The organism is Pirellulales bacterium (genome assembly GCA_035533075.1).
Taxonomy (GTDB): domain Bacteria; phylum Planctomycetota; class Planctomycetia; order Pirellulales; family JAICIG01; genus DASSFG01.
On the sequence record DATLUO010000255.1, the window covers coordinates 1 to 57671 of the forward strand.

The window sequence follows — 57671 nt, forward strand, 5'->3', positions numbered from 1 at the left end:
CGGCGGGATGCGGCAACTATACTCCGTCAGGAACGACCGCTTGGGAATCACGTTCAGTCCGGCGAACAACGCCAGTCCTTCGTCGAGCACGGCGCTCATGACGTGCGTGTGCCGCTGGCTGCCGAACAGTTTCAAGGCCAGCAGACTGCGCAGCGCGTGGGCGGCGGGGACGCACTTCGTGCCGGGCAAGCCGCAGGGTTCGAGCGTTTGGTCGAAGGCCATTTCCGCCAGGGCGGGCAGGAACAGAAACAGTCCGCCGAACTTGGTGCGCAGGGTGCGTGGTTGGAGGTTCAACGTCCGCACATCGGCGCGGTCCGCCGCCGTGGGCTTGACGCCCGGTGGACGCTCGTCGTCGCCGCGTCGCGGCAACCGTAAACCTTCGCCGAACTCGTTCCCATTTTCACACTAACCCGAAGCGCAAGCGAGGTTTTGCCTCTTTTTCACGTTCCTCGCAGGCGCTTCGGGTTGGTGTACGGCACCAGCGTACCGGGTTAGGCGAAGCTTTACGCGGCAACTTGGCAAATCCCTCCTGCCGCAAGGCCTGTCCCACGGCGACGGGGGTGCGTGGCAGGCATTCTTTCTTCAGGGCCTGGCTGATATCGTAGATGGACTGGTTTTGCTTGCGGAGTTCGACGATCCGTTGTCGGATGCAGTCCGCGGCTTTCGTTTTAAGTAAAGAAATCACCTATGGCAGTCTGTCAAAAAAGCCCAGGAATTAGCGGTGTCCCGCCCGCGAACCTTTAGCCGATAAGGGACAATGGGAATCCAGGCTAGGGGCGGCCACGTTCCACGCTGCGGCGAATCGCGGCCAACTCCGCCTCGCTCGGTGGGGCATTTGACACATTCCGCCCAGCCGGATTTACGCGGGAGCGGCCAAGAGGCAAGGACGGACTTGTCGTCGGCCGCGCCGTGCAGCCAGCGATATAGGCTGCACCAGGGCCACTCCTCGGCGCGAGGCACGAGGTCCGCGCGCAAGGCGTTCCGCATGCACTTCCAACAGGACAAAGACCAGCGGCTCTCGCCGCGGACCGCGCGCACCTAAATGCAGCTCGCCCGCAACTGGTCGGAAGCGGCATGGGGCTCCGAAAACGAGGGTCCAAGATGAGTGTCTTTCGCGGCACCGTGGATGGCCACCACATGACCAGCCTGAAAACCATGGGCATCGACGACGGGGACAAAGCCTGGCCGTCGGCAGAGTTCCGGGCCCGCTACGAGAAGGGAGAGTTCAAGTCGGATTGCCCAGGCGGTTGCTGCGACTGGGGTTCACAATTCGCCAGAAGCGGGAGAGGCCATGGACTCCTTCGCCGCTGCCGGCAGGGACGTACCGAGATTTTGGAACCTTTTGAAGTCCGCCCCGATCAGCGCGTAAGCGCCGGTTTCGTCCGCTTTTCGAGCACAGAACCGTGCAATTCGGTGCAGTCCAGTGCAGCGAAAACCGATGCGTGCCGATCGGTAAGCACCGACGAAAAAACCCCGGAAAACAAGGCGTTTTCTAGGGTTGTCGAGAGCGGATGGGGAGGGATTCGAACCCCCGTTAGACTCTCGCCTAAAGCAGTTTTCAAGACTGCCGCCTTCGACCACTCGGCCACCCATCCGTTGCAACTTTGCTTTGGGCAACTCTAACAACCAACCATAACGACTGTCAAACTCGAAGGTGGGTTCGCTCGATCGCCCCAGCTAAGATCTTGCTGCCGGCAAAGTACGTCGACAAAGACCACATGCTGGCACCAGCAGCCCGGCCGCATCGCCGCCAGCCACCGAACCTCATTACTTCTTCACCTTCTGCTCGACCGGCGGAGGCGGCAAGTCCAGCGGCGTCTGTTTGGCCCACAGGTCGATGTAATTGCGCAAATCGTCATGCACGAACTGAAACTCAGTCCGCTCGCTCAGCCCACGGAACTTCGCGTCCGCCGCCACGCGATCGAATTGTTGCAAAGCGGCTTTGAGCGAATCGAGACGCGGGGGACTGGTTCCCGAAAAAACCTCACTCGGCAACGCCAGGTACTGCCGCCAACGGTCATCGAGTAGCGCATAAAGCCGGGCGGCATGTTGCGATAGTTCGACACGCAGCCCATCTGCCTGCGTCGGCACCTGGACGCCGGCGGCGCCGACACCGGGGAGCGGAAGTTGGATTGGAACGTCCTTTCCACCCGTCAGCGAAGTCACCTCCGCGAGCAGACGCACGGCCGACTCGGGCACGGCTGCGGGCAGCAGGTTCGGCGGCGACCCGTAAAACAACTGGTGCGATTGCCCGTCAATTTCGATGGCCGAGCCGTCGATGGCGACACCGGCGAACACGCCTCGGCCGCGCGAGTAGGAGAGCACTTCCGCCTGCAAGCGCGGATCGGTGGCGGCTTCTGCACTTCGGCCCACCGGACCGGCGGCCAGCGACGCACCGACGCCTAGCGTGCATGTGCCGTTCAACAGTCCCTCGATGCTCTGGCTGGTCCGAAAGACCAGAATCACGTCGGTGGCCTGGACGCCGGCCTGCCAGCCGACGCTGCCTCCCGTGAGAATCACGAATTGCGGAAGGCCCCAGTCGCCCTCACGATCGCGGACCATCACCACGCCGCGTCCGCGACGAATGCCGCCCACGAAACCGACCTTGATCACGCCGGGAACGATCGCGATTCCCTGAGCTTCGGAGAGCAGGTTTTCGGGGATCTGCCGAATGGGGATGGTCATGATGTCGTGCAGCACCTGCGTGGCCAGCTCGACGGTCCGTTCAGGACCGCGATTCGCAAAGGCATCTGGCACGAAGACGCCGACGGTCAACAAAACGGCGAAGAGATGCACTCGCAGCATGGAAGGAACTCCCTTTTTCTGAAATCGGGTCGAGAAAAACCGCCCGCACGCTGCCGTTCTACCGGTGCGGGCCGCTCGGCGGCAAGATCGTTTTTTCGGTCGCTACCGCAGTCATGCCTGCGGAGTACAATATGCCGAAGCATGCGGCCGCTCGCATGCGCCCGTAGCTCAATCGGATAGAGCAGCGGATTTCTAATCCGCAGGTTACAGGTTCGAGTCCTGTCGGGCGTGCTCAAAGAGGCAAACCGGGCAACTTGCAAGTTTCCGTCATGGTTGCTTCGTCCGGCATATTCGCCAGCAGCGGTCACGGCGGCCACAAAGTTTGCGAATTCTTCCTGGACAACCTCCGCGGTTTTGCCGATAACGGGGAATAGGGAACGAGATCGCCGATTCTCCCGCCCGAAGGTGATTCGATGAAACGTTTAGCACTGGCTCTGGCAGTGGTCGTGGCCGCTTGCACCTCGCACGCGGACGCGGGTTTTCCGGGCAACGGCTACTGGAGTGTCGGGCCCAACCGGCCGCGCCGCCAGACGACGCAATTCGCCAGCAATGGGCCGCGACGCTCGGCGCCGCTCGATATCTATCCGCCGAGCAGCCCGCACTTCGACCATGCTCTTTTCGGACGCGGCTTGACGGGCAGCAGCGGCAGCGCCTACGACAACAACGAATACCGAGGCCGCGCCGCCACGCTTTCCTATGGCTACTGGGACGGCGGGTTCAATCCGGGCCTGTATGGCTTCTCGATGTATCCGCACTTCGACCGCCCCGGCTTCACCTACTGGCAAGGCGGCCAATAGGCATCTTCCGCGCGTAACATGGCCCGACGGGGGGCAAGCCCTCGCTCCGTCACCTCCCTCCCTCCCCCCCTCGCCTACAGGCCGCTGGCATTCGCGCTAGCGCTAGGGTACAAATGAGCTTTCGCGATTTGTGGCAACTGCTTTTGAAGGGGGGGTAGCCGGCAAAGAACCGAGGCCGCTCTGAGGAACAGGGCATGAACACGCGGGAATTCATCGCGAGCATGGCGGAGCAGAACCTGCTCCCCATGGAAGAGCTGGCGAAGATGCAGCGGCATCTGACGCCGGAGCAGCTCGAAAGCACGCCCAACACCTTGGCCCGCGAGCTGATCCGCCGCGGCAAGATCACTCGTTTTCAGGCCGTGCAGATCATCCAGGGCCACAGTCGCTCGCTCACGTTTGGCGAGTACCTCGTGCTGGATAAAATCGGCGAAGGCGCCATGGGGCAAGTCTACAAGGCCGAACACCGCCGCATGAAGCGGATTGTGGCGCTCAAGGTTTTGCCCAGCCAGGCCACCAGCTCCGAGGTGCATGTCAACCGGTTTTATAAGGAAGTGGAGTTGGCCGCTCGGCTTGCGCACCCCAACATCGTCACGGCCTATGACGCGGGCGAATCGCGCGGCCTGCATTATCTGGTCATGGAGTACGTCGAAGGCGGCACTCTCTCGGACCACATCAAGGCCCACGGCCCGCTGACCGTCGACCAGGCCATGAACTGCGTCCTGCAGGCCGCCCGTGGACTCGACTATGCCCACGGCGAAGGAATCATCCACCGCGACATCAAGCCCGCCAACCTGATGGTCAACCCACGCGGGGTGGTCAAGATTCTCGACCTGGGGCTGGCCCGCGTCGAGCATTCGCTGTCGGTGCCGCTGGCGGCCGGATGCACCGAGCTGACCACCTCCGGCCAGGTGCTGGGCACGGTGGATTACATGGCGCCGGAGCAAAGCTACGACAGCCGCACGGCCGATCACCGCTCCGACATCTACAGCCTCGGTTGCACGCTCTATCGCCTGCTGATCGGGCACTCGCCTTACGCCGGCGAAACCATGATGCAGAAGATGATCGCCCATCGCGAGCAGCCGGTTCCCGCTTTACGCGCCCAGCGCGGCGACGTTCCGCCCGCGCTCGACCTGTTCTATCAGCGGATGATCGCCAAGCTGCCCGACCATCGGCCGCAATCGATGCGCGAGGTCGTCCACGCGCTCGAATCGTTGATGGCCGGCACATCGGAAGCGGAATCGACGGTCACGCACATCGAAATTCCGGCCCCGGACGACGACGGCCTGGACAGCTTTTTGCAGCGGATCGCGGGCAGTTCGGGCATTGGGAAGGCGGCGAGCAACACGGAAACGGTGATGTCGGGCGGCTCGAACACCTTCCGTTCCCCGCCCAGTTCCATCACGGTGGCCCGCCTGCGCCGCAAGAGAACGCAGGCCGCGGCCGGCTGGCTGATTGCGGCGGCCGCCGGCGCCGCAATCATGCTGGGTCTCGGCTCCTGGTTGTCGGGCCGCGCTCAGCGCGATGCGGAGAAGACGCCCGTCGAGACCAAATCGGCCCAAAAGAAGACGCCGAAGTCACCCGCGCGGGCGGTCAAGCGCCGGCGTCCCATCGGCGGTTGACCAGAGAAACACATTTCCGAGAACTTGATGCCCGCGTCTCGATCGAGCACAATCAAGTCGCGATCAAGCTAATCGCCTTATCTCACGTTCAGGAACATCCCATGACCCGCACACCGCTTTCCATCGGCCGACCGAACTTGATTGGCCTTGCTCTGCCCCTGCTAGCGTTGGCTTTTGCACAGACTGCCGGGGCCGGGCAGCAAGACAAGCACTTCGAAAAAGAAATCACGATCACGGTCAAGCTCAACTATCTGTTGTTCTTGCCCGCAGGCTACGACAAAAGCGACAAGCAGTGGCCGCTGATTCTGTTTCTGCACGGAGCGGGCGAGTCGGGCAAAGACCTGGAAAAGGTCAAGATTCACGGACCGCCCAAGATCGTCGAGAACCAACCCGACTTTCCCTTCATTGTGGTTTCGCCGCAGAGCCGGCGCCGGGGCTGGAACCCCGACGCGCTCAAGGCCCTGCTCGACGAGGTGCTGGCCGACTATCGCGTCGACCGCGACCGCGTTTACTTGACGGGGCTGAGCATGGGCGGTTTCGGCACCTGGATGCTGGCCGCCGAGCATCCCGACTATTTCGCGGCCATCGTGCCGATCTGCGGCGGCGGCGACCCGGAAGACGCACCGAAGCTCAAACAACTGCCGATCTGGGTCTTTCACGGCGCCAAGGACGAATCCGTAAAGCTAGAACGCTCTCAGGAAATGGTCGACGCACTGAAAAAAGCCGGCGCGGACGTGAAGTTCACCGTCTATCCCGAAGCCGCCCACGACTCGTGGACCCAGACGTATGAGAATCCGGAGCTTTATGAGTGGCTGCTGAGCCACAAACGCGGATGAGGAATGAGGGATCAGGGGTGAGAGATGAGGGATGAGGTTGAACTTATGAAAGGCTGGTCTGCAAAATCCCTCATCCCGTATCTCTCATCTCTCATCCTGCTGACGCTGGCGCTTGGTTGTGGAAGCGTTGACGAAGAAGCACCGGCTACGACGCCCGCGACAAATCAGGTGCGCTTGTTCTTGAACTGGTATCCGGAGGCGGAACACGGCGGCTATTACGCGGCCTTGCGCGAAGGCTACTATCGCGATGCGGGACTCGATGTGGAAATCGTCAAGGGCGGGCCGTCCGCGCCGGTCCTGCCGCAAGTCGACCGCGGAGAGATGGAGTTCGGCATCACCAACGCCGACGGCCTGCTCTTGGCACGGGCGGAAGAGGTCGAGGCAGTGGCGCTGATGGCGCCGCTGCAAATCAGCCCGCGGTGCATCATGGTCCATCTCGCCTCAGACATCAACGACTTCGGCGATCTGAAGAACATGACGATCGCCATGAACCCGCAGCCGTTTTCGTCGTTCTTAGAGCGGCATGTGCCGTTGGAGGGGGTGACGATTGTGCCCTATCAAGGAAGCGTCGCGGCGTTTCTCAATGACAAGAACTTCGCCCAGCAAGCCTATCTGTTCAGCGAGCCGTTTGTGGCCGAACAGCAGGGAGGCGATCCCAAGTCGCTGCTGGTCGCCGACCTGGGCTTTAACCCCTACACCAGCGTGCTCGTTACGAGCGAAACGTACTTGCGACAGCACGAGGAGATCGTCGCCAAAATGGTCGCCGCCAGCATCCGCGGCTGGCAACACTATATTGACCACCCTGAAAAGACCAACGACTACATCCACGAAATCAACGCCGAGATGGATCTCGCCGCACTGGCCTACGGCGTCAAGGCATTGCGGCCCCTGGTGCTCGACGACGCCGCCAACGAGCACGGCATCGGCAGCATGTCGCTCGATCGCTGGCAGAAGCTGGCTCAGCAGTTGGAAGAACTCGAACTCCTCAAACCCGGCGCGGTCGATGCCGAGAAGGCATTCACCACGAAGTTTCTGAGGCGTGTTGAGGAAGCACCGTAGCGTGGGACCAGCGAGCTTGCGAGCGCCGGCCCACCGTTGGTGACGTCGATTACGGTGGGCCGGCGCTCGCAAGCTCGCTGGTCCCACCCTACCTACACGACTTCGGCCATCGGCTGCGTGCCGTTATCCACCAGATACTGTGGCCGCCCGTGGGTGTCGAGCGCGGTGACGGTGTTCACGTCGATGCCGATGTTGCGGTAGAGCGTGGCGAACACTTCCTGGAACGTGACCGGGCGCGCGGCGGCGTACTCGCCCAGTCGGTTGGTGCGGCCGATCACCTGGCCGGTCCGCATGCCGCCGCCGGCCATGATGGCGCACGACACCTGCGGCCAGTGGTCGCGGCTGGCCATCTTGTTGATCCGCGGCGTGCGGCCGAACTCGCCCCAGCAGACCACCGACACGTCGCGGTCCAGCCCGCGCTCGTGGAGATCGCCGACTAGCGCCGAAAGCGCCTGGTCCAAGAGCGGCATATCGACGCGGCCTTGCACGTAATTCATCCCATCGGGGCCGTGCCAGTCCCAGCGGCTGAAGTTCATCGACACGACCCGCGCCCCGGCCTCGACCAGCCGCCGGGCAATACAAAAATTCTCCACCATTCGCGGTGCGCCGTCGCGCTGGTAGGTCGGATCGTTCTGGCCATAGCGTTCGACGATGCGCGGATCCTCCTTCGACAGGTCGAGCGCGTCGGCCAGGCCCGACGAAGTGAGAATGCCCATCGCCTGCCGTGCGTAGGTGTCCATGCCCTCCATCACTCCGGTCGTGTCGGCCTGGCGGCGGAAGTGGTCGAAAGCGCCGAGCAGCGACGTGCGGTCGCGGAGCCGGTCGAGCGTGATGCCGCCCAGCACCATATCGCCGGCCATCTTTTGCCCGCCGTCGCCCACCAAGCGGAAGGGAGCATGCGCCGCCCCCAGGAAGCCGCCATTGCCAGGGTTTCCCCAGCCGCTGGCCCCGGTCTTCCACATCAGCGACAGGTGCGGCGGAACGCCGGGCTGGGTCGGCCCCTGCACTTTCGAGACCCAGGCGCCCATGGCGGGCCAGCCGCCGCCGGGCGGATTGTTCGGCACGCGGCCGGTCATGCACTGATAGCCGTCGTGACCGCCGAAGGCGCCGACGATCGTGCGGATGGGAATGAACTTGTCCATCATGCCGGCGATGCGTGGAAACATCTCGCTGATTTCGATGCCCGGCACGTTGGTCGGGATGGCGGAGAACTCGCCGCGAATCTCGGCCGGGGCTTCGGTTTTGATGTCCCACATATCGAGATGTGGCGGGCCGCCTGGCAGAAAGATATTGATGATCGCCTTGTGCGAGCGGCCGGCGCCCGCCTTGGCCTCGGCGGCCAACAACTGCGCGAGCGACAACCCGCCGAGTGCCATGCCGCCGATCTTGAGAAAACTGCGGCGGCTCAATCCATCGCAAAAACCTGCGGTCTCTTGGCCGAGAATGGTCAGCATGGTGTTTTTCCCATCGGTTTGGCGGGCATGATGGCAGGCAGGAACGAACGCCGGACGCATCAACGTCCGTCGATTCATCTGGCCGCATCATAAACGAGGGCCGGCAAGAGGGCAAGTTGGAGGGTGCAGCCTACTGCCGCCTAAGTCGGAGGACCGGCCCGAATACCTGCCGCATCCTTGAGACCAACCTCTTCCCCACTTACCCACGTCGATCAACTTCCGGAATCTCGGCAAACAGCCGCGCCCAATATCGCTCGGCTTGGTCGTACTCCGTTGCCTCGGTCAGAAAGGTTGGAAAGAGGTGCGTCATGGCGTTTTTTCTCGTAGTGCGGCTCTGGCACAAACGCCAGGGTCGACGCGACACGTGTGTCGCGTCCGCGCCTGCCGCTGCAAGGCACGGGCCGCCGCGTTCCCGCCGCGCGCGGCGGCGAGTTTTACGGTCGTCCGCCGCGCGCGGCGGAGCGCAACGAGATCCCCCTTTTGTTTCGGCAGCGATGCTAGCCGAAACCGTTTATACACAAGCACTTGCGCCGCCTGGCACCCGCCCGTTTCAACGCGATCTGACGGCGCCGAGCCATCGACGCGCGGCGACAAGGCGTCGACTTCGGAGTTCGAAGGCTGCCAACCAATTTCGAAGGCTGCCAAGTCCCCACGGCAGCGCTCGTGCCGCACCTGACGTAGCGTCGGCGTCTCGCCGGCGGAGACCACCAGCGCGCCGGTGATCTTCGGTCCCCGGCAACTCATTTTGTTCGCAGTTGGCCATCTTGGCACATCTTGTGGTTGTCGTTGTGAGAACCACAACATGTTGTGGTCGATTCGAAGGCTGCCAACCAATTTCGAAGGCTGCCAAGTTCCCACAGCCGCGCTCGTGCCGCACTGCGCCTGACGTAGCGTCGGCGTCTCTCCAGCGGAGATCACCAGCGCGCTGGTGATCTTCGGTTCGCGGCAACTCATTTTGTTCGCAGTTGGCCATCTTGGCACATCTTGTGGTTGTCGTTGTGAGAACCACAACATGTTGTGGTCGATTCAAAGGCTGCCAACCAATTTCGAAGGCAGCCAAGCAGCCCAAACTATCCAAAAAAATCCGGCGGCCTGCCTGCCATTTTGGCGGTTACTAGCCATACGGTATTGTTTCAGCTACTTTTGTGCCGTAGGTGAACATTTTATCAGACTCGGTCCCCGCAGTCTCTCGCCTCCAGCAGCCTTGCGGATGCGTCACCCTCCACGACTGATGATCGGGCGCGACCGCCACCATTCAAACGGTAGCGCTGGCGGGCGAGCGGTTCGTGATCCTGCCCGGGGCCGATTTCCTGCGATTGGCGGGCGAGCCGCGCGGGCCGGAGCTGCCGCCGGCCCTGATGGCCCGCAAGCTGATCCGCTCGCGGCAGGCGCTGGGCTGGTCGCAAGTCGAGTTGGCCCGCCGGGCGGGGGTGCGTCCCGAAACGAATCAACCGCATCGAGCAAGCGCGCCGATCGCCCAGCCTGGCCACGTTCGACAAGCTCTACCGGGCATTGGATGAGGGCCAAGCGGAAGCGGCCCGCGGCAAGGCGGCCGCTGGCAAACGCAACGCCCGCAAGTAAACTCCACGCGCAAATCGGCTGTCTGGCGTAGTTGCTCGATGCGGCTGGCGTAGCCCGTTGGCCGATGTTGCCTTGGGGTGGTGATCGCCGCTTGGTCGCGCACGAACGTGGCATCCGCCGAGGGGTGCTTTTGTGCTGACGAGCCAGTCTGCCGCGCCGGACAGGGCTGCCAACACGCGCCGTCGCGAAACGGTCGTGGCAATTCATGGAGGAACTCCGCCTGACGCGGCAAACGCACGAGTACGCCGGCCTTGACCGCCGGCAAGCCGAATTGTATTATAATACAAACACGCCAAGAAAGGTTTATGGGCCAGGTCGTTTTTATCTGGGATCTGGAAGACGACCCGGAGGGGAACTATTGGCACATCACGGCTTATGAAGTCCCGCCGCCCGGTCCGAGAAAGAAGAGCAAGAAACGATGAAGGAAAATACGAACCATAAGAACAACGACGCCAAGGCTCGGGCGCCGGTCGAGTGGACTGCCGAAGACCGTGCGCGGCACCGGGCCATCCGAGCGATGTTCCGCAACTGGCATCCGTCGCCCGAAGAGTTGATCGCCAGCGGCGAGGGGGCGAATTTCGATCTGCAGGGCGAATATCGCGAGTTGCGCCCGTTCGTCGATGAGATCAAGCGGGCCCGGGAAGCGGCGGGACTCACGCTGGCTGAGGTGTCGCGGCGCTGTGGTATCGACCAGCCGGCCCTCTCACGCCTGGAAAACGGCCACAACAAGAACCCGACGCTCGGCACACTCTGGCGTTACGCGGCCGCCGTCGGGCGGCGGCTCATCCTCTCCACCGAAGCGGTCGCTGACACGCGCCCGCGGCGCAGCAAAGCCAAGCGAGTCGCCGCGGCGCGAAAAACGTGAGCCGCTCACGCCACTGGCGAATTTGCCAAACCGATCAAACGACCTCGCGTTTTCAGTGACGCAAAAGGCTGGGTGGTTTGTTTCCCCCCCGCGGAAAAGAGTCGCAACTGCTGAACCCTGAACCCTTGCCAGGTGGTGATCGCCGCTTTGTCACGCACGAACATGGCATCCGCCGAGGGGTGCCTTTGTGCTGGCGAGCCACCCTGCCGCGCCGGACAGGGCTGCGAACAAGCGCCATCGTGAGGCGGTTCCGGCAATCATGGAGAAACCCCGCCGGTGGGTTGGCGCCCCGTTGGCCGCAATCAGGAAAAAAAGCGAATGATTGGATCTGGTCTAGTGCCCCGTCCAGACTAAATTTTCGGGTTGCCAAGGCCGTCGATTTTGGGGAACCTCCGCGTCAACAAGGAGGTTCAGATGAACAAAAAGTATATCGTGCGGCTCACGGACGAAGAACGGGCGATTTGCGAAGCGACCATCAAGAAGGAACGGGCAAGTCGGAGAAACTGCGGCGGGCGACGATCTTGCTCAAGGCCGACGCCAACGGGCCAGCATGGGATGACGCGAAGATCAGCGAGGCGGTCGGTTGCCGGACGCGGACGGTCGAGAACGTGCGGCAAGCATTCGTCCTGGACGGCTTCCAGGGGGCGCTGGTTCGGAAGAGCCGCGCAACGCCGCCGACGCCGAAATTGCTCGACGGCGACGGCGAGGCGAAATTGATCGCCATGCGGTTGGGCAAGCCACCCGCCGGCTACGGCCATTGGACGCTACGGCTGCTGGCGGATCAAGTGGTGGAACTGGAGGTCGTTGAATCGATCAGCCCGGAGACGGTTCGTCAGACGCTAAAAAAAAACGGCATGACCAAGCGGAAAATCCAGTATTGGGTGATTCCTCCCGACGCCAATGGCGAGTTCGTCGCCAGCATGGAGGAGGTGCTGGAGACTTACGAAAAAGCCTACAACCCCGACCGCCCGGTCGTGTGCATGGACGAGCAGCCGGTGCAACTCATCGGCGAGACTCGCGTGCCGATTCCGGCGACCAAGAACCATCCCGAGCGGGTCGATTATGAATACGAACGGAAGGGGACGGCCAGCATCTTCATGTTTGCCGAACCGCTCTCCGGCTTCCGCCAAACGACGGCCCGGCCGCGCCGCACCAAGGACGATTGGGCTCAAGAAGTCGCCCATTTGCTCGATACTCGCTACGCCGGTGTCGATCGGATCACGTTGGTCTGCGACAACTTGAACACGCACACCAAGGGGGCGTTCTACGAAGCGTTCCCGCCCGAGAAGGCCCGCGACTACGTGCGGCGGATCGACTTCGTTTACATCCCCAAGCACGGCAGTTGGCTCAACGTAGCGGAATGCGAGTTGAGTTGCATGACCAGCCAATGCCTGTCGGACCGACGGATCGGCGACCTCGCGACGCTGCAATCCGAAATTGCCGCATGGTCAACCCGCGTCAACGAGAAACAACGGGCCGTCGATTGGCAATTCACGATCGACAAAGCAAGGGTTAAATTGAAGCGGCTCTACCCGAAAATTCAGTCTGGACGGGGCACTAGTCAACGCTGCGACAGCCGAGTGATGAGGCCTCATCCAGCTTGCCTGGATGGTGAATAAGATTGTTCTCGGCGACGGTAGCAGGGCAATCTCCTTCACCATCCGGGCAAGCCGGATGGGGTCGAAGAAGGCGTTGGTGCGAGGGCGCCGTCTAGCTCACCATCTGCTTCACCATCGAGGCGAGCTCGATGGGGTCGAACGCAGCGTCGGCAAGACCAACTCAACTTTAAGACACTTCCAGCCCCCGCGTCGCCCACCTAGGCGGATATCGCCACGGCGTGCTCGTGCTTGCCCGCGGCCGAGACACGGCCTATCCCGCGGTCGTCGACGCGGAGGCCTTTCGACCAACGGTGCTGGCAAGCGTGCGCGAGTTTATCGAAGCTTGGGCGTCACCAAGAAACCCGTCAATCTCGTCTCGCGACCTCTGCTCGGCGTCTCAATAATTAAATCAACGAGACCATCTTTGGAATAAAACTTTGGGGCAGCGCTCACGTAACAGTCTTGGCTTCCGGCAAGCCCACCAAAATCAATCTTGGCTGGGAACTGGTCAGGCTGAACTTTCATGTCATGATTCTCCGTTTGACTTGAAGGATGTGGAACGCACAGTTAAACGATGCGTGCCCGCCCCGAAATCTTTTGGCGCTAACCGCCCGCGAGATCGACCGTACGGTCCGCACGCCGCGACGCAACGACTGCGCAGGCGGCGATCGAATTCTCGCGTGTCGCTTGTTCACATGGCTCGCCGGCCACCTCGCGGCAGATACGGCCGCGCCAGTCGATACGAGAACGCACCGACGTCCCGCTCCAGGTCGAGCACTTCGCAACGGTCGCCTTCAAGTGCCAAGAGGTCAGGCGCCAACCACTCCGGGAAACCGATCAATGCGATGCTGCCCCCAGCATCGACAATCTGAGCGAGAGTCGCGGCGTGGAAGTGGTCGTGCGATAGAAGCGTTATGTGCTGTGGCCGGCCGGCGGCCTGCTCTATTAGAGCCGCGTCAAGGCGGTCCTTGATGTAGTTGTCAACGGGGTCTTCATTCGCGATGGAACGTCCTGTTGGTGGAACGGCCTTGAAGTCATAGCCCATGTATGTCATCGCCCTGAAGAATGGGTATGCCTTTTCGGTGAAGTGGTCTCCGTTCATGGCGAAAACCGGCTTTCCAGTCGACGGAAGGAACCGCTTGACGCGATTGTGCCCGGCGAGCGGTGATTGACTGGCTAAAGGGCGGCCGGGCCCGAGCCCCACGCCCCGGCCGAGCTTGCCTCGGTCGAGCACATGACTTGGCAGGCTGACGACTCGTGCTTGCCACCGGGATGAACCCGGCGGAGAAGATCGGGTCGCGGTGCGCGGCGTGTTAGCCGGTCAATCGTGCCGGCCACGGGGACGAGCCCCGCGGAGCGGCGGCCTTGTGGTGCAGGCGTCCCGCCTGCGCGGTCTTGCGAGCCGCGCACAACATCACGCGCGGTCCGCCCCGTCCGGGCCTTGTGTCCGGCGAGCGCTGATTGACTGGCTAAAGCGCGAGCATCTCTCAACTCTCGCCCCGACCGAGCTTGCCTCGGTCGAGCGCGTGACCTAGCAGCCACGCAGTCGTGCTTTCCATCGGGATGAACCCGGCGGAGAAGATGTATTGGCGGCGGAGCGAACGCGGCTGCGCGACAAACGCGTTAGGCTGGGCTGTAACGTGTGATCCAAGGGACGCGATCAAAGTCGGCGTCGTGACTGGCGATCGACGCTAACCCGAACTGTTGCATGATGGCCACGATTAGCGCGTCGCCGCTCAGCAGGCCGTATTGCTGACTGACGGCTGTGGCGGCAGTGTTAATCGACGCTGGGGGCACAACGATTCGGACGCCGAACTGGTTTACGTCGTCGATCGCCTTTCGAAAGAGGGAGAGCCGCATGATTTCGGCCGGGTGTTTGCGAAGACGCTGCGCGATTCCCGCGACCGGCCATCCGAGTTTCGCCACCGCTTCGGTTGTCATGACACGATGCGCCACATCGTTTAAGACGTGCGTCGAAGTGGCGGCGAACAGCTCGCCGCGTTTGATTCTCGCGAGCAAGTTCGCACACGCGATGCCCAGGGTTGGATGCGGCATGAAGTGATAGACAAACGTATTGGCGTCGATAAAGAGCGACGCGCTGGCGGGGATGTCGCTGAAAGTCACGGCGATTCCTCAACGCCAAACTCAGCGTCGAGGGCCAGGCGCTCGGCTGTCTCGGCGTCGCCCGTCCATCCCAACATCCCATAGCTCGCGCGAACTGGATCGTCGGTGCTCTCGACAAAGGGCTGCCGCGGAGCGGGATGAATAGAAACCTGCACTCGCTCGTGTTCGGCAAGCGGCAACGGTTGCTCCGGCCTAAGAACGCCGTTTTCGTAGACTGCTTGGATCAACAGGGATTGCATACGAAACTCCATAATAGTTGCCCACCAATTATAGTCGGCGGCGGAGCGGCTGGGGAATACCGCCGTGCTGCGCGTGACAAAGATCGGTCCGACCGGTTTTCCAGGTGGATCAAGAGCGACGTGAGCAGCACGGTCTTGCCGGAGTTCGGCAGCCCGACGATTGCCACGCGGCGCAGGTGGTTAATCAGTGCGGGAAGGGTTGCGGCCATTTCGGAATGGTTTTCTTACGTCGCGCGTGGCTTCGTCATCTCGACGACAACGACGGGCTTTGGCCAGCGTGGCAAACCATAATCTAGGTGGTTCGCTGCCGGCCTGCAAATCCTTTCTTGTGGAACAAAGGCGCGCAACCAAATGCCGCCGGTTTCGCTCCGCCATCTTGTCAGCATGACGGCAAAGGGCGATAATCACCGAAGTGGCGTTTGACAAAGGAGGCCATTCGGGATGGTGCGGTGATGACGCAGGCATTTGACCCTTATCACAAGTGGCTTGGCATTCCGCCGGCCGAGCAGCCCGCCAATCATTACCGCCTGCTCGGTCTGACGATGTTTGAAGGCGACGTCGACGCCATCGGGAGCGCCGCCGACCAGCGGATGGCCCATGTCCGCACGTTTCAACTGAGCCAGCACGCGGAGGTCTCGCAGCGCCTTTTGAACGAGCTGGCCGCCGCGCGCGTGTGCCTGCTGAAACCGGGCGAAAAGATCGGCTACGACCGAAAGTTGCGACATCATCTCGCGATGACGGCACGCGAGGATGATGATGCGCGCGCGTGGGAGCGACGTTCAGTCGAAGCCGGCACGATGAATGCCGCGCCGTCCGGGCCGCGGGAAATTCAAGCGGGGTCGCCTCAAGCCGTTAGCGTTACGGTGCCACCTCGCCTCGCGACCGCTGTACCGTTGGTGCCCCTTCCAGTTGCGTCGGTCGCGCCCGTCACTGCCGTGCAGGTTCCGGTTCAAGGGGAACCGGTGGCCACGGCTCGCTGGCTGGCAAATGAACGGAGCAAGATCGCTTTTTATCGGCTTCTTGGTCGCTCGTTTTGGACTCTGGTCGGCGCAATTCCCCTATGCCTGACAGCGTATGTGGCCGTCAGGCAGTACCGTGCCAACCAGTTCGGCGCGATGGCCGCGCGCGACGATCGCCATCAATTCGCGGAACCAGCGCCTAATGCTCTACCTCCCGACGTTCGCACGCGCGTCGCCATGACGGGCGGTGCCTCGCCCTCCGCCTCGCCGCCAACGAAGCCCAGTTCGCAGAGTACGGCGCCGGAAGGGCGAGTCGATTTTAATGCTGTCGCCGCGCGCCAGCGGTCAATGGCGGGGGCGCCGCGTGTAACATCGAGCGCCGCACCGCGTTTCCCGCTGAACACCGACCGCTTTTATCCACTAGACCGCGTATGGTTCCTGGGCTTGGTCGATTCGCGCTGGACCGACATCCGAGATCGCTTTGAAGCACGTCAATACGACGACAGCATGGCGATCAAATGCCAAGGCGAAAACGGAGACCGCATCGGTCTAAGACGGATGATTTTTCATGAGGAAGATCCCGCGGAAACAAAAATGGTGGCGCGGTTTCGCGTCGAGCGCGGCTCAATTTCATTTGGTTTTCAGTCCCGCGATCTTTCCAATGTCGGCGAGACCGTGACTCAGGAATTGACCGCCGGCCACGCTTGCATCGCTGAAAGCTGGCTCGACGCGGCCGCGCGCCAAGGCGTGGCACGTATCGTTGGCGCGCCTCAAAGCGGCGTGGTCGCCAGTGCTGTTCCGTTAGATTCATACTTTGCGATCACGCTCAGTGGCGACTCGCTGCTTAGCCTCTACGAATTGAGGTTTGTTCCGCAAACGAAACGTTCGTTTCCGACAACCGCGGCGCAAAACCTGCCTCCGCAAGGCATCCCAGCGCCGCCTGAGCTGCCCGAGGCAACCGTTGACGTACGCGATTCAGAGGCGCCGGACGACGAACCGCAAGCCGATGCACACCCGGTTGCCGAGGAAGATTGCGACGCTGAAATATATACAAGCGTCAATCGAAACGTGGGGCGCCGACATCGCGCGGCTCGAGGCAGAACGCGGCAAGGTTGAGTCGGAGATCCAAAGCATTGAGCGCAAACTTCCAAGCCTGAACAAGGCGATTAGCAACACACGTAGTTCCAAGTCTGCCGAGCGAGCGATGATCGCGATCCAGCAAGCGAAGAATGAAATTAAAAAGGCGCGAACACGACTAAGACGGCTTGACGACCAGATCGACGCGAATGAGCGACACATTGAGTTGGCGCGTGCGCGACTCGGAAAACTGCGGCCGGCGGCGCGCGAAGCCGCGCCGGCGTCGAAAGCTGATTAACGATGGCGAGCTTTATGCCGCAGCGGACGGAACAAGGCAGCCATAGTTTAAAACGCGCGTGGTGCGGTCGACGATGCTTGGCGACTAAGACCGCCCTCGTCCTGCCCTCGAACCTCGACCTGAACTATCGGTGTCCTCGCTTGCTTCTGAAAGGAACGGCGTTTTTGAAGCTACGCGTCCGCTTCCAATACTTCATCGGCTAGCTCCTCAATTTCAGCCTGGACTTGCTCGGGAGCTGGAAGCGCCACCTTCTCTCGCTTCTTCGTAATTGTTAGGCAGACCTCATCGAGTTCGCCGTGCGCAAAAGTACGGCGTGCGGCGTCAGGATCGGCGCCTTTGCCGGCTTGATACATCGAACGCAGCCACGCGGGGTCAACCTTCGTCTTCACGTTTTCGATTAGTTCCTTTATCTCGGCCTCGCATAGCAGATAGTCGATTGCGAGTTCCTCGACTACTTCGTGGACGAACCGCAACATCCGCTTCGCATCGTCCTCGGCTAGTCGGTCCAACACGACTTTTGCCCCTGCCGAGCCGAGCCAGCCGCAGGCGACCGCGCCCACAATGCCACCGACGACGCCACCGGCAGCGGTTCCTATCGCGGGCACGACGCTGCCAAGCGCGGCACCCGCCGCGGCGCCGCCCATCCATCCTCCCACGCCGGTGGCGACGCCGCTCGCGGCGGCCACGAGGTTCTTGGAGAACTGCCGCCAAGAGATGTTGCGGGCGATCGCCGCACGGTAAAAGTCCGGCGTCGAGGTCAGCGCGACGACGATTGTCGACGTAATGACGTTGCTCCGCAATAGCTTCGCGACGTGGTTAACGGCCGCGGCACCGTACACCGCACGGCCAAGGGATGCCTGGGCGACGGACTGAATCGCTTTCCGCCCGACGGTCGTCGAAGCGACGACCCGCATCCCATGTCTGGCGTGTACGGCACCGAGGGCTGCTATGCGCGTCCGCAGGACCTGCGCGGCCACGATCCCTGTAATCGTGCTGGAAGCTCCAGAGATGATCCCACTTGCCACCGCCGACCTCACCGCCTCCGGCGTTCTCTCACCGCTCCATTTGCAGCGCGCGAACTGTATGCCGAAGCTGATCGCGAAGACATACGAGCTTGTCACAGCTTGCGTTTTGGCGTCGAAAAGCAGCGAGTCGACCGTTCCCGACCGAGCAATGTTGCGCGCCTGCTTGTAGGTCACCTCGCCCTTCCCGACCAGGCGCTCGGCTTCCCGCGGATCCATAATACCGGGAACACGGCCGTTGAGGATTTTCTGTTTCATCAGGCGCACGCATTCGTCGTACTGGTCGCTAGGCACCTCCAGTGATTGCCCGCGATAGCGGTACAACCCTGTCTGCGTGTCGAAAGCGTCTCCGATTGTTAGTCGCGGCGTCTGACAGTATTTCGTCTGAATTTGCACGCCGTCGACAATACGGTCAGGCCCGTTGGCGGCGTGATTGGCGCCGACCATGTTGACTTTTCGGCCAACCGCGCGGTCGGCAAGCGCGTTTGCTTCTTCGGCCGCGAACCCGTGACCGCCCTTGGTGTGAAACCGGCTGATTTGGGTGTTTTCGAGAGCGTTCGCCACTGCCGCGGCAATAAATGCGTCCGGGTCATTCCGGTCTTGGGTCATGTGTATGGTTCTCAGAAAGTCGCGTAAGGAAAATGCAGGGGGGAATGCGTGACCGCAACTTCAAGTCTTGGCGAATCGTCAGGTTCGTCGGCCATAGGTTCTCGGCGCTGTGGGACCGGCAAATTAAACTGACACAACCATTGTTCATTTTGTGGTTCGCTCCTCGCCCGCAAATCTTTGCTGGTTTCTCGGTTCAGCGCCGCGTTCCGCGCCGGCAGTTGTTCCCGCATCAGCGAGCTGCGGCGCCTCCGCTGGGATTCACCGGAGATCTCGGTGGCGGCGGCGATGGTATCGCGAACCCGCCCCCGCCCGGGCCTCCTCGGCTGTTGACGGCAATAATATAGACCAGGGCCGGAATGAGCTTCTTCCACTCGGCCTGCGTCAGCTTCCATGCGCCCCAGAGCCCGGCGGCCAACCATCCCGCGGGACCGATGATGAACGCGATCGTGCTGGTCATGCCGGTGTAGACCGCAAACGGCAGGGTTATGCCAACAGCATGCGTGAGAAAGCCGAGAGCGGTTGTCGATGCGACGTATACACTGAAGCCCGACGCCTGAGCGGCGCCGAGCAAGGCGAGCGTCCTCGTTGGCCCGCGAAGGCCGGGCCCTTTGATCTCGGCATCGCCGACGATTGCCGACGCGTCCACTTGCTGCTCGAAGAACTTCTGCCGCTCCCTCGGCTTCATTCGTTGAAGGGCCGGCTCAAAGCAAGACGCCCAGCCATTTGGGCCGGCGGGCGATCAGCGGTCGTTTGATCGGCTCTACAAGGAAGCGGGCGCACACGCGCAAAGAGCGTGCGCAAGATAGCCGGTCGCGCAATCGGTACGCGACCGGCTAAGAAAAAGCGAGCGCCGCGCGCGGCATCGCCCCAACGGCACGCTGCTTGGGGCGGTGCGGCGTTCAGGTGAAGGCGGGCCGGTTAGATCGGCGCGCATCGCGCTGCCCCAACAGCGGTCCCATTCAGGGCCACGAAGCTCGCGCCGTCTAACCGCCGCTGACGCTCGACCAGTCGAAGGCGGCGTCTTTGGTGCGACGGTAGTTGGCGTCGAGCTGTGGCTGCAAAAGGAGGATGGCGGCGATGCGGCGGGCCATGTTCATCACTTCGCGGGCCTCTTCGGGCTTCAAGTCGCGCCCCAAAATCTCCCGCTCGCGACAACTGAGCCATTTCTTCATCACCTGATAGCCGCCGATCGTGTACTCCCAGACGTTGATCGGGACGTTCCGCCAATAAGCGCGGTCGTTGAGAAACACGTCGCAAGTCGTCGCGCCTAGCAATCCTCGCAGATCGTCGAGCGACGTTTCACGTGCCGCAGCCTGGGCGGCCATCGCCTCCCGCTCGGCGTCGTCGTAGGCCGGTGTTTCCATGCGGCCCTTGGCGGGCATCGTCACGCCCTCTTGCCCGTGATGCGCCCAGCCGGCGGTCACCGCCAGGTCGCCCCGCGCCGGGTCGAGCGAGCCGCCGCCGGCTTTCGTCGTCAGCCCGATGGTTTTCAACACCGGCGCGAGCTTACCCGACGTGACGCCGGCCACGCCGGCCTCGGTATCCAACAGTGCGGCGAGCTGCTCGCCTAGCGCCGCCGACGCCTCCAGCGATGCGCGGTCGGCCGGCAACGGAATGCGTGGCCACCCCTGGCGCAGCGCCGCCGCGTTTTCGCCTCGAAAAAGCGGGGAGTGCATGATCGCGACCACATGGAAAAAAACCAATTCGCCATGATCGGCGTCGCACCGCTCTAGGTATTGCTGGGCGGCCTCGGATAGGTTCAGCATTCGTACTGCTTTCGTCGAAGCGTCGAACAGGTCCCCGTTGCCTGTTTGCAACCGGTGCAGGTACAGGGGAAAGAAATTACTGAAGCCGTTGCCGAAATTGTCGGCGAGAATAGACGTAACCGTGCCCCGCGCCCATGTCGTGACCGACTCGCGGCGGCGCGCTTCGACAAAGAAGTTGCGGTCGCCGACCTGGGGGAAGAAATCCGGGCTCTTTCGGCCAAGTAGCACAAGTTGGCTGAAGAGGTGTGCGCGAGCCGGCGCGAGAAGAGCGAAATGGCCGTGCCGACCTGAATTCCTTCGCGGCGAAACGGTGTGGAAAACACGCTTGGATCCGGTTGCCCGTCGGGCGTAAGCTTTCCGATCCGATACTTGTCGCCGTTGAGCGAGTCGATCCAGATTCCATCGAACACATCGAGCAGCCGCTCCCGCATGCCATTGTGGCTGCGGCCGTCGAGCCAGGAGAATGAGACGTTTTGCCGCGAGGAAAAGCGGTGGCTGGGGCAGAGCTTGGCCAGATAGCGGGTGGCGCGCATCGACAGCTTGGAGGCCAAGCGACGCCCCGGTGCTCCAACCGGGGCATCGCCTGGCCGCCGAGATGAACGAAGTGCCAGCCTCCACCCGGCCAGGCTCTGCCCCAGCCACCGCCAATGTCTCTTTCCCGGCCGCGTGAAGTTAGCGCCTTATCGCAGCATGCGATTCGTCGGTTTCTTGGCGTTTTGCGCTTTCGGTTCGGGCATGTCGTCGTAGGCGGTCCACACCTTGGTCTTCATTTTTTCGAAGAAGGCGGTGATCGCCTTGTTTCGGGCATCCATACCCCGCTGCTCCGTGATTTTGACTTTGATTCCCGCCTGCGCATCGCGAAAGCTGGTGGCACCCGCCTCGGTGCGCTGCACCACGCGCACGATCGTAAAGCCGCGGCCGTCGTCAATCGGATTGCTCAGCACGCCGACGGGCAGCGAGAACAGCGCCGCATCCAACTCTTTGCACTTCAGGCTTCCCTTGCTGGTCCAATCGTGCAACCCGCCCTGGTCGGCCTTGGCGCCCTCCGAGTGGACCTTGGCGATTTCGGCCATCGGCGCGCCGGAGTACACCTGATAGCCGAGCCGGCGGGCCAGCTCCCAGGCCTCTTGCCGGCCGCGACGGCGCCCGTAATTCACGTGAATCTGCTCGAAGCGGACCTTGGCCGGAAACTCGTACTCGCGGTGGTGCTCGTGATAAAAAGCCAGCATCTGTTCGTGGCTCACGTGCTCGTCGAACTTGGCGTCTTTTCGCATCCACTCCTGAACGAGGATCATCTCGACAAAGGATTTCCTTTGCTCCTTGAGCGAGGTGCCATACTCTTTCAGCTTGGCGTCGACCTCGCTTTCCGTCGTGACGCCCAACTTTTTTTTCATCTCCGGCAGCCGTTCTTTCTCGAAGTGCTGCAGAATCTGCTTCTCCATTTCCGGAAACTTTCCTTCCGGCACGTTCTTTTTCATCTCCTGCACCACCAACTTCGTCTGCAGGAGCGATTTCACGTGCTTGGCCATGACCATCTGAAAAAACTGATCGTGCTGCTCGGGCGGCACCTGTCTCGCCAAATGCTTAAACTCTTCTTGGACCGCCGGCAACACGTCGGCGGCCAGGATCACCTCATTGCCAAACTTGGCCACCACCTTGGCGCTTGGGATCGGAACCGGCCGCGTCACTTCCAAGGCCCCGGCACCGCTGGGATCGATCTGGAGCTGGGTGAAGGGGGTCTGCCGTGCGCGGCTGGGCTGGCCGGGCGGCGCCGCGGGCGGCTTGCCGGTCGGCGGCAGCCGTTGAGGCGCGGGTCGTCCGCGGTAGACCGCGCCGTTCGGCGGCGGCGCCGCGTTGCCGTCGGCGGGAGTCTGAGCCTGGGCCGCGGCCGTCTCCACCAGGGCGGTCAGCCAGTGCATCGGCAGACCGTGCCGCACCCAGAGCGTCGCCGCCAGGGCCGCTGTGACGCTGAACAAGGTTGGATAAAACAGACGCGACACAGAGGAAGGGGTTTGGGGTTTGGGGTCTGGGGTTGGGTAGATTGCAAATTGCAAATTGCCTGACGCCTATCGCCTTTCGCCTATCGCGCGCGGAGTATAGCTGCCCGTTTAGTCCCCTTGCAACACGGATTTGACCAGTTCATAAAGTTCGTCGGGTGGCGGAACTTGTTTGCCAATCGGTAGATAGGCACTCCGCGCGTCAACCACGCGCAACCGGCCCCCCTGGTGCCGGGCCAACTCCTCGATCCGCGCACGGTTCTTGTAGCTGAACACCACGTAGCCGTCTTCCAAGTGCAGGCAGTCGATTTGCCAACCCTGAGCCAGAATTGCCACCTCGGTCCGCACCAGCAGCCGCTCGGCCATCTCCGGCCGCGGACCAAACCGGTCGCTCAACTCGGCCGCAAAATCCGCCAACTCGGCCAGCGTGGTGACGCGCGCCAGCCGCCGATAAAGGTCGATCTTCAACCGCATGTCGGGCACATAGCGCCGCGGCAGGTACGCTTCGCCCGGCAGGTCCACATTGACCTCAATCGTCATCTTCGGCGCAAGATGTTTGAGGCTGCGGACCGCTTTTTCGAGCAGCTCGCAATACAGCTCATACCCAACCGCCGCAATATGCCCGCTTTGCTCAGTCCCCAGAATGTTGCCGGCCCCGCGAATTTCCAGGTCGCGCATGGCGATGGCGAATCCGGCCCCCATGTCGCTGAACTCGGCGATGGCCGCCAGCCGCTTGGTGGCCGTCGAGGTGAGCGAGTGGTTCGGATCGACTACCAGGTAGCAATAGGCCCGGTGCTTGTAGCGGCCCACGCGGCCCCGCAACTGGTGCATGTCGGCCAGCCCATATTGATCGGCGTCGTCGATGAAAATCGTGTTGGCGTTGGGGATGTCGAGGCCGCTTTCGATGATCGTGGTGGCCAACAGCAGGTCGTATTTGTGGTCGATGAAATCGAGCATCACCTGTTCGAGCTGGCCTTCCGACATCTGCCCGTGGCCGATGGCGATGCGCGCTTCGGGCACGATCTGCTGCAATTGCCGGGCCACGTTCTCAATGTCGTATACGCGGTTGTGGACGAAGAAGATCTGCCCGTTGCGGTTCAACTCGCGCATGGCGGCATGCCGCACCAAGTCGGCGTCGAAGCGGACCACGCGGGTCTCGATCGGCAGCCGGTCGGCTGGCGGCGTTTCCAGATTGCTGATGTCGCGCAGACCCAAGAGCGACATGTGCAGCGTGCGTGGAATCGGGGTGGCGGTGAGCGTCATCACGTCGACCATCTGCCGGCAGGCCTTGAGCCGCTCTTTGACGGCCACGCCGAACCGCTGCTCTTCGTCGATGATCACCAGCCCCAGGTTGTGAAACCGCACGTCGGCCTGCGCCAGCCGGTGCGTGCCGATGACCACGTCGAGCGAACCGCCGGCCAGCCGCTCCAGGATCTTCTTCTGCTCCCGCGCGGTGCAGAAGCGGCTGAGCACGGCGATCTCGAAGGGAAACTCGGCCATGCGGCTGCGGAACGTGCGGCCGTGCTGCTCGGCCAGCACGGTGGTGGGCACGAGCACGGCCACCTGATAGCCGGCGTCGATGGCCTTGAAGGCCGCCCGCATCGCCAGCTCGGTTTTGCCATAGCCCACGTCGCCGCAGATCAGCCGGTCCATGGGACGCGGTTCGTGCATGTCTCGCTTGATGGCCGCGACGCCGACAAGCTGGTCGGGCGTTTCGAGGTAGGGAAACGAGGCATCGAACTCGCGCTGCCACTCGCTGTCGAGCGGAAAACTGATGCCGCTGCGTGAGGCCCGCGCGGCCTGCAAGTCGAGCATGTCGGCGGCCATGTCGTTGACGGCGGCCTCGGCGGCCTTCTTTTGCCGGACCCAGGTTTGCCCGCCGATGCGGGCCAGATTCGGCCGGCTTTTCGCCCCGCCTACATATTTCTGCACCAGCTCGATCTTGGAACAAGGCACGTAGACCTTGGTGCCGCCGTGGAACTCGATCTCCAGATGCTCTTCGCCGCCCTCTTGCTCGCCCAGCAGCTTCAGGCCGCGATAACGGCCGATGCCGTGGGCCAGGTGGACCACGTAATCGCCGTCGCGCAGCTCCAGAAAACTGTCGATCACGCGGCCCAGCCGGCGCCGCGAGGGCCGGCTCAGATCGGCCCGATGAAACAGCTCGCTGCCACTGACCAGCACGATGCGATCGATCACCAGGCGGAAACCGGCCCGCAGCCGGCCGAGTGGAAAGTGCAGCTTGCCTTGCGCGGCCAGACGCGTGCTCTCGAAAATTTCCGCCAAGCGTTTGCCTTCGGCGTCGTTCTGGCAGACGACGAACACCTCCTGGCCTTCGCCGGCGGTCTCCAGCTCATTGCGGACCTTGCCGATGTCGCCGCTGAACCGCTCGACCGACTCGATTTTCAGCCGGCAGGTGGTTTCCATCGAGCCGATCGAGATGCTGCTGGCCGTGACCGATGGGAACTGGTAAATACCCTCCAACACCTGCTTGAGCGTGTGGGCCTCGGCCGCGTCGTCCAAGCGTCCCAGGTAATGCCGGCCTTCGTCTTCGAGCTGCGTTGGCTCGACCAGCAGAAACCAGCTTCGTTGCGGCAAGTACGTCGTAAAGAATTCACGGTCGGCCGTCGTGGGCTTCAGCACCGTCAGTTCCACCGCCTCGACGACGCCCAGGCTCCGCTGGCTGGCGACCTCGAACCGGCGGATCGACTCGATCTGGTCGCCGAACAGCTCCACCCGCACGGGGTCGTACCAATCGGCCCCGAACAGATCGAGGATGCCGCCACGGAACGAGAACTCGCCGGGCAACTGCACGGCACTGGTATTGTGAAAGCCCTGATCGACCAGCCAGCGGGAAAGTTGCTCGACGTCGATCGTGTTGCCCGTCGCCAGCCGCCGCGTTTGGCGGCCGATCGACGGTTTGTCGGGCACCGGCTGCAACAGGCCCTGGATGCTGGCCACGACCAGTTTGGGCGGCCCGGCGCCGTCGAGCATTTTCAGCAGCCGCAGCCGGTCGCCGAACACGTCGTCGGCGACGCTCTGTTCGGTGGGCGTCGTCTCCCAGGCCGGCCAGCGTTCGGGCCTGATTTCGCTGAAGACGGCCAAATCGTCACAAAAATCGTCGATGTCGCTGGTTTGCGGGCACACGACGACGAGCGAAGCGGGGGCGTGGCGAAGGAGCGTGGCGGCGACGAGCGCGCAGGATGAGCCCCAGACTCCGTCGAGCGTGGCGCCATGCCCGGATTGCAGGCTGGCCACAACTTCGGCGAAGCCGTCGGTCGATTCCAAGCGGTCGGCGAGCTGCCACAACCGCTCGGCGGCGGTGATTGCAATTTCCGCAGACGCCATTGAAGTTGGCGGAATTATACGGGCCTGGCCATGCCGGGCCTAGGTCGGATTGGCCAGCTTCGCAGCATTGTTTTGGGCGGCGAGTGGTCAGAGTGGGATGATTTCTACCGCACCACCCGGCGCCACTTCAATCCGCAGCACATTGCCTGCGAGTAGCCGCATGCCCAGACGTGTCTCTTCGCCAACCTCCGAAATCAGCACGGGGCACCAGAAACCGTGCCATTCGACCTCTGCAGCGTAGATGCCGAACCGCCGAAGCGATCCATCGGCAAGCACTGCTCCACTACGCGACCGATATTCGAGGCCTAACGTGGCTATCTCAGCCGCTGGCAATGTCAGCGAAGCACTGAAGCCCGAATCGACGACAGCATCCACAGTTAGTTCGATGTGCGACGGGCCGCGTACGCGCAGCCGCATAACCGCCTCGTTCCGCGCGTTAACGACGCCGCGCATCACCTCACCGCCCTCATGCGATACGCGGCAGGTTCGCCGACCCGGCCGAGCCAAACGTCCGCTCTCGGTCTGCGGTCGCGCAATCGCATGATTGCCGTGTAGTCGTCCTCGTCGAGCTCATAATCGCCCGACCCGATGTCGATGGCCACGAACTTGCCGTGGTCTTCGGGCCGGAGCGATGGCCGCACCCCGCGGTCAAAGACCTCAGGCCCCAGTCGGTCAACTTCTTCGGGGCTGCGATGCGGCTCAGTTGTAGACATAATGCGTTCTCCGATCTATGGTGCGACGTCAAACACCGGACAATACCTATTCTAAAGCACGTCGGCTGCGGCGTCGATTGCGGCGATGTCCAGGTCACATTGCTGAACAATCCGCCGCCGGCTGCTAAAATGATCGTACCATGCGACCCTCCGTGCCTCTCCTCTTGCTTGTCTTGTCGTTTCTGCCGCGCCACGCGGCGGCCGGTTCCGCTGACACCGCGGCACAAGTAGCGCGAAAGGTGAGCTATCGGCTCGAAGTCGTGCCGGTTCTGACGAGGGCGGGTTGCAATTCGGGCAGGTGCCACGGCTCGCCCAGCGGCAAGGGCGGCTTTGCCCTCTCGCTGCGCGGATTCGACTGGCAGAACGACCATCAACGGCTCACCCGCGAGGTCGCCAGCCGGCGGATCGACCTCCTGAATCCTCAGCAGAGCCTGTTGCTCGCCAAACCGACGCTGCGGCTGCCGCACGGCGGCGGGCGACGCTTCAAAGCCGACGATCCGCTGGCCAAGCTTCTCATCGACTGGATTGCCGACGGCGCGCCGAACGACCCCACCGACCCGGCGGCGGTCCGGCTCGTAGTCAGCCCCGCCGAAAGTTGGCTGGAAGCGTCGGCCGAAACACAGCAGCTTCGCGTCGTCGCCCGCTTCTCCGACGGCTCGTCGCGCGACGTTACGCACCTCACGCATTTTTCGGTCAGCCCGGAAGGCAACGCGGACGTCTCGCCCGATGGGCTGGTGCGGCGATCAGCTCACGGCGAGGTGGTTGTCGCGGCGAGTTACGGAGAACAATTCGCCACCAGCCGCCTGGCGTTCCTGCGGCCGGCAGAAGGTTTTGTGTGGACGGATCCCCTCGAAAACAATCAGATCGATCACCTGGTGTTCGACCGCTTGCGGCGACTGCGAATGGCACCCTCGGACCGCTGCGACGATGCGGCGTTCTTGCGACGGGCCTGGCTCGACCTGTGCGGGCTGCTGCCGTCGACCGAGGACGTGCGGCGCTTCGCGGCAGATGCATCGCCCGACAAGCGCGACAGGTTGATCGACGCGCTGCTCGACCGCAAGGAGTACGCCGACTTTTGGGCCATGAAATGGGCCGACCGGCTGGGCTGCAATCAGCGGTTCGTCGGCAAGACCGGGGCGATCAAGTACCACGCCTGGATTCGGCATCAGATCGCGGCCAACGTGCCCGAAGACGAGTTCGCGCGGAAGCTGCTGACGGCCTCCGGCGGCAACTACGGCAATCCGCCGGCCGGTTTTTACCGTTTGCCGCGCACGCCCGAAGACCGGGCCGAGCACGTGGCCCAGGTGTTTCTGGGCGTGCGCATCGGCTGCGCTCGCTGCCACAACCATCCGGGCGAACGCTGGACGCAAGACGATTACTACGGGCTGGCGGCGTTTTTCGCGCGGCTGCGTTACCGCAACGGGCCGTTTTTCAACCACGTCTACGACAAGGAAGAAACAATCGTCCCCTTGCGGTCGGGCGAGCTCATCCACGCTCGCACCGGCGCGGTGATGCAGCCGAAGCCGCTCGGTGGCGTGAGCGAAGCTCTGCCGGCCGAGACCGACCGGCGCGAAGGCCTGGCCGCCTGGCTGACGAAGGCCGACAACCCGTTTTTCGCGCGTGCGGCGGTGAACCGGATATGGGGCCAGCTTTTTGGCCGCGGCATCGCGGAACCGGTCGACGATTTCCGCAGCTCGAATCCGCCCGCTCATCCCGAGCTGCTCGACTGGCTGGCGGCCGACTTCGCCGCCCACGGCTTCGACCGCAAGTATCTGCTGCGCCAGATCATGCGGTCGCGGGTCTATCAGCTTGCGGCGACCACGAACGAAACGAACGCCGACGATGATCGTTATTTCTCGCACGCCTACGCGCGGCTGTTGTGCGCCGAGCAGTTGCTCGACGCGATCGGTCAGGCGACGGGCGTGCCGGAGAAGTTCGCCGGTTTTCCGCTCGGATTGCGGGCGGTGGAACTGCCCGACGGCGAGTACCAGAACCGCTTTTTGACGGCCTTCGGCCGGCCCGCGCGGGCCTTGGCTTGTGCCTGCGAGCGCGACGGCGACTCGAACCTCGGCCAGGCGCTGGAGCTGATCGGCGGCGAAGCGATCGAAGCCCAGCTTCGCTCGCCGCATGGCCGCGTCGCGCGGCTGGTGAACGGCAGGGCGAACAGCGCGGCCGTCATCGACGACCTGTTCTTATCGACGCTCAGCCGTTTTCCCAGCGAGGCCGAGCGCGCCGAACTTGTCGAGCGGCTCGATCGGGCCGCCGACCGCCGCGCGGCGACCGAAGACCTATTGTGGGCGCTCCTGAATCACCCGGAGTTCTTGTTCCAGCACTGACGCCACCCTACTTGCCGGCCATCATGGGGAACATCTCGCGGACCATGGTGATGGCCGCGGGGCCGACCAACACCACGAAAATGCCGGGAAAAATGAAGATCACCAAGGGAAAGATCAGCTTGACGGCCGTCTTGGCCGCCTTTTCTTCGGCAAGCTGACGGCGGCGGGTGCGCATCGAGTCGCTTTGCACGCGCAGCGCCTGAGCGATGCTCGATCCGAACTTGTCGGCCTGAATCAAAATGGCCGCCAACGATCGCAAGTCGTCGACCCCGCTGCGCATGCCCAGCTCGTGCAACACCTCCGCTTTGTTCCGCCCCATCTGAAGCTGAAAGTTCGCCAGACCGAATTCCTGAGAAATGACCGGAAAGCTCCGCTTCATTTCATCGGCCACTTTGCGCATGGCCTGGTCCAGGCCCAGGCCGGCCTCGACGCACACCACCATCAAATCGAGCGCGTCGGGCAAACCGAGAAAGATCGCCTGGCGCCGCCGTTTGCCGATGAAATAGAGCACGAATTCGGGCAAATAGAACAATCCGCCCGCCAGACTCACGGCATACATCATCGACTGCTGATTGAAACTGGAAATGGCGGCGATGGTGATGCCGCTGAAGAACAGCCCCGCCATCAAACCGGTGAATTTCATTCCCAGAAAAATCGACGCGGCCGCTTCGCCCCGGAACCCGGCGACGGCCAGCTTGGCCTTCAAGCGGCTGGCTTCCAACTCGTTGGTGGGTTGCAGCGGCTTGGCCAGCGCGGGAGTGGCCTTCTTGAGCACGCGCGTCATGGCGGCTTGCTTCTTGACGACGCCCTCGCTCTCTTCCTGCTTGCGGCGGCGAAGGCTGGGGTCTCTGATTTCGTCGAGGCGCTCGACCGCCCGGCTCCGATTGCGGGCCAGATACTCCAGCAGCCACCAAGCGCCGGCGGCGAACATGCCGAACACCGCCAGCGACACCATTTGCTCGGGTTGAAGAAGGTTGCCCATGTTGAGGTCGGCTTACACTTTGATATTGATGATTTTCCGGATCGCCAGCGCCCCCATGACCTGCAACCCAATGGCCCCCATGAGCATCTGTTTGCCCATGGGGTCGGTGAACAGCATCATGATGTAGTCGTGGTTCATGCGATACACGGCCAAAAACAAGGCCGGGGGCAGAGCGAGCAGGACCGCGCCCGACAGCCGTCCTTCGCCGGTCAGCGCTTGCACCTGGCCATAGATTTTGAACCGTTCGCGTATGATGTACCCGATCTTGTCGAGGATTTCGGCCAGATCGCCGCCCGTCTGACGTTGCAGGATGACCGCGGTGGCGAAAAACCGCAGGTCGAGGTTCGGCACGCGTTCGGTGAGCGAGTTCAAGGCGTCTTCCATCGGAATGCCGAGGTTCGTTTCCTCGAACACGCGGCCAAACTCGCGGCCGACCGGCGCGGCCATTTCGTCCTGCACCAGATTGAAGCCCGCCGCCAGGCTATGGCCGGCACGAAGGGCGCGGGCGATCAATTCCATCGCGTCGGGCAACTGTGCGCCAAACTTCTTCAGTCGCTTCTTTCGTCGAAAGACGAGCCACATCAGCGGCAGGCTGGCAGCCGCTCCTGCCGCCGCGGGAGCGATCGCCAGGTTCAATCCGGCGTAGGCCGATGCGGCAAAAGCGGCACAGCCCAAGGCCGCCGAAACGGCGAAGAACTGCGTTGGCCTCAACGCGGTGTCCGCTTGATCGAAGAGCAGCCGCACGCGGCCGAAACGGGTCAGCACGAAGTCGAACATACCCGGCACGGCGTCGAGCGGGCGGTGCAGCACGCTGGCCGCGGAGCGTGCCTCGGCTTGGGCAGCGCTTCGGCTGTTGATCAACAAGTCGAGGCGGTCTTCGACGCGGTTTTCGGTATCGGCCTTGAACAGCGTCAACAGGCCGGCCACCAGCGCCGAGACGCCGAGGAAGGCCGCGATCGAGATCAGAAGGATTGGGTCCATAGGCATCCAAACTTAGTCAACGAGCATCACCCTCTGCCGGAAGGCGCTGGCGGGCAAACGAACGCCCGCCTGCTCCAGGCGCTCCATGAACGTGGGCCGCACGCCGGTCGCCTCGAAGCGTCCGTAAGCACGGCCGCGCTCGTCGATGCCTTCCTGCGCATAATGGTAGATGTCTTGCATCACAATCGTGTCTTGCTCCATGCCCACCACCTCGGTGATGTGCGTGATCTTGCGCGGCCCGCCTTGCAAACGGTTGGCCTGAATGATCAGGTCCACCGCGCTGGCGATCTGCTGCCGCATCGCCTTGAGCGGCAGATCGAAGCCGGCCATCATGATCATCGTTTCGATGCGGGCCACGCCGTCGCGCGGCGAGTTGGCGTGGATCGTGGTCAGCGATCCCTCGTGGCCCGTGTTCATGGCCTGCAGCATGTCGAGCGTTTCGGGTCCGCGGCACTCGCCGATGATGATTCGCTCCGGCCGCATACGCAGCGCGTTGCGCACCAGGTCGGTGGCCGTGATGGCGCCTTTGCCCTCGATGTTCGCCGGCCGAGTTTCCAGCCGCACGATGTGGTCTTGCTGCAACTGAAGTTCGGCCGCGTCTTCGATCGTCACGATACGGTCGCTGTTCGAAATGAAGCTCGACAGCGTGTTGAGCAGCGTCGTTTTGCCGGAGCCGGTGCCGCCCGAAATCACGATGTTCAGCCGGGCCTTGATCGCCCCTTCCAACAGCATCACCATTTCCGGCGTGAAGGCCTTGTAGTTCAGCAGGTCTTCCAGCTTGAGCGGATTGGCCCCGAAGCGGCGAATGGAGACCGCCGCGCCGTCCAAGGCCAGCGGTGGAATGATGGCGTTCACGCGCGAGCCGTCGGGCAGGCGGGCATCGACCATCGGGCAGACCTCGTCCACGCGACGGCCGACGCGCGAGACGATGCGGTCGATGATCTGCAGCAGGTGCGCGTTGTCGCGAAACGTCACCGGGGTCTTTTCCATCTTGCCGCGGCGCTCGCAATAAATGTTCTTCGGGCCGTTGATCAGGATGTCGCTGATGGTCGGGTCTTTGAGCAGCAGCTCCAACGGACCGAGACCGAACGTTTCGTCGAGCACTTCTTCGACCAGCCGCTCGCGCTCGTTGCGGTTGAGCAGCGTTTCTTCGGCGTCGCAGAGGTGTTCGATCACCAGGCGGATTTCGCGACGCAGGACTTCGCCGTCGAGATCGCCGACCTTCGACAGGTCGAGCTTGTCGACGAGCTTGCCGTGGATTTTCCGTTTCAGTTCTTCGAAGTTCGATTCGGAAGTGCGTTCGCCGGGACGGACGGGGGGAGCGATGGTCTTTGCCATAGGTCGAGGGAGGTCGTTCGGAGGTTGAGAGTTCGACTTGCGCGGACGGCGCGCAATGGTCCTAGCCGACAAAAGAATAGCTTACGGCTGGGCGCAGAGAGGCGACGCATAGGGTGGAACTACTCCGGGCGTGCCGGGACGAGCGCGATTTTGGATTTTGGATTCCGAGCCAATCCAAAATCCAAAATCGAAAATCGCGGCGATGGTGGGCCGGCGCTCGCAAGCTCGCTGGTCCCACCCTACGCTCTTTGGCGGTCGCAGCGGTTGCGCCGGATCTAACGGCGCAGCACCTGAAGCTGGTCGACGCCGATCACCTGATTCAGGTTGCCGGAGCGAAAGCCCTCCAGGTCGAGCGTCACGTATTTGAATCCGAGGCGACGGAGATGGGCCACCAATGACTCGCGCAGCTCCGGCTCGGCGAGCCGAGGCAGCTCGTCCAGCGGCACTTCGATACGGGCCATGTCGTCGCCGTGATACCGCACCCGCAATTCGCGAAAGCCCGCCTCGCGCAAGAACTGCTCGGCCCGATCGATCATGGCCACGCGCTCGGGCGTGACGTTTTGTCCGTAAGCAATGCGACTGCTGAGACAGGGGCTGGCGGGCTTGTCCCACACGGGCAGGCCCCAATGCGCCGCCAATTGCCGCACTTCGGCTTTGCTCAACTCGCATTCGACGAGCGGGCTATGCACCCCGTGCTGCCGGGCCGCGATCATGCCCGGCCGATAGTCGCCGCGGTCGTCGAGGTTCGCCCCGTTGACCACAACTTGCACGCCCAATTCTTCGGTCAGGCCTTCCAGTTGGGTGTAAAGCTCGGTCTTGCAGTGAAAGCAACGGTCGGGCGCGTTGCGGAGATAGTCGACATTGTCGAACTCCTCGGTTTCGATCACCTGATGCCGGATGCCGATCTGGTGGGCAAGCTCGCGGGCAGCATCCAGCTCGCCTTCGGCCAAACTGGCGCTCTTGGCCGTCACGGCAACGGCGCGATCGCCCAAAGCGAGTTGGGCGGCCTTTGCCACGACCGCGCTATCGACGCCGCCCGAAAACGCCACCGCGCAACTGCCGCACCTGCCGAGCAACTCGACCAGGCGATCTCGCTTGACGGCCAACTCGGCCGGTAGCTCGCCTGGTGAGGTTTCCGCCCGCCCAAGCTGCGTCATGACTTCGCCTCACGATCGCTCGTCTGTAGCCACGGACCACGGACCACGGACCACCCGCAACGGACCAATAAAAAAATCCTCCACCGAAATGCCGTGGCGACGCGGTTTTCGAGAGCCCGCAGAGTTAAAGTGGGTGCCTAGTATCCCGTGTTGTGTGATCCGGCCGCTTGATCCGGGACCCGAGGGTTCCGGGCGTCGGCTATACACGCTTACGGGACGTTGCTTTGGCACCCAGCGGACTTTCTTATCGGCTCCCCAAAATAGGACGTCGACAGCACGAACATGGCAGAGGATTGCTGTTATCTTACGCGGTTGTCGCTGCCGGGGCAAGCACGGGTTCAGGGTTCAGGATTCAGGGTTCAGGATTCAGATGAGGGATGAGGGAGGGCGCGACGAAGCGGCTTTCGCCAAGCGCGGCCCCACACTTCCTGAACCCTGAACCCTGAACCCTGAACCCTCTACTCGTTGCTGGTATCGCGCAGCAACGGCTCCATGGCCTTGGTATTGCGTTCCACGGCCAGCACGATCGTGCGTTGCTCGAAGCCATCGTGACTGGCGGCCACGGCGGGAATCACCTGGCGGCAGTTCGGCAGGCTGAAACGCATGGTGAATGTGCCGTCGGGCCGCAGCTTCACGGGCTCGCCTTGCAACGTCACGTGGGCGTTGGGCTCGGTCGAACCGAACACGAGCAGCTCGGCATCAAGCTCGAAGTGAAAGCCCCGCTTGCGGAGCAACATGTCGGCGATGCCCGCTCCGTACTGCGTCACCATGGGCGAGCCCATGGGTCGCCGCAGACGTTCCTCGAACAGTTGCTGCAGCTCGCCGGCGGTGTGCGGTTCGTAGCCGCCGCTCATGGCGAAAATCTTGTCGAAATTCTCCGCCACTTCCGACCAGTTCTCGTCGATCGCGTCGCTGGCGCCGGCCTTGGGGGTGGTCACCGTGTTGCTCCGCGCCAATACAAAGAACTTGCCGCCGGGCGCGAGATATCCGACATCGACGCGATAGCTTTGCGGCGGGTTTTTGACGTCGATGTACCAATCGTTGACGCCGCCGTGGACTTCGATGTCGCGCACCGGTCGCTCGGCCGAGCTGGTGGTCGTGCCGACGGTCACTTCATAGAGCCGCAGCACCGGCCGGGCGGCGTGCCATTCCTGGCCCAGGGCCGCTTGAGCGCGAGTCACGCTGTGGCGGCAGACCTGCCAGCAGGCGTGCAGCCAAAACGGCCCGCGCACCATGACCACCAGCCGGTCTTTGACGGCGCCGTTGCCGTTCGCCTCGTCCGACAGGTCTTTGTCGTTCATCAGCTTGGCCTTGGCTTCGGCCAGCTTGCGCGCGATCTGCGGGTTGCGCGGCTTGGGCCGCGCCGCGTGGGAGCGGCCGTTGGACTTCGCCACCGCGATGGCCACGGGCGAGCGACGCACGGCCGGCTTGGAATGTCCGTTCTTGGCTTGTGCGGCTCCGTTGCGGGCCGCTCGGGCGGCTAATCGCACCAGGGCCTTCACAAGCTGCTCTTTGCGCATCGTGTGCCAGCCGTGAATGCCCCGCCGTTTGGCCATTTGGGCCAGATCCTTGACGCTCTTGTTGCTCAGTGTCTCTGCCGTCATCGCTTACCGAATCTCCCCGAGTTGAAGCTATTGCTGCTGCACGTTCATTACCCTCGATCCGGCTGTCCCTGGCCGCGTTGGGCAGCCCGAACAGGCGGTCCGCCGTCCGGGAGCTGCGGCGCGCACGTCCGACGCGCCGGCGAATTGCCAACCACGGCCCCGACGATTTCCGGAGAAGAGCCGCAATTCCAGCCATTTTGAGTGTAACCAGCATCGTAGCCAACCGCAAGTGGCGGCCCGCTCCCGTAAGGCGGGACAAGCGAGCTTGCGAGCGCCGGCCACCACCGGCCCGACGTCATTTACGGTGGGCCGGCGCTCGCACGCGCGCTGGTTCCACCTTACACAAGTCCTTGCGACCAGACTGTTTGTGAAATGACTCGCTACTTCGTGAAAAAAAGCACGAATTCACACTCGCGCCCCGTTGACACCCCAAATTGCCTCAATTAGATTACCAACCTTACATGAATCAAGGCGGATTTGCCGCGAACGTTCTTCGCTCTGGTGGTTCGCCGGTGAAATCTTCCTCCAACGAGCCGTCACCCGTCGCCGAGGCGATGACCTGGGTATCGCGCGTGCTGGCGGTCGTGGCGATGATGGTGCTGCCGGGTTTGGCGGGCCAGTGGCTCGACAAGCGTTGGGGAACCGGCTTTCTGGGCTTGATCGGGTTCGCAGTGGGACTGGTGTCGGGCATGGGTTATTTATTGGCGATGACGAAGCTTCCGCCGCGTGGGCGGTCGGGCGACGGTTCGTCGGATGACGGTTTGTCGGATGACGGTGTACGCGGTGCGAAAAAGGACTGACGCCATGCGCAACCAACTCAATTATCGAAGCGGTCTTGGCCTGCCGGCGGCATGCATCGTGTTGGCCCTGTGCGTGGGAGCGGCCGGTGGTCTGGCCAGTTTCGTGGCGCACGGCCGGCATGGCGCCGTCTCGGCAGTGGCCGTCGGAGTGGCTGCCCTGACGTGCTGGTTGTCGGCGACGGCGGCCCTGTTGTTGGCGGGCCGGTTGGCGGCGACGCGGTGGTGCATTCAAGGAATTATGGCGGCCGGCTTCGTACGGTTTTCACTGCCTCTGATGGTTGTGGCCGCGTCGGCTCTGGTGCAAGGGCCGCTATCGCGTGCCGGGTTGTTCGGATACATGGTTGTTTTTTTCTTGCTGACGATGGGCGTTGAGACGTTGCTCTTAGTCGGCGTCATCCGCGCGTCGAGCGTTCAGAGCCGTGCGGCCTGGAGGGGGTTGTAGGGCATGGCCGAGCCTATTTTGCACATTAAGGACGGTTACTTCTTCGAAGTGCCGAAAGTCCTTTGGCGATATCACTTTGAGAGCATCGACGACGTGAAGGAGCAGTACCCGTTTCTCGTCAAGGCGCACCCCGCTGCGACGGTTGCTGACTTCAACCGAGGGCTGTCCGGCAAAATCATCATCCCACAGCCCTTTGCCACGCTTGAGAATCTGCACGACAAGGCGTCAGGCTTCGCGATCTCCAAGTTCATGATCTTGGAAGTCGTGATCGGACTCGTTCTCGTGTTCGTTTTTTCCTGGCTGGCCCAGCGGATTGCGACCGGTGGGCCGCCGCGCGGAAAGCTATGGAACCTGTTCGAGTCGGCGTTGCTGTTCGTTCGCGATGAAGTGGCGCTGCCCGCCATGGGCAAGCACGACGCGGAACGGTTCACGCCCCTGCTGTGGACCATGTTTTTCTTCGTTCTGTTTTGCAACTTGTTTGGCCTCTTGCCGTGGCTGGGCGCGCCGACCGGTGCGTTTGCCGTCACGTTCGGCCTGGCGTGCGTCACCTTTGCCACCACACTGGTTTCGGGAATCAAGCAATTCGGCTTTGTCGGTTTCTGGCTCAATCTTGTGCCGCACATGGAGCTTCCCTGGTGGCTTGTACCGCTGAAGATGCCTATCTTCGCGATCGAACTCCTAAGTCTGGTGATCAAGCACATCATCCTTAGCGTTCGTCTTTTGGCCAACATGGTGGCCGGGCATTTGGTGCTGCTGGGAATCTTGGGGCTGATTGCGGTAGCCGCTGACCGTCCGAGCACGGCCCACTGGCTGATGGTCGCGGGCATTAGCGTGACGAGCTCGACTTTGTTCAGCTTCCTGGAGCTTTTTGTTGCATTTTTACAGGCCTATGTGTTTACCTTTTTGTCCGCTCTATTCATCGGCGCGGCGGTCCACCATCACTAGCCAACGCTAGAGCGGTGAGCCGGCCGCCGACCCACTTTGACGCGAAGGAGATTGAAACCGTGGTAAGATTTGTTCGTGTTCCGGCACTCGTCATGATGCTGATGACGCTGGGATTGGCGGCGCCCGCGTTGGCGCAAGAAGAGAACCAAGGCGCTGGCGCGGCGGCCGCGGGGGTTGCCGCCGGTCGGGCACTCATCAATTTGAGCGGCGCCATCGGTTGCGGCCTGGTCGTGATCGGGGCCGGATATGGCATTGGCCGGCTGGCTGGATCGGCTCTGGAGAGCATGGCACGCCAGCCCGAGGTGGCCGGCAATATCCAGGTGGCGATGATCATCGCCGCGGCGTTGATCGAAGGTTTCACCTTTTACGCGCTGTTTATTTGTTCGCAAGAGAACCCGTTTAAGTGATCGCGACGACAGTTATCGCCCAGCGACTCGCAGGTGGAATTGCCATGATCGTATGCCGTCTTTTCTTGGTGGCCGCCGCCCTAGGTTGGTTAAGCGCCGTGCCCGCACTGAGCACGGCCAACGCAGCACAGCACGGTGAAGCGGCCCACGGGGGCGGCGAGGCCCGACACGGGGCCCACTTTGGCCAGGAGGACGTCGATCTCGATCCCTCGGAGCTCAAAGGCGATCTGGCGATCTTTACCTTCATCGTGTTTCTGTTGCTGGTCGGCATTCTGTGGAAATTCGCCTGGGGGCCGATCTCGCAGGGGCTGGAAAAACGCGAGCAGCATATCGCCGAGCAGATCGCGGCGGCGGAACGGGCCAACGCTGAAGCCAAGCAGTTGCTGACCGACTACGAGCACAAGCTGGCCAGCGCGCAAGACGAGGTGCGGGCCATCATCGAGGAAGCGCGTCGCGATGCCACCCACACGCAGCAGGGAATCCTGGCGCAGGCGCGGGCCGATGCCGCCGCCGAAATGGACCGCGCCAAACGCGAAATCGAAACGGCCAAGGATCAGGCCCTGCGCGAGCTGGCCGAGACCAGCGCCAACCTGGCCGTCGAGTTGGCCGGCAAGGTCATTCGCACCCAGCTCGACGCCCATCAACACGCCCAGTTGGTGACCGAAGCGCTGTCGCGATTCCCTGCTGCCAGCCCGAGTCGGAATTGAGTAGCGAATTCAACGAGTGAGCAAGCGTCAGCGGGACGGCCTAGGAAGGCCATCCTCCTGAACCCTGAACCCCGAACCCTGAACCCTTTCATGGCTGAAGACCCCTACCTCGCTTCCTCGCTGGTCGACCACGACATCGACGTGGGCGCTTACCACATCGGCATGGTCTACGGCAAGGCGCTCTTGGCCGCCACGGAAAAGGCCGGCAACACCGAAGAGGTGCTCGCCGAACTCGACCAGCTCATCGAGCTGCTGGCCAGGCAGCCGAAGATCGACAACGTGATGGCTTCGGGCATGATCGCCAGCGACCAAAAGGTGGCCATGGTCGAACGCGTGTTCGCCGGACGGGTGACGCCGACTTTCCTCAATTTCCTCAAAGTGGTCGTCGACCACGGCCGCGGCGGTTTTTTGAGGGCCATGCGCCGGGCGGTGCGCGACCTGCGCGACCAGCAACAGGGCCGCGTGCGCGTGCAGGTCACCACGGCCACGCCGCTCGACGGCGAGCTGACCGAGCGAATCCACAATCAACTCAAGAGCATGCTGGGCGGCGAGCCCGTGCTGACGAAAAAGGTCGATCCCGACCTGATCGGCGGCCTGGTCTTCCGCGTCGGCGACACCGTTTACGACGGCTCGGTGGTCACACGCCTGACCCGGGTCCGCAGTCAAATGATCGACAGGAGCATTCATGAAATTCAACGCCGACGAGATCGCGTCAGTCCTCCAGCAGGAAATTGAGCAGTACGAGTCGCAGATCGACGTCCGCGACGTCGGACGCGTGCTGGAAGTGGGCGACGGCATCGCGCGCGTCTACGGCCTGTCGGGCGTGATGTCGGGCGAAATGGTCGAGTTTCCCAGCGGCGTCAACGGGCTGGCCTTCAACCTCGAAGAACACTCCGTCGGCGTCATCATTCTGGGCGACTTCCTCTCGATCCACGAGGGCGACGAAGTCAAGAGCACCGGCCGGCTGTTGAGCGTGCCCGTGGGCGACGCGGTGATCGGCCGCGTCGTCGATCCGCTGGGCAACCCGCTCGACGGCAAAGGAGCGATCGTCACGTCCGAGCGCCGCCCGGTCGAGTTCATGGCGCCCGGCATCGCCGGTCGGCAGCCGGTGCGCGAGCCGTTGCAGACCGGCATCAAGGCCATCGACGCCATGACGCCCATCGGCCGCGGGCAGCGCGAGCTGATCATCGGCGACCGCAAGACGGGCAAGACCGCCATCGGCATCGACGCCATCATCAACCAGCGGCACTCCGGCGTGAAGTGCTTTTACGTGGCCATCGGCCAGAAAGAGTCGACCGTGGCCGGCGTGGTGGAAGCCTTGCGAAAGCACGACGCCATGGACTACACGACCGTCGTCATGGCCGGCGCCAGCGACCCCGCCCCCTTGCAATACGTGGCCGCTTACGCCGGCACGGCGATGGCCGAATTCTTCATGTACAACGGCCAGCATGCGCTGATTATTTACGACGACCTTTCGAAACAGGCCGTGGCCTATCGGCAGCTTTCGTTGCTGATGCGGCGGCCGCCGGGACGCGAGGCCTATCCCGGCGACGTGTTCTATTGCCACAGCCGCTTGCTGGAGCGCTCGGCCAAGCTCAGCGACGCCCTGGGCGGCGGCTCGCTCACCTCGCTGCCGATCATCGAAACCCTGGAAGGCGAAGTATCGGCCTACATTCCAACGAACGTGATCTCGATCACCGACGGACAGATTTACTTGCAGCCCGACCTGTTCTTCGCCGGTCAGCGGCCGGCCATGAACGCCGGCATTTCGGTTTCTCGCGTCGGCGGCGCGGCCCAGATTCCGGCCATGAAAAAGGTGGCGGGCGGCCTGCGTCTCGACCTGGCGTCTTTCCGCGAATTGGAGGCCTTCGCCCAGCTCGGCACCGATCTCGACGCGGCCACGCAGGCCCGGCTCGACCGCGGCTATCGCATGATCGAGTTGTTGAAGCAGGGGCAATATCAACCGATGGACGTGATCGACGAGGTGTTGAGCATCTACGCCGGCACTCGCGGGCATTTGGACAAGATTCCCCGCGAGCAGGTTGCCGAGTGGGAGCGGGGCTTCCTCTTATATATCCACGATCAGAGGTCCGAAATCCGCAAGAAGATCGCCGACACAAAAAAGCTCGACGACGATACCGCGGCGGCCTTGGAAGCGGCCATCGCCGAATTTCAAAGGCAGTTTTCCGGCAAGAAACAGGAGGTGGCAGCGAAAGTGTAATAAGCCAACACCGATTAGGGCGGCCATGACGGGATCAGGTGTCTGGCGACAATTCCAGCACCACGTAAAGGCGAGATTACCGAAATGGACGAGCAGACAAATCCGTATGGTGCGCCCCAGGCCGCCGTCGAGCCAACAGCTACTTCGGCGTTACCCGACAAAGATGTGAGGATGTGGGCGATGTTGTGCCATCTGTCGGCGTTGTCGCTGTACTTTACCGGACTGGGGTTCATTCTTGGGCCGCTGATTGTTTGGCTGGTCAAGAAAGACGATCATCCATTGATCGACGACCAGGGGAAAGAGTCACTCAACTTCGAGATCTCAATGCTGATTTACTACGTCATTGCGGGTCTTTCGATTTTCTGTTTCATCGGGATAGCATTGTTACCCTTACTGCACATCCTGCATATTGTTTTCATCATCGTGGCGTCGGTGAGGGCGAACAACGGAGACGCGTACCGATACCCATTGACGATCCGACTCATTAAGTAACGCCCCACTCAGCGACAGCATGGCCAAAGCCCGAGCACTCGATAAACGCCGCAAGTCGATCAAGAACATCCGCAAGATCACGCGGACGATGGAACTGATCGCGACCGCGCGCTTCAAGAAGGCGATGGACCGCGCCGCCGCGGCCACCGCCTATACGAAACGCATCACGGCGTTGGTCGCCGACCTGGCCCGCACCGGGCTAGAAGTCAGCCACCCCTTGCTCGAAGCCCGCGAGGAAACGAAGCACGCCGTGCTGCTCGTGCTCACGGGCAACCGCGGCCTGTGCGGCGGCTACAACTCCAACGTGCAGCGCGTCGGCATGCTGCGCTACCATGAGTTGAAAGCGGCCGTCCCTCGCGTCACGCTCGAAGTATCGGGCAAGCGCGGCATCTCGGCGTTTCGTTTTCGCGAGGTCACGCCCGACCGCACTTACACGCACTTCGAAGACAAGCCCAGCTTCGACGAAGTCGACGTTTTGGCGAACCGTTATCTGGAGGAATACGCGACCGGTCAATTTGATCGGCTCGTCGTGGCCTACACGCGCTTCGACGGCATTGCCCGGCAGGTGGCCACCGTCGAAACGCTGTTGCCGCTCGGCTCGTTGACGGGCGCCGAGGATCAACGCGACGAACAGCGCAGCCACGTGCAATACGAGTTTCTGCCCTCCGCGGAAAGCATTTTGGAAGAAGTGGTGCCCACGAGCTTCAAGGTGAAGCTTTTCAAGTGCTTCCTCGATGCGGCGGTGAGCGAGCAGGTGGCCCGCATGGTGGCCATGAAGGCCGCTACCGAGAACGCCGACAAGCTGATCAAACAACTATCGATGACCTACAACCGTGCCCGGCAAAGCCAGATTACTGGCGAGATCATGGAAGTGCTCGGCGGGGTTGAAGCGTTGAAATAGTGGTTAGTGATTAGTGGTTAGTGATTAGCCCAAGCCCCAAGACCTCCTGAACCCTGAACCCTGAACCCTGAACCTTGAACCCTTTTAATGTCTAGCGCAACGCTCCACAGTCCAAAGCATGAAACCAACGGCCACAACGTGGGCCGCGTAACGCAAATCATCGGCTCGACGTTCGACGTGGAGTTCCCCGTCGATCGGCTGCCGTCCATCTACAACGCCGTCAAGATTTCGTCGGAGCACAAGGGCATCAAAGTCGCGTTGACCGGCGAAGTGCAGCAGCACTTGGGCGGCGGCCGAGTGCGGTGCGTCGCCTTGGGCAGCACCGACGGCATGATCCGCGGCCAGGAGTGCCTCGATACCGGCAAGCCCGTTACCGTGCCCGTCGGAAAGGCCACGCTGGGCCGCGTGTTTAACCTGCTGGGCGATCCGATCGACGGCCGCGGCGAAGTGCAGGCCGACGAACGCTGGAGCATTCACCGCGACGCGCCGCCCGTGACCGACCTTTCGACCAAGACCGAGCTGTTCGAGACGGGCATCAAGGTCATCGACCTGTTGACGCCGTTCGTCCGCGGCGGCAAGGCGGGCCTGTTCGGCGGTGCCGGGCTGGGCAAGACCGTGATCCTCACCGAGTTGATTGCCCGTATCGCCAGCGCGCACGGCGGCTACTCGGTATTCGCCGGCGTGGGCGAGCGGACCCGCGAAGGGACCGACCTGTGGCTGGAAATGCAGGAAGCCAAGATCGGCGATACGGGCCGCAGCGTCATCGAGCAGACGTGCATGGTGTTCGGCCAGATGAACGAGCCGCCCGGCGCCCGGTTGCGCGTGGCCTTGTCGGCGCTGACGATGGCCGAATACTTCCGCGACACAACGGGGGCCGATACGCTGCTGTTCGTCGACAACATCTTCCGTTTCTCGCAGGCCGGCAGCGAAGTCTCCGCCTTGTTGGGCCGCATGCCGTCGGCCGTCGGTTATCAGCCCACCTTGGCCACCGAAATGGGCGCCTTGCAGGAACGCATTGCCTCGACGAACAAAGGGGCGATCACGTCGGTGCAAGCCGTGTACGTGCCGGCCGACGATCCGACCGACCCGGCCCCGGCCACGGCCTTCGGCAACCTCGACGCCTTTCTCTACTTGGAGCGTTCGATCAGCGAGAAGGGCATTTACCCGGCGGTCGATCCGCTGGCGTCGTCGAGCCGCATTCTGGATCCGCAGTACGTGGGCGAGCGGCACTACGCCGTGGCCCGCCGCGTGCAGCGCACCTTGCAGCGTTACCGCGAGTTGCAAGACATCATCGCCATCTTGGGCATCGACGAGTTGAGCGAGCAGGACAAGCTGGTGGTGCATCGTGCCCGGCGTATGGAGCGGTTCCTTTCGCAGCCGTTCTTGGTGGCGGAAGTCTTCACCGGCAAGCCGGGCGAAATCACCAATCTGGACGACACGATCCGCAGCTTCGAGGAAATCGCCGAGGGCAAATGGGACCATTTGCCGGAGAACGCTTTCATGTACGTCGGCCCGATCGAGCAAGCGGAAGAGCAGGCCAAGAAGATGGCCAAAAAGTGATTTTGGATTTTCGATTTTGGATTGGCTGGGCCGCACGTCGTAAGGTGCGGCCAGCGAGCTTGCGAACGCCGGCCCACCGCAAATGGCGTTCATTGATTCTGAACCCTGAACCCTGAACCCTTAAATGGACCCGCACGAGAGCACTCGCTCGCACATTTTACAATTGGTCGTCGTCACGCCCGAAGCGACGGTGCTCGACGAGACGGCGGAGTTCGTGGCGTTGCCGCTGTTTGACGGCGAGATCGGCATTGCGCCCCTTCACAGCCCGATGATCGGCCGGCTCGGTTATGGAGAGATGCGGGTGACGCATGGCGGTCGCGTTGCGCGCTATTATCTCGACGGCGGTTTCGTGCAAGTCGTGGATGACGTGGTCAGCGTCTTAACCGGGCGCGCCTTGCCGGCCGGCACTCTCGACGCCGAAGTGGCGGTGGAGCAACTCAACGAGGCCCGTCGCCGCCCCTCGAACACGCTGGAACTGATGGGCCTTCGCGACCGGGCCGAACTTCAGGCCCGGGCGCAACTTCGCGTGGCCCGACATGCGGGGGCAGCAGTTCACTCGGCAAACCACTGAATGCCGCTCGGTTTGAGCAGAATCATCGACGAGCCGGCTTGGATTGTCTGCCGCCAGCTTAAGTGCTGATCCGGTGGACTTCGCTGCGGAGACTTCATTCCTGAGCGACTTTAGCCCTTGTCGGTGGCGGGTTTCGTTTTGGGGGGGCCGAAAGTCTTAAAGTCATCCCCAGTCTTGGAAATATGTCAGCAATGACATAGAATGCCGTGATGGTGACCGTGGATAAGCCGCTGGTTTGGCTGCACGGCGAGGTGAAAACGCCTCCATATTTCCGCTACCGCGCGACGCGAAGCCGGATTCTTGTTGCGACAGTTGCAACTCGGAGGGTCGCTGTCGTTGCCGCATTCGCGGCCGATGCCGTCGATTGGCTTAGCCGTTCATGAACTTCGTATCAAGGATGCCGGCCACGAATGGAGGGTGATTTATCGTATTGATGCCGATGCGATCGTCATTGCCGAGGTTTTCGCAAAGCGCTCGCGTACGACTCCGCAGATGGTTATCGAGCGTTGCCAAAAGAGATACCAGCAGTACGATTCCTTTGCAAAGTGAGCGACTTAGATGGATGCCAAGAAGCGACATCGCCTTGAACAGGCGGGATGGAAAGTGGGAACGGTGCAGGAGTTCCTGCAGTTGTCGGATGCCGATGCCGCGTACATCGACATCAAAGCAAAGCTGGCTGCCTCGCTTGCTGCGCGGCGATCGGCTAAACGGTACACTCAGGAGCAGGTAGCCAAACTGCTCGGTTCGAGCCAATCTCGCGTGGCCAAAATGGAAATCGCCGACGGCTCGGTATCACTCGACCTGCTTGTCAGGTCGTTGCTGGCGTTAGGCGCGAAGCCGAGCGAAATCGCGCAAGCGATTCGTCAACCACGGCGCGCGCTTGCAGGAGAAGACAAGGATCTGTAGGTGTTGTGCCCGTGGGCAAGGGCTAAAGCCACGGTCGAAAAGCCCGGCTAAAGCCGGCTCAAAAATTCTCGAATGTGGGCGTCAACCACCAGCTAAAGCTCGTGGCAAACAAGTAACAGAATCCAAAATCCAAAATCGCGATGTCTCTCGATCCTGAAGCCCGAATCCTCGCCCAGGCCGCGGTCGGCGCTGCGCCAATGCACCTGCAAACGCCGGCTGAGGCTCGGGCGGCGATGCTGGCACAAACGGCCGGCCTCGGAACGCCGGAGCAGGTCGCAAGGATCGAAGACCTTTCGGTGCCCGGCAAACATGGCGGCATTCCCGTTCGCGTCTACACTCCGGAAGGACAGGGGCCGTTCACGGGCCTGGTCTACTTTCATGGCGGCGGCTGGGTGATCGGCAGCATCGACACGCACGACGCCCTTTGCCGCTCGATCGCCAACGCGGCCGGCTGCGTCGTCGTCTCCGTCGAGTATCGCCTCGCTCCCGAGCACCCCTATCCGGCGGCCAGCGAAGACGCCTACTCGGCCACCTGCTGGGTGGCCGAGCATGCGGGGCGGCTGGGCATCGATCCCCTGCGTCTGGCGGTCGGAGGCGACAGTGCCGGCGGCAACCTGGCCGCGGTCGTCAGCCTGATGGCACGCGACCGGTCGGGTCCGCGGCTGGCGTTGCAACTGCTCCTGTATCCGATCACCGATTACGACCTCGACACCGCTTCTTATCTGCGCTACGCCGACGGCTATTTATTGACGCGCGACGCCATGGCCTGGTTCTGGCGGCAGTATTTGCCCGACGGCGTTTCGCCCGACGGTCCTTATATTTCGCCGCTGCGCGTCGCCGATCTCTCCGGCCTGCCGCCGGCCTTGGTGATCACGGCGGAGTGCGATCCGCTGTGCGACGAGGGGCTGGCCTACGCAGAGCGGCTGAAGGCGGCCGGCGTCGAAGTCGCCGCGACTTGTTATCGCGGCATGATCCACGGCTTTATCCGCCGCCACCGCCTGCTCCGCCAAGGCCGCAAGGGGCTGGAGGAATTGGCGTCGTGTTTACGCTTGCTATGCCCGTGACCGCAGCCACCACCAAAGGCAGCTTGCCCATTTGTCGCTCTCCGTAGAATAGGAATAGACGCTTCAATCGTGTCGTTCCGCCTCTTTTGACTTGGCTGCCGGATTGCGAAGATCGCCGGCTTCGTCAGGACTGGATCGACCGCTTCGGCCGCTATGAATGGGAAAACTTTCTAAAGAACAGCCCCGGTCTGAATCGAAACTACCTTTCGGAAGGCTTAGAGCGCGACGGACACGCCGCACCGGATTGTCCGCCGCCGCCGCGAGCCGCAGGGGGGAACCTGCCCGCAAGGCCAGGCCTTGAACGTGCTCGGCTGCCGACCTTTCTTCGGCCGCACGAGCAGGTTGGCCGGCACTCTCTCCTGCCTCGGCTTTGCGAGGCGTGTTATCGGGACGTGAGCGAATCTCCGGAGCGGTCTGGTTAGCCGACGACTTCTCCATATTACGGATTTTCACTGACTTCCGAGCGCCCTTTTGCCGATGAGCCTAGTAGGGCCGGATCAGAGGGATCTGACCATCGCCATGAAAAAAGAGAACGTATCAACCCCGACCCAGGTGTTTGCGGTGGCTGGTTGCTCACCCACAGCCGGCAAGAAGGAGCGCGCGACAGCCGCTGCTGCCGCAGACAAAAGGGGTAAGAGCTCGCCTCGCGGCCGCGTGCCGACGGCGAGTCATTCCAAACCAACGCGATAGTAAAATCGGAGAGCCTGCGATGAAGGTTTTCACAACTGGACAGGTCGCCAAGATCTGTAAGGTGGCCCCGCGCACCGTCAGCAAATGGTTCGATTCCGGCCGGCTGAAGGGTTACCGCATACCGGGATCCCAGGACCGTCGCATCCCCCGCGAATACCTGATTCGGTTCCTCAAGGAACATGGTATGCCGCTGGGCGATCTGGAAGACGAAGCGATGGCCAAAGTGCTCGTGGTCGGTCAAGACCAGGTGCTGCTGGAGAATCTGAAGCGAGAATTGCCGCTGGACAGATCGTTCAAGCTGGCGGTGGCCGCCAGCGGGTTCGAGGCGGGCATTCAAGCCGAAAGCTTCCACCCCGACTGCATCATTGTCGATTTCTCGATCGGCCGCATCGAAGCCTTGCAGATTTGCCAGAATCTGCGGCGCAACAGCGAATACTCGGACACGATCCTGATTGCCTTGTTGCCCGACGACGGCAACTCCAACAGCTTCGATCGTTCGACGATCAACGAGACGTTCAAGAAGCCGTTCGACGTGGCCTTGCTGGCCGAGCGGTTGCGGACGCTGATTGGCGCCCGCAAAGAACTGGTCCGCTAAGGGCCTCCGGCGTCTTGGCCTGGGCAACGACGCACGACTATCGCCGCCTGTAAAAAACCAACCCGTCGCGGATGACCCCCGCGACGGTTTTTTTTTGCGCCGGCATGGGCGTCGTGGGCGGCCGTAGGGTGGGACCAGCGAGCTTGCGAGCGCCGGCCCACCGTGAACGGCGTCGCTATCGGTGGGCCGGCTCTGGGCGTCCACTGCGGCCTGCATTATGATGGACTGCGGTGTTGAAAACTACCGAGCAGGCCTGAAACGCATGTCCGCCACATCCGATCTCACGAGCGATTTTTCTCCGCGAGCGTGGAAAAACTTCCTGGTGAACATTTTGCCGCCGCAGGGCGCGTGGACCGAGGAACAATACCTGGCGTTCACCGACCATACAAACCGACTGATCGAATTCACTGATGGCCGTTTGGAACCACTCCCCATGCCCACCGACCGCCATCAGTGTATTTTGGCCTATTTGTTCAAGGCTTTCGACAAGTTTATCGAGCCTCGTGCCGGCAAGGTTCACTTTTCTGGATTGCGGTTGCGGATCCGGGTGGAGAAGTTTCGCGAGCCGGACCTGTTGCTGCTCCTGTCGGCGAAAGACCCGCGCCGCCAGAACCGTTTTTGGACCGGCGCCGACTTGGCGTTGGAAGTCGTCAGTCGCGACAAGCCCAGCCGCGACCTGATCGATAAACGGGGCGATTACGCCGAAGGCGGCGTGCCGGAATATTGGATCGTGAACCCGGAGGACGAAAGCATCCTCGTGCTCCGGATCGAGGGCGGGATGTATGCCGAGGCGGGCACGTTTAAGCGTGGCGAATCGGCGGCGTCGGTGTTGCTGTCGGGGTTCGCGGTGGATGTGGACGCCGTGTTTGACGCGGATTGAATAATGAACGCTGAGTTGGTGTCCAACGGAGGTAAGGTGGGGCAAGCGAGCTTGCGAGCGCTGGCCCACCTTACGCCTTTGCGTGAGAATCATTCGGGCCGGCATCCTGTTGCATTATGGTGGCGACCGGCTTACGCTCACGTAGAAAGTCCAGCCCCGAAACCGTCGCTCTCCTCGTTGATGTCTCTTTTTCTTTGTCTTGCTATCGTTGTCGTCGCTCAGATCCATGCCAGCGACCCTCCCGCGCGTGTCGAAGAGCGGCGTGAAGCTGACCCAATCAAGAGCCCCCTCGAACCAGCCGAAAGCCTTTCTCACTTCCGGCTGGCGCCCGGCGTCAAGATCGCGCTGGTCGCGGCGGAGCCGGAAGTGGTCGACCCGGTGGCCATTCGCTTCGATGAAGCGGGCCGCTTGTGGGTCGTCGAGATGCGCGACTATCCCAATGGCCCCGCCGCCGGCCAAAAGCCGCTCTCGCGCATCAAACTGTTGGAAGACGCCGACGGCGATGGACGCTACGAGACGGCCCATCTCTTTGCCGATCAACTCCTCTTCGCCACCGGCGTGCAGCCCTGGCACGGCGGCGTGATCGTCACCTTCTCCGGCCGGATCGAGTGGATGAAGGACACCGACGGCGACGGCAAGGCCGACCTGCGCGAGACCTGGTTCACCGGCTTCGCCGAAGAAAACCCGCAGCTCCGCGCCAATCACCCTCGCTTCTCGCTCGACAACTTCGTGTATGTGGCCAACGGCCTTCGCGGAGGCGTGGTGACCAGCAACTGGTCCCGTGCCGGCAATGTGGGCGCTCACCGACAACGCGAACTGCCCATCAGCGGCCGCGATTTCCGCTTTGAACCGTTGCGCGGCGAAGCCAGCGCCGTGTCGGGCAACGGACAGTTCGGCATGACCTTCGACGACTACGGCAACCGCTTTATCTGCAGCAACCGCAACCCGCTGATGCACGTCGTGCTGGAAGAGCGTTACCTGGCCCGCAACCCGCTGCTGGCGGTGCCGGCCGTCGTGAGCGACGTGGCCGCGTCGGGCGACAACTCGCACGTCTATCCGCTCAGCCAGGCCTGGACCACCTCGATCTTGCACGCCGGTCAATTCACGGCGGCCTGCGGAGCCGAAGTCTATCGCGGCGACGCCCTCGGCGAGCATTTTCACGGTTGCGGCTTCACCTGCGAGCCGACCGGCAATTTGGTGCATTGCGAAACGATCGAACCCGCCGGCGCCACCTTCGTCGGGCATCCCGAACGCGAGGGCGTGGAATTCCTCGCCTCGCCCGACACCTGGTTTCGCCCGGTGAATCTGGAAACCGGCCCGGACGGCGCCTTGTACGTGGTCGACATGTATCGGGCGGTGATCGAACATCCGCAGTTCGTGCCCGACGAATTGAAAGACCGGCCCGACCTGCGATACGGGGACGACCGCGGTCGCATCTATCGGCTGGTGGCGGAGGGCAAGCGGTCGCCGACGGCGCCGCCAAACCTGGCGCACGCCGGCCCTGACAAAGTGGCGCCGCTCTTGGCCCACGAAAATCCCTGGTATCGCAGCACGGCCGCGCGGCTGCTGTATGTCCATCAGTGGCGGCAGGCGAAGCCGGTGGTCGAACGCATTCTGAGCGAGGCCAAACAGCCGGCTGCCCGCGTGCAGGCCCTTTGGACGCTGCAAGGCTGGCGCGATCTCTCGCCGGAGCTGCTCGAACGGGCGCTCGGCGATCCGCACCCGCGCGTGCGCGAGGCGGCCGTGCTGCTGGCCGAGCCGCTGCTGGCCGATCGTGCCGAGCTGCGCAAGCGTGTCATGGCGCTGTCGGGCGATCGCGACGCGCGGCTGCGGTTTCAGGTGGCGCTCAGTCTGGGCGCGGCGCCGGGCGAAGAGGTGTTGCAGCCGTTGGCAAACATCGCCCTGGCCGGAGCCGATGACGTTTGGACGCGGCGGGCGGTGCTGACCGCGGTGCTCGATCTGCCTCACCAATTCCTGGCCAGGCTGCTGGATCAACTTCCCGGCGTGGGCGATTCGGCGGGTCATGCGCAGGCGGGACGCGCGCTCCACGGACAGGGAATCATGGAACTGCTGGCCGAAACGGCCCGGTTGGTTGGGGCACGTCGTCAAACCGAGGAAGTGGCAGGTGTACTAAACAAGCTGGCCTCGGTCATTCAGTTATCGCACAAGCTGGCGATCGTGACGGGCATGGCGCGCGGCATGCAAAGCCGCGGGCTGAGCTGGGCGACGATGGTTGCCCGGTTCGATAAAGACGCGGCGGCACGCAGAGCGGCCGACGCGATTCTTCGGCAGGCCGCCGAATTGGCGCAGGACTCCGACGCCGAGCTCGCGCAGCGCGAGCAGGCGTGTGCCTTGCTTCAGTTCGGCAGCGATGAGCTGGCCGTGCCCGTGCTGGCGGAAATCATCGACCGCGAGACGAACCAGTCCTTCAAGCAGCAGGCTGTCGCTTCGCTGGCCGCGCATGCCAGCCCACGGGCGACCGACCTGCTCATCGCGCAACTCAATCAGCAGACGCCAGCCATTCGTCGGGCGATGCTCAACGCGCTCTTGGCCCGGCCCGACCGTGTCGGCCGTTTGCTCGACGAGATTGCCGCTGGCCGGCTGAAAGCCTCGGAGCTCGATCCCTTGCAAGCCAACCGCTTGCGGCAGCACGCCGACGCGCAGTTGCGCGCCCGTGCCGTCGAGTTGCTGGCGGCGGCCGAGCCGGCCGAGCGGGCGGAAGTGATGAAGCGGTATCGAGCGGCGCTCGACCTGAAGGCCGACCCGCGGCACGGCCGCGAGGTGTTCCAGAAAAACTGCACCACCTGCCATCGCATCGGCCCGCTGGGCATCGACGTGGCGCCGAGCATTGCCGACTCGCGCACGAAGTCCCAGGAGCAGCTCTTGCTCGACATCCTGGAGCCGAACCGGGCGATCGACAACAACTACGTCAGCTACTCGCTGACCACGGCCGACGGCCAATCGCTGGTGGGCGTGATTTCGGCCGAGACGGCTTCGTCGATCACCTTGAAGCAGCCCGAAGGCAAGGTGCTCACGCTGGCCCGCGGCGACATCGACGAGATTCATTCCAACGGCATTTCGCTGATGCCGGTAGGGTTGGAAAAGAACATCTCGCTGGAGGACATGGCCGACCTGATTTCGTTCATCAAGAACTGGCGCTACCTGGAGGCCGACCTGCCCGCGCGGGCCGGGAAATAGAGTACGTAGGGTGGGACCAGCGAGCTTGCAAGCGCCGGCCCACCGCTGCAAAAGGCGGAAGGCAGAAGGTGAGGGCAGAATAAAGGATTTGTGCCTTCATCCTTCTACGCTACTCCGGTGGTGGGCGTCGAGGTGGCGGACGACGGCTGCGGCGGCCGCAACACCTTCACCGAGCGTGCCCGCCAATGGCGTTGACCGGGGTTTATCGCGGGATACAATCGTTAGTTGGGCGTAGGACTGGGAAGTTCGCTCTTCGATCCGGTGATATGAGCACAGCGCCCCCGACAAGCGGCTACACACCGACATTCGACCATGTCGGGCGAGCAATGCAACTCACTGATTCTGAGATCCGCGAGCGTAACCTGGTTGCGCTCGCGGCGCTTGACGCCGTCGAACAGATCGGAGATGCCGGCGAACAGCGGGAGACTCTCGACTACCTAAGGCAGGCCGTTGACGACGACCGGTTGTCGGCGCGGCCGCGCTTCGGGTCATGAGGCTCGTCGTCGTCGACACTGGGACGCTGGGATTGTTGACTCATCCTCGAGCCCAGCCGACCGCCCGCGCCTGTTGGCAGTGGGCTCAATCGTTACTGGCAGCAGGCGTGCGGATCATCGTGCCCGGCATTGCAGTCTACGAATTGCGGCGCGAGTTGATCCGGGCAGGAAAGGCATTGGGGTTGCAGCGGCTCGACGCAATTCGGGCCGGCTTTGAATTTGATCCGGTAACTCAGACATCGCTCGACGAGGCTGCGAGGTTATGGGCGGTCGTCCGGAATGCCGGATTGACGACAGCTCATCCAGCGGCATTGGATGGGGACGCTATCCTCGCGGCCCAAACCATGCTTGCGACCTCGGCTGGCGATACTGCCACAATTGCGACGGACAATCAACGTCATCTCTCGCGTTTTCCTGGAATTGATGCGCGACGCTGGCAGAGCATCATTTGTTGAGCGGGAACCCGCCTGCTCCGCCGAAAACAACGCTGACAGCAAGTTCTGCTCGGCATGCGTTTTCCGCGACGAGCGGCATCGATGCGACACGCGTGTCGCATCGGTCGCAGACGGCGCTCTTGCGCGCCATCCGCGGCGTGGTGTTTACAAACGGGAGGACCGATGAAGCGAACGGCAGCATCGCGGTGATTACTCCCGCGGTCAGCCAGCGAGCTTGCAGCCGGCCGAGGCAGACCAGCGCGGCGGCGGCGCCGACCAGGGCCATGAACATGTCCCATTGCGCGTCCCAGGGATCGCCCTGCATCCCCAGCCACTCGGGGCCTTGGTCGGGATAAAAGGCCAGCACCCAGCCCCATTCCACAATCTCGTACAAAGCGCTGAACGCCAGCGGCACCGCCGCGCTCAACAGGAGCACGAGCCATGCGCGACGCACTTCGCCCACGCGCACCAGCACCTCGCGCGCGATCAAGGCGGGCGTGAAGCCCTGCGCGAAATGCCCGACGCGGTCGAACGGGTTGCGGTCGAGGCCCAAGGCGTCTCGCAGCCAGTTGCCGGGCGGCGCCTCGGCGTAGCTGTATTTGGCGCCGATCGCCAGAATGACGAAGTGGGCCGCCGCCGTCAGATAGACCATCGGCGTGAAGCGGAACCGCGGTGCCACGGCCGCCAGCACGCCGATGCCCACGCCGCCGATCGACAGTTCGAAGAACCAAGTGCCATAGTCGCGCGTCCCGACCGCCGACCACGCCGTGGCAACGAGCGCCACGGCCAGCATGGTCCACAGCGGCATGTCGGCACGGCGATACGTCATAGCGAGGCGTTAGGGCCTGGCTCAGATGGTGCTGCCCTTCTGATAGAAGTCGGGCAAGGCCGCCGCGGTGCCGGCGGCCGGCGCCGGAGGATTGTTCGCGTACTCCGGCAAGTTCGTGATCTCCTGCTCGATCGTGCGGTCGGTGGCGCCGGCCTTCATCTGGTCCACATATTGCGTGGTTTCCGCGGCGGTCGGTGCGCGGAACAAGTACTCCTGGAACCAACCCGCCACGTCGTTGCCATAAGCCTCCGGGCTGTCGAAGAAGCCGAGCGCGATTTCGTACCGTATCGTGCCCGGGTCAACCCCCGCCGCCGCCTGCTGGTTATAAAAGTTCGTCCAGAACGTCTGACCAGCCGGGTCCGGCGTGCGGTTGAGAATGCGTTGGTAAAGCGCCGTGAGCCACGACTGGGGCGACCCGCCCGCCGAACTGTAGAATTCAGGGCTGTCCGCAAAGCCGGCCTTGATCTGCTCCGGCCCGCCGGTAGCGTGCCAGACGCTCTTCCAATACGCCAGACCGCCCGCATCGAGCGGGCGCAGCAGATATTGTTCATAGTAGTTGCCGAGCACCTTGTCGAGCAGCTCGTCGCTCTCGAAGAAGCCAAATGCGATGTCGCCGGTTTTGCCGCCGTTGTTGAAATCGCCGGTCCAGTATTGCAGGCCAGACGGATCGGGCGTGCGGTTGAGCACCGATTCGTAGAACTTCCAGACCACGGCCGCGTGCTGCGAGAGCACGGTGACGGTGGCCGTGGTTTGATCGCCTGAGGTGTCGGTCACCGTGAACTGGGCGCTGTCGTAGCCGGGGAAGTTGGTTCCCGGCGTATAGGTGAACGAACCGTCGGCCTTGATCGCGAAGCTGCCGCCCTGCGCGCCGGCCACGGTGCCGGCAGTGACGCTGAGCGGAGTGGGGGCCGTATCGCCGCTGAGCAATCCGTCGGCCGCCGAGACGGTCGCCGTGCCCGAACCGATCACGTAGGTCTGGTCGGTCGCCACGATCGACGTGCTCACGGGCTTAAAGAGATCGGCCAGGTCGTTTGTGCCCGCCGTGTTCGCGTCGCCCAAGAATCCTCCGCCCGGAGCCGGCACGTTAAACAACTCCTGCATCGTCTTCAGGTCGGAAGAGTGCGTGAAAGGCTGCGTGCTGTCGTAGGCGTTCCCCTTGGCCAGCGGCGAGATCACGATCTCGGGTATCGTATATTGAGACGTGCTTCCACCTTCGCTTTCGTCGAACCAGATGACAATCGCGCCGTTATTCTTGTAGGCCTGCGAAGCCTCGATCATGGGGATGATCTGCGAAAGGAAGTTGTCGCCCTCTGCGATCGCCTCTTGATCGGTACCGTCGTTCTTGTTGGCATCGTCATAGGTAACGCCGTTGTACGTAAACGTCGTGCTCTTGTCCGCCGGCAGCGAATTGTGCATGTCGTTGTACAGGTCGGGAGTAATCAGGTTGTACCGTCCGACCGCGTTTTGATTCAGGTCGGTTTGCAACTGTTGCAGGGGATCGTAGTGCGACACCTCGGGGTTCGAGGGTAAAAGGTCGGGCGCCGAGCTGGTGCTGCCGTTGGTGGCCGTGAAAAACAGTTGCCCGTCGTGCTTGGCCGCGAAACCATAATAGTTGTTGTGGTTGTAAGGATTGGTGTACGCCGTCGAACTACCGATGACGCTCTGTAGCGGAACGGTCCACTGGTTCTGCGGCAGTGGCTGGTAGGTCAACTGACCGCTGCCGTTGGTACTCAGGTCGATGTCTTCCTGATACGATTTCCAGGAGATGCCGGCAGTCTGCAACAATGCGCTGAGGTTGGGGGCGTTGACGATGTTGCTGGGGTAGGGATCGCTGTCGTTGAGCGGCCCGTGGGTGCCCGACTCCTGCCAGATGTAGTTCGGCTCGGAGGGGTGCGTGCTGTCGGCGTTGTAGTAATTGCTGGCGTACGAGGTTTGCGCGGCGTTGGCATTGCCCGGCGTCATGAGGCTGTTCAGGTAGGGGGCGGCCGGATTGCCCATGAGTTGCTCCGGCGAGCCGCTGAGGCCGGAGGGTTGCGTGAGGTTGTGGTTCTCCATGTCGATGTAGAAGACGTCGCCGACATTGGCCATCTGGGAGCCCGAGAGCATCGCGCGGGATTCGAGTCCCTCGATGAGCGACCGGCGACGGCGTTGGCCGGTCTTGTGGCGGCGGCGAAGAGAAAACAGGCTGGCCCGCGGAGAGACGATGTTTCGCATGAGATGAGATCCAGGGTGTGGTAGACGGGCGGCCCAACCCCCAGGCAAAGTACCCAAACGTTGGGTCAAAAGTAACGGGCAGACAGCCGCCACCTTAGCCTTCCGCAAGGGCGTTTGCAAGGGGCGGGAAGCTTTTGGTAGTGATTCCTTTGAGAATAGGTAAAGGGATTTCTGTCGGGCGGTAGAATCAGGGTTGTTCCTGAACCGCTTGCACGCCGGCCCGGACGGCCTATCATGGCGGTGGCGAATGTTCCGCCATCCTCGTTCAACCCCTTTTAACGGAGGCGATTTCGATGCGAAGCCTGACTCTTGCCGCGGCGACTCTGGCGATTACGGCCACTTGTCTTGCCGGTCTCTCGCGGGCCGACGACAGCACCGATCCGACCGGCACCTGGAAATGGTCGGTGACGTTCAACAACCAGACCCGCGATCTCACGCTCAAGCTCAAACTCGAAGGCGACAAGCTCACCGGTGCCATGCTCGGACGGAACAATCGGGAAATCGCCATCGAGAACGCCAGCTATAAGGACGGCGAAGTCGCGTTCACGGTCACCCGCGAGCGGAACGGGCAAAAGTTCACCTCCAAGTACAAAGGCAAGGTGAGCGGCGACACGATCAAAGGCACCATCGAGAACGAACGCGACGGACAAACGCGGTCGCGCGACTGGGAAGCCAAACGCGAGAAAGCCTAAATGCGGAAACTGATTGAAGGCATCGTCAATTTTCGAGAGCAAGTGCTGCCGCAGTACGAGGAGCACTTTCGGCGCTTGTCGCAGGGGCAAACGCCCGACGCGCTGTTCATCACCTGTTCGGACAGCCGCGTCGTGCCCGACCTCTTGATGTCGACCGATCCGGGCGACCTGTTCGTGATGCGCAACGTCGGCAACCTGATTCCCCCGGCCACGATCGAAGGCAGCTCGACCGGCGACTTGTCGGAAGCCAGCGCCATCGAGTTCTCGGTGCTGGTGCTGGGGGTGCAGAGCATCGTCGTCTGCGGCCATTCCGAGTGCGGCGCCATGAAGGCGGCCATGGAGCGCAAGCCGACCTCGGAGACGCCGAACCTCAACAAGTGGCTCCATCACTGCAACACCGCCCTGTTCCGGCTCGATCAGGAAGGACCGTTGAACCGAGCGCTGCCGGCTCACGACCAGCTCTCGCAGATCAATGTGCTCGTGCAGCTCGAACATTTGATGTCGTACCCCATCGTCCGACAGCGCGTGCATGCGGGCGCCTTGCAGCTTGGCGGCTGGTGGTTCGACATCGCCCAGGCGCGAATGCTCTCTTATGAGCGCGAGACGCGGGCCTTCGAGCCGATCGATCGCCGGGCGGCCGAGCGGCTGATGCAGCGGCTTGCCCCGGCCGGCACCCAGGAAGCGTGAGGTGAGAACATGATCGTAAAAATCGTCGTCGTCGGCATCGGTGATAACGGCGCCGAGAGCCTCTCGCGCGAAGCTCTGCGACGGGTGTCGGAAGCCGAACTGCTGCTGGGCGGCGAGCGGCACCTGGGGTTCTTCGCCGATCACCAGGCCGAAAAGCTGGCGATACGCGACAATCTGAAAGAGATCGCCGCCCGGCTGCAAGTCGAAACGCGGCGCGTGGTCGTGCTCGCATCGGGCGATCCGCTGTTTTATGGCATCGCCGGCTATCTGGCCACGAAGGTCGGCCGCGACCGGCTGGAGGTGCTGCCGAACATTTCGTCGATGCAGCTCGCCTTCGCCCGACTGAAAGAATCGTGGCACGACGCGGCCCTGGTAAGCTGCCACGCCAAGCCGATCGAAGACGCGATGGACGTCATTCGCGACGCCAAGAAGGTTGGCATTTTCACCGACGACGAGAACACGCCCGGCCGGATCGCCCGCGAGCTATTGAAGGCCGGCATCGGCGGATTCCGCGCCCACGTGTGCGAGAACCTGGGCGGCAGCGACGAGCGGGTCACATCGTGTGACCTGGCGGAGCTGGCCGAGCGCTCGTTTGCGCCGCTCAACGTGCTGGTGCTCATCAAGCAGGCTCAAACGCCGGCGATCCATCGCCGCGACTGGACGTTCGGCATTCCAGAAGAGGCTTTTTATCAGCGGCAGCCGCTGAAGGGACTGATCACCAAGACGGAAGTCCGCGTGCTCAGCCTGGCGAAGCTGCGGCTGCGGCCGGGCAACCTCGTGT

54 protein-coding genes, 2 tRNA genes and 1 other RNA gene (1 of these 57 running past the window's edge) are annotated in these 57671 nt (G+C 62.7%); 33 read left to right on the forward strand and 24 right to left on the reverse strand.

The features are described 5' to 3' along the window. From VNH11_31660 to VNH11_31675, 4 genes are all read right to left on the reverse strand, one after another. On the reverse strand, window positions 1–369 hold a 369-nt coding region (locus VNH11_31660; protein ID HVA50942.1), incomplete at its 3' end, for a hypothetical protein. 31 nt (window positions 370–400) lie between these two features. Then, window positions 401–685: a hypothetical protein gene (locus VNH11_31665; protein ID HVA50943.1), complete on the reverse strand. Its 285-nt coding sequence runs from the start codon at window positions 683–685 to the stop codon at window positions 401–403. An 823-nt stretch (window positions 686–1508) separates the two neighbouring features. Beyond that, window positions 1509–1595, reverse strand: a tRNA-Ser gene (locus VNH11_31670). 172 nt (window positions 1596–1767) lie between these two features. After that, the gene (locus VNH11_31675; protein HVA50944.1) at window positions 1768–2805 is read right to left on the reverse strand and encodes a lipid-binding SYLF domain-containing protein; all 1038 of its coding nucleotides are present in this window, start codon (window positions 2803–2805) and stop codon (window positions 1768–1770) included. Window positions 2806–2962: 157 nt separating this feature from the next. Between VNH11_31675 and VNH11_31680 the strand changes: the two genes are divergently transcribed. The 5 genes from VNH11_31680 (at window position 2963) to VNH11_31700 (ending at window position 7116) form a co-directional block, all read left to right on the forward strand. Next, a tRNA-Arg gene (locus tag VNH11_31680) sits at window positions 2963–3036 on the forward strand. Between the two features lie 182 nt (window positions 3037–3218). Continuing rightward, window positions 3219–3602, forward strand: coding sequence for a hypothetical protein (locus VNH11_31685; protein HVA50945.1), 384 nt, complete (start codon window positions 3219–3221; stop codon window positions 3600–3602). A 194-nt stretch (window positions 3603–3796) separates the two neighbouring features. Next, window positions 3797–5221 (forward strand): serine/threonine-protein kinase, encoded by a 1425-nt coding sequence (locus tag VNH11_31690; protein ID HVA50946.1) that lies wholly within the window; start codon window positions 3797–3799, stop codon window positions 5219–5221. A gap of 101 nt (window positions 5222–5322) precedes the next feature. Next, window positions 5323–6057 (forward strand): prolyl oligopeptidase family serine peptidase, encoded by a 735-nt coding sequence (locus tag VNH11_31695; protein HVA50947.1) that lies wholly within the window; start codon window positions 5323–5325, stop codon window positions 6055–6057. A gap of 45 nt (window positions 6058–6102) precedes the next feature. Further along, window positions 6103–7116 carry an ABC transporter substrate-binding protein gene (locus tag VNH11_31700; protein HVA50948.1) on the forward strand — a complete coding sequence of 338 codons (1014 nt, stop codon included), beginning with the start codon at window positions 6103–6105 and terminating at the stop codon, window positions 7114–7116. Between the two features lie 92 nt (window positions 7117–7208). Here VNH11_31700 and VNH11_31705 read toward each other — a convergent pair whose 3' ends face one another. Further along, the gene (locus VNH11_31705; protein HVA50949.1) at window positions 7209–8570 is read right to left on the reverse strand and encodes a DUF1501 domain-containing protein; all 1362 of its coding nucleotides are present in this window, start codon (window positions 8568–8570) and stop codon (window positions 7209–7211) included. Between the two features lie 1286 nt (window positions 8571–9856). On the opposite strand from VNH11_31705, the gene VNH11_31710 reads away from it, so the two are divergent. From VNH11_31710 to VNH11_31720, 3 genes are all read left to right on the forward strand, one after another. Beyond that, window positions 9857–10090: a hypothetical protein gene (locus tag VNH11_31710; protein HVA50950.1), complete on the forward strand. Its 234-nt coding sequence runs from the start codon at window positions 9857–9859 to the stop codon at window positions 10088–10090. A gap of 479 nt (window positions 10091–10569) precedes the next feature. Continuing rightward, entirely contained in the window at window positions 10570–11016 is a 447-nt protein-coding gene (locus VNH11_31715) for a helix-turn-helix transcriptional regulator (GenBank protein HVA50951.1), read from the forward strand. 461 nt (window positions 11017–11477) lie between these two features. Beyond that, window positions 11478–12635, forward strand: a complete 1158-nt coding sequence (locus tag VNH11_31720) for an IS630 family transposase (GenBank protein HVA50952.1) — start codon at window positions 11478–11480, stop codon at window positions 12633–12635. A 312-nt stretch (window positions 12636–12947) separates the two neighbouring features. Here the strand turns inward: VNH11_31720 and VNH11_31725 are convergent, their stop codons facing one another. From VNH11_31725 to VNH11_31740, 4 genes are all read right to left on the reverse strand, one after another. Then, window positions 12948–13139 carry a hypothetical protein gene (locus VNH11_31725; protein HVA50953.1) on the reverse strand — a complete coding sequence of 64 codons (192 nt, stop codon included), beginning with the start codon at window positions 13137–13139 and terminating at the stop codon, window positions 12948–12950. A 166-nt stretch (window positions 13140–13305) separates the two neighbouring features. Beyond that, window positions 13306–13716: a hypothetical protein gene (locus tag VNH11_31730; GenBank protein ID HVA50954.1), complete on the reverse strand. Its 411-nt coding sequence runs from the start codon at window positions 13714–13716 to the stop codon at window positions 13306–13308. A 521-nt stretch (window positions 13717–14237) separates the two neighbouring features. Next, a complete protein-coding gene (locus tag VNH11_31735) occupies window positions 14238–14738 on the reverse strand; it encodes a type II toxin-antitoxin system VapC family toxin (GenBank protein ID HVA50955.1) in 501 nt (166 codons plus the stop codon). Then, window positions 14735–14977, reverse strand: a complete 243-nt coding sequence (locus VNH11_31740; protein HVA50956.1) for an antitoxin family protein — start codon at window positions 14975–14977, stop codon at window positions 14735–14737. The genes VNH11_31735 and VNH11_31740 overlap by 4 nt, the downstream gene beginning before the upstream one ends. 452 nt (window positions 14978–15429) lie before the next feature. Between VNH11_31740 and VNH11_31745 the strand changes: the two genes are divergently transcribed. Both VNH11_31745 and VNH11_31750 read left to right on the forward strand, forming a co-directional pair. Then, window positions 15430–17052 (forward strand): hypothetical protein, encoded by a 1623-nt coding sequence (locus VNH11_31745; GenBank protein ID HVA50957.1) that lies wholly within the window; start codon window positions 15430–15432, stop codon window positions 17050–17052. 88 nt (window positions 17053–17140) lie between these two features. Next, entirely contained in the window at window positions 17141–17311 is a 171-nt protein-coding gene (locus tag VNH11_31750) for a hypothetical protein (GenBank protein HVA50958.1), read from the forward strand. A 170-nt stretch (window positions 17312–17481) separates the two neighbouring features. On the opposite strand, the gene VNH11_31755 is transcribed toward VNH11_31750, so the two are convergent. From VNH11_31755 to VNH11_31785, 7 genes are all read right to left on the reverse strand, one after another. Beyond that, window positions 17482–18942, reverse strand: a complete 1461-nt coding sequence (locus VNH11_31755; GenBank protein ID HVA50959.1) for a hypothetical protein — start codon at window positions 18940–18942, stop codon at window positions 17482–17484. Window positions 18943–19171: 229 nt separating this feature from the next. Further along, a complete protein-coding gene (locus VNH11_31760) occupies window positions 19172–19588 on the reverse strand; it encodes a hypothetical protein (protein ID HVA50960.1) in 417 nt (138 codons plus the stop codon). Between the two features lie 337 nt (window positions 19589–19925). Continuing rightward, on the reverse strand, window positions 19926–21350 hold the full coding sequence (locus VNH11_31765) for a type ISP restriction/modification enzyme (GenBank protein HVA50961.1): 1425 nt from the start codon (window positions 21348–21350) through the stop codon (window positions 19926–19928). A 38-nt stretch (window positions 21351–21388) separates the two neighbouring features. Beyond that, window positions 21389–22708 carry a peptidyl-prolyl cis-trans isomerase gene (locus tag VNH11_31770; protein ID HVA50962.1) on the reverse strand — a complete coding sequence of 440 codons (1320 nt, stop codon included), beginning with the start codon at window positions 22706–22708 and terminating at the stop codon, window positions 21389–21391. A 108-nt stretch (window positions 22709–22816) separates the two neighbouring features. Then, a complete protein-coding gene (mfd, locus tag VNH11_31775; GenBank protein ID HVA50963.1) occupies window positions 22817–26050 on the reverse strand; it encodes a transcription-repair coupling factor in 3234 nt (1077 codons plus the stop codon). A gap of 87 nt (window positions 26051–26137) precedes the next feature. After that, window positions 26138–26467 (reverse strand): hypothetical protein, encoded by a 330-nt coding sequence (locus VNH11_31780; GenBank protein HVA50964.1) that lies wholly within the window; start codon window positions 26465–26467, stop codon window positions 26138–26140. 35 nt (window positions 26468–26502) lie between these two features. Then, window positions 26503–26763 (reverse strand): hypothetical protein, encoded by a 261-nt coding sequence (locus VNH11_31785; GenBank protein HVA50965.1) that lies wholly within the window; start codon window positions 26761–26763, stop codon window positions 26503–26505. Between the two features lie 140 nt (window positions 26764–26903). Between VNH11_31785 and VNH11_31790 the strand changes: the two genes are divergently transcribed. Next, window positions 26904–29099, forward strand: coding sequence for a DUF1549 and DUF1553 domain-containing protein (locus VNH11_31790; protein HVA50966.1), 2196 nt, complete (start codon window positions 26904–26906; stop codon window positions 29097–29099). 7 nt (window positions 29100–29106) lie between these two features. Here the strand turns inward: VNH11_31790 and VNH11_31795 are convergent, their stop codons facing one another. From VNH11_31795 to VNH11_31820, 6 genes are all read right to left on the reverse strand, one after another. After that, a complete protein-coding gene (locus tag VNH11_31795; protein ID HVA50967.1) occupies window positions 29107–30081 on the reverse strand; it encodes a type II secretion system F family protein in 975 nt (324 codons plus the stop codon). Between the two features lie 12 nt (window positions 30082–30093). Beyond that, window positions 30094–31062, reverse strand: coding sequence for a type II secretion system F family protein (locus VNH11_31800; GenBank protein HVA50968.1), 969 nt, complete (start codon window positions 31060–31062; stop codon window positions 30094–30096). A gap of 12 nt (window positions 31063–31074) precedes the next feature. After that, window positions 31075–32400 (reverse strand): CpaF family protein, encoded by a 1326-nt coding sequence (locus tag VNH11_31805; GenBank protein HVA50969.1) that lies wholly within the window; start codon window positions 32398–32400, stop codon window positions 31075–31077. A 275-nt stretch (window positions 32401–32675) separates the two neighbouring features. Next, window positions 32676–33557, reverse strand: a complete 882-nt coding sequence (larE, locus tag VNH11_31810) for an ATP-dependent sacrificial sulfur transferase LarE (protein HVA50970.1) — start codon at window positions 33555–33557, stop codon at window positions 32676–32678. 73 nt (window positions 33558–33630) lie between these two features. Continuing rightward, window positions 33631–33852: non-coding RNA, 6S RNA (ssrS, locus tag VNH11_31815), on the reverse strand. Between the two features lie 163 nt (window positions 33853–34015). Beyond that, on the reverse strand, window positions 34016–35161 hold the full coding sequence (locus VNH11_31820) for a DUF4912 domain-containing protein (protein ID HVA50971.1): 1146 nt from the start codon (window positions 35159–35161) through the stop codon (window positions 34016–34018). A 512-nt stretch (window positions 35162–35673) separates the two neighbouring features. Here VNH11_31820 and VNH11_31825 point away from each other — a divergent pair. From VNH11_31825 to VNH11_31915, 19 genes are all read left to right on the forward strand, one after another. Next, window positions 35674–35961: an AtpZ/AtpI family protein gene (locus VNH11_31825; protein HVA50972.1), complete on the forward strand. Its 288-nt coding sequence runs from the start codon at window positions 35674–35676 to the stop codon at window positions 35959–35961. A gap of 4 nt (window positions 35962–35965) precedes the next feature. Next, window positions 35966–36403 carry a hypothetical protein gene (locus VNH11_31830; protein ID HVA50973.1) on the forward strand — a complete coding sequence of 146 codons (438 nt, stop codon included), beginning with the start codon at window positions 35966–35968 and terminating at the stop codon, window positions 36401–36403. Window positions 36404–36406: 3 nt separating this feature from the next. Then, window positions 36407–37348, forward strand: coding sequence for a F0F1 ATP synthase subunit A (gene atpB, locus VNH11_31835; GenBank protein HVA50974.1), 942 nt, complete (start codon window positions 36407–36409; stop codon window positions 37346–37348). Between the two features lie 59 nt (window positions 37349–37407). Then, entirely contained in the window at window positions 37408–37755 is a 348-nt protein-coding gene (gene atpE, locus VNH11_31840) for an ATP synthase F0 subunit C (protein HVA50975.1), read from the forward strand. Window positions 37756–37799: 44 nt separating this feature from the next. Next, window positions 37800–38462 (forward strand): F0F1 ATP synthase subunit B, encoded by a 663-nt coding sequence (atpF, locus tag VNH11_31845; protein ID HVA50976.1) that lies wholly within the window; start codon window positions 37800–37802, stop codon window positions 38460–38462. A 90-nt stretch (window positions 38463–38552) separates the two neighbouring features. Beyond that, complete coding sequence (gene atpH, locus VNH11_31850) at window positions 38553–39197, forward strand: ATP synthase F1 subunit delta (protein ID HVA50977.1); 645 nt, start codon at window positions 38553–38555, stop codon at window positions 39195–39197. Next, window positions 39148–40683 carry a F0F1 ATP synthase subunit alpha gene (gene atpA / locus VNH11_31855; protein HVA50978.1) on the forward strand — a complete coding sequence of 512 codons (1536 nt, stop codon included), beginning with the start codon at window positions 39148–39150 and terminating at the stop codon, window positions 40681–40683. The genes atpH and atpA overlap by 50 nt, the downstream gene beginning before the upstream one ends. Window positions 40684–40767: 84 nt before the next feature. Beyond that, entirely contained in the window at window positions 40768–41175 is a 408-nt protein-coding gene (locus VNH11_31860; protein ID HVA50979.1) for a DUF4870 domain-containing protein, read from the forward strand. Window positions 41176–41194: 19 nt separating this feature from the next. Then, entirely contained in the window at window positions 41195–42076 is an 882-nt protein-coding gene (atpG, locus tag VNH11_31865; GenBank protein ID HVA50980.1) for an ATP synthase F1 subunit gamma, read from the forward strand. A gap of 87 nt (window positions 42077–42163) precedes the next feature. Continuing rightward, window positions 42164–43636, forward strand: coding sequence for a F0F1 ATP synthase subunit beta (atpD, locus tag VNH11_31870; GenBank protein ID HVA50981.1), 1473 nt, complete (start codon window positions 42164–42166; stop codon window positions 43634–43636). Between the two features lie 124 nt (window positions 43637–43760). After that, complete coding sequence (gene atpC, locus VNH11_31875; GenBank protein HVA50982.1) at window positions 43761–44207, forward strand: ATP synthase F1 subunit epsilon; 447 nt, start codon at window positions 43761–43763, stop codon at window positions 44205–44207. 267 nt (window positions 44208–44474) lie between these two features. Beyond that, window positions 44475–44756 carry a type II toxin-antitoxin system RelE/ParE family toxin gene (locus tag VNH11_31880; GenBank protein HVA50983.1) on the forward strand — a complete coding sequence of 94 codons (282 nt, stop codon included), beginning with the start codon at window positions 44475–44477 and terminating at the stop codon, window positions 44754–44756. 9 nt (window positions 44757–44765) lie between these two features. Next, window positions 44766–45113, forward strand: a complete 348-nt coding sequence (locus tag VNH11_31885) for a helix-turn-helix transcriptional regulator (protein ID HVA50984.1) — start codon at window positions 44766–44768, stop codon at window positions 45111–45113. A 140-nt stretch (window positions 45114–45253) separates the two neighbouring features. Then, on the forward strand, window positions 45254–46177 hold the full coding sequence (locus VNH11_31890; GenBank protein HVA50985.1) for an alpha/beta hydrolase: 924 nt from the start codon (window positions 45254–45256) through the stop codon (window positions 46175–46177). Between the two features lie 709 nt (window positions 46178–46886). Then, window positions 46887–47462, forward strand: coding sequence for a helix-turn-helix domain-containing protein (locus VNH11_31895; GenBank protein HVA50986.1), 576 nt, complete (start codon window positions 46887–46889; stop codon window positions 47460–47462). Window positions 47463–47643: 181 nt separating this feature from the next. Next, on the forward strand, window positions 47644–48342 hold the full coding sequence (locus VNH11_31900; GenBank protein HVA50987.1) for a Uma2 family endonuclease: 699 nt from the start codon (window positions 47644–47646) through the stop codon (window positions 48340–48342). A 180-nt stretch (window positions 48343–48522) separates the two neighbouring features. Next, on the forward strand, window positions 48523–51540 hold the full coding sequence (locus VNH11_31905) for a PVC-type heme-binding CxxCH protein (GenBank protein ID HVA50988.1): 3018 nt from the start codon (window positions 48523–48525) through the stop codon (window positions 51538–51540). Between the two features lie 326 nt (window positions 51541–51866). After that, the gene (locus VNH11_31910) at window positions 51867–52034 is read left to right on the forward strand and encodes a hypothetical protein (protein ID HVA50989.1); all 168 of its coding nucleotides are present in this window, start codon (window positions 51867–51869) and stop codon (window positions 52032–52034) included. Further along, a complete protein-coding gene (locus tag VNH11_31915) occupies window positions 52031–52489 on the forward strand; it encodes a hypothetical protein (GenBank protein ID HVA50990.1) in 459 nt (152 codons plus the stop codon). The genes VNH11_31910 and VNH11_31915 overlap by 4 nt, the downstream gene beginning before the upstream one ends. On the opposite strand, the gene VNH11_31920 is transcribed toward VNH11_31915, so the two are convergent. Together VNH11_31920 and VNH11_31925 are read right to left on the reverse strand one after the other, a co-directional pair. Then, window positions 52479–53297 (reverse strand): DUF2238 domain-containing protein, encoded by an 819-nt coding sequence (locus tag VNH11_31920; protein HVA50991.1) that lies wholly within the window; start codon window positions 53295–53297, stop codon window positions 52479–52481. The genes VNH11_31915 and VNH11_31920 overlap by 11 nt on opposite strands. Before the next feature lie 21 nt (window positions 53298–53318). After that, window positions 53319–55511, reverse strand: coding sequence for a DUF4214 domain-containing protein (locus tag VNH11_31925; protein HVA50992.1), 2193 nt, complete (start codon window positions 55509–55511; stop codon window positions 53319–53321). A 293-nt stretch (window positions 55512–55804) separates the two neighbouring features. On the opposite strand from VNH11_31925, the gene VNH11_31930 reads away from it, so the two are divergent. The 3 genes in view from VNH11_31930 to cbiE are tightly spaced (at most 9 nt apart) and all read left to right on the forward strand, a layout consistent with a single transcriptional unit that may run on beyond the window. Beyond that, window positions 55805–56203 carry a hypothetical protein gene (locus VNH11_31930; GenBank protein ID HVA50993.1) on the forward strand — a complete coding sequence of 133 codons (399 nt, stop codon included), beginning with the start codon at window positions 55805–55807 and terminating at the stop codon, window positions 56201–56203. Continuing rightward, window positions 56204–56890, forward strand: coding sequence for a carbonic anhydrase (locus VNH11_31935; GenBank protein HVA50994.1), 687 nt, complete (start codon window positions 56204–56206; stop codon window positions 56888–56890). Window positions 56891–56899: 9 nt separating this feature from the next. After that, window positions 56900–57671, forward strand: the 5' portion of a protein-coding gene (gene cbiE, locus VNH11_31940; GenBank protein HVA50995.1) for a precorrin-6y C5,15-methyltransferase (decarboxylating) subunit CbiE. Its footprint extends 425 nt past the window's final position; the window shows 772 of its 1197 coding nt (coding positions 1–772); the start codon lies at window positions 56900–56902; its stop codon lies off the right edge, out of view.

Bases quoted from the DNA above. Each gene is read 5' to 3' on its own strand.
- VNH11_31785 (HVA50965.1), bottom strand. From the start codon at position 26,763: ATGTCTACAACTGAGCCGCATCGCAGCCCCGAAGAAGTTGACCGACTG.
- VNH11_31705 (HVA50949.1), bottom strand. From the start codon at position 8,570: ATGCTGACCATTCTCGGCCAAGAGACCGCAGGTTTTTGCGATGGATTG.
- VNH11_31800 (HVA50968.1), bottom strand. From the start codon at position 31,062: ATGGACCCAATCCTTCTGATCTCGATCGCGGCCTTCCTCGGCGTCTCG.
- atpA (HVA50978.1), top strand. From the start codon at position 39,148: ATGAAATTCAACGCCGACGAGATCGCGTCAGTCCTCCAGCAGGAAATT.
- atpG (HVA50980.1), top strand. From the start codon at position 41,195: ATGGCCAAAGCCCGAGCACTCGATAAACGCCGCAAGTCGATCAAGAAC.
- VNH11_31685 (HVA50945.1), top strand. From the start codon at position 3,219: ATGAAACGTTTAGCACTGGCTCTGGCAGTGGTCGTGGCCGCTTGCACC.
- larE (HVA50970.1), bottom strand. From the start codon at position 33,557: ATGACGCAGCTTGGGCGGGCGGAAACCTCACCAGGCGAGCTACCGGCC.
- VNH11_31755 (HVA50959.1), bottom strand. From the start codon at position 18,942: ATGACCCAAGACCGGAATGACCCGGACGCATTTATTGCCGCGGCAGTG.
- VNH11_31745 (HVA50957.1), top strand. From the start codon at position 15,430: ATGACGCAGGCATTTGACCCTTATCACAAGTGGCTTGGCATTCCGCCG.
- VNH11_31690 (HVA50946.1), top strand. From the start codon at position 3,797: ATGAACACGCGGGAATTCATCGCGAGCATGGCGGAGCAGAACCTGCTC.
- VNH11_31780 (HVA50964.1), bottom strand. From the start codon at position 26,467: ATGCGGCTGCGCGTACGCGGCCCGTCGCACATCGAACTAACTGTGGAT.
- mfd (HVA50963.1), bottom strand. From the start codon at position 26,050: ATGGCGTCTGCGGAAATTGCAATCACCGCCGCCGAGCGGTTGTGGCAG.
- atpD (HVA50981.1), top strand. From the start codon at position 42,164: ATGTCTAGCGCAACGCTCCACAGTCCAAAGCATGAAACCAACGGCCAC.
- atpC (HVA50982.1), top strand. From the start codon at position 43,761: ATGGACCCGCACGAGAGCACTCGCTCGCACATTTTACAATTGGTCGTC.
- VNH11_31725 (HVA50953.1), bottom strand. From the start codon at position 13,139: ATGAAAGTTCAGCCTGACCAGTTCCCAGCCAAGATTGATTTTGGTGGG.
- VNH11_31790 (HVA50966.1), top strand. From the start codon at position 26,904: ATGCGACCCTCCGTGCCTCTCCTCTTGCTTGTCTTGTCGTTTCTGCCG.
- VNH11_31730 (HVA50954.1), bottom strand. From the start codon at position 13,716: ATGAACGGAGACCACTTCACCGAAAAGGCATACCCATTCTTCAGGGCG.
- VNH11_31905 (HVA50988.1), top strand. From the start codon at position 48,523: ATGTCTCTTTTTCTTTGTCTTGCTATCGTTGTCGTCGCTCAGATCCAT.
- VNH11_31675 (HVA50944.1), bottom strand. From the start codon at position 2,805: ATGCTGCGAGTGCATCTCTTCGCCGTTTTGTTGACCGTCGGCGTCTTC.
- atpF (HVA50976.1), top strand. From the start codon at position 37,800: ATGATCGTATGCCGTCTTTTCTTGGTGGCCGCCGCCCTAGGTTGGTTA.
- atpH (HVA50977.1), top strand. From the start codon at position 38,553: ATGGCTGAAGACCCCTACCTCGCTTCCTCGCTGGTCGACCACGACATC.
- VNH11_31700 (HVA50948.1), top strand. From the start codon at position 6,103: ATGAAAGGCTGGTCTGCAAAATCCCTCATCCCGTATCTCTCATCTCTC.
- VNH11_31915 (HVA50990.1), top strand. From the start codon at position 52,031: ATGAGGCTCGTCGTCGTCGACACTGGGACGCTGGGATTGTTGACTCAT.
- VNH11_31805 (HVA50969.1), bottom strand. From the start codon at position 32,400: ATGGCAAAGACCATCGCTCCCCCCGTCCGTCCCGGCGAACGCACTTCC.
- VNH11_31795 (HVA50967.1), bottom strand. From the start codon at position 30,081: ATGGGCAACCTTCTTCAACCCGAGCAAATGGTGTCGCTGGCGGTGTTC.
- VNH11_31750 (HVA50958.1), top strand. From the start codon at position 17,141: ATGATCGCGATCCAGCAAGCGAAGAATGAAATTAAAAAGGCGCGAACA.
- VNH11_31925 (HVA50992.1), bottom strand. From the start codon at position 55,511: ATGCGAAACATCGTCTCTCCGCGGGCCAGCCTGTTTTCTCTTCGCCGC.
- VNH11_31830 (HVA50973.1), top strand. From the start codon at position 35,966: ATGCGCAACCAACTCAATTATCGAAGCGGTCTTGGCCTGCCGGCGGCA.
- VNH11_31895 (HVA50986.1), top strand. From the start codon at position 46,887: ATGAAGGTTTTCACAACTGGACAGGTCGCCAAGATCTGTAAGGTGGCC.
- VNH11_31715 (HVA50951.1), top strand. From the start codon at position 10,570: ATGAAGGAAAATACGAACCATAAGAACAACGACGCCAAGGCTCGGGCG.
- VNH11_31820 (HVA50971.1), bottom strand. From the start codon at position 35,161: ATGACGGCAGAGACACTGAGCAACAAGAGCGTCAAGGATCTGGCCCAA.
- VNH11_31695 (HVA50947.1), top strand. From the start codon at position 5,323: ATGACCCGCACACCGCTTTCCATCGGCCGACCGAACTTGATTGGCCTT.
- VNH11_31920 (HVA50991.1), bottom strand. From the start codon at position 53,297: ATGACGTATCGCCGTGCCGACATGCCGCTGTGGACCATGCTGGCCGTG.
- VNH11_31930 (HVA50993.1), top strand. From the start codon at position 55,805: ATGCGAAGCCTGACTCTTGCCGCGGCGACTCTGGCGATTACGGCCACT.
- VNH11_31885 (HVA50984.1), top strand. From the start codon at position 44,766: ATGGATGCCAAGAAGCGACATCGCCTTGAACAGGCGGGATGGAAAGTG.
- VNH11_31740 (HVA50956.1), bottom strand. From the start codon at position 14,977: ATGCAATCCCTGTTGATCCAAGCAGTCTACGAAAACGGCGTTCTTAGG.
- VNH11_31935 (HVA50994.1), top strand. From the start codon at position 56,204: ATGCGGAAACTGATTGAAGGCATCGTCAATTTTCGAGAGCAAGTGCTG.
- VNH11_31910 (HVA50989.1), top strand. From the start codon at position 51,867: ATGCAACTCACTGATTCTGAGATCCGCGAGCGTAACCTGGTTGCGCTC.
- atpB (HVA50974.1), top strand. From the start codon at position 36,407: ATGGCCGAGCCTATTTTGCACATTAAGGACGGTTACTTCTTCGAAGTG.
- VNH11_31890 (HVA50985.1), top strand. From the start codon at position 45,254: ATGTCTCTCGATCCTGAAGCCCGAATCCTCGCCCAGGCCGCGGTCGGC.
- VNH11_31860 (HVA50979.1), top strand. From the start codon at position 40,768: ATGGACGAGCAGACAAATCCGTATGGTGCGCCCCAGGCCGCCGTCGAG.